Annotated in this window: 52 protein-coding genes; 23 read left to right on the top strand and 29 right to left on the bottom strand. The window is 72.5% G+C overall.

The window, feature by feature from the left end; translation table 11 throughout:
- Positions 1-182: 182 nt before the first annotated feature.
- The 7 genes from ACIPW5_RS23065 to ACIPW5_RS23035 form a co-directional block, all read right to left on the bottom strand.
- The gene (locus tag ACIPW5_RS23065) at positions 183-1,574 is read right to left on the bottom strand and encodes a nucleobase:cation symporter-2 family protein (RefSeq protein WP_401247903.1); all 1,392 of its coding nucleotides are present in this window, start codon (positions 1,572-1,574) and stop codon (positions 183-185) included.
- A 436-nt stretch (positions 1,575-2,010) separates the two neighbouring features.
- Positions 2,011-3,414 carry an 8-oxoguanine deaminase gene (locus ACIPW5_RS23060; protein ID WP_401247900.1) on the bottom strand — a complete coding sequence of 468 codons (1,404 nt, stop codon included), beginning with the start codon at positions 3,412-3,414 and terminating at the stop codon, positions 2,011-2,013.
- Positions 3,415-3,601: 187 nt separating this feature from the next.
- The gene (gene pucL, locus ACIPW5_RS23055; protein WP_401247897.1) at positions 3,602-4,525 is read right to left on the bottom strand and encodes a factor-independent urate hydroxylase; all 924 of its coding nucleotides are present in this window, start codon (positions 4,523-4,525) and stop codon (positions 3,602-3,604) included.
- A gap of 1 nt (position 4,526) precedes the next feature.
- The gene (uraH, locus tag ACIPW5_RS23050) at positions 4,527-4,916 is read right to left on the bottom strand and encodes a hydroxyisourate hydrolase (protein WP_385533518.1); all 390 of its coding nucleotides are present in this window, start codon (positions 4,914-4,916) and stop codon (positions 4,527-4,529) included.
- A gap of 2 nt (positions 4,917-4,918) precedes the next feature.
- Complete coding sequence (gene uraD / locus ACIPW5_RS23045; protein ID WP_401247894.1) at positions 4,919-5,434, bottom strand: 2-oxo-4-hydroxy-4-carboxy-5-ureidoimidazoline decarboxylase; 516 nt, start codon at positions 5,432-5,434, stop codon at positions 4,919-4,921.
- Positions 5,435-5,588: 154 nt separating this feature from the next.
- Positions 5,589-5,984 carry a helix-turn-helix domain-containing protein gene (locus ACIPW5_RS23040; RefSeq protein ID WP_401247891.1) on the bottom strand — a complete coding sequence of 132 codons (396 nt, stop codon included), beginning with the start codon at positions 5,982-5,984 and terminating at the stop codon, positions 5,589-5,591.
- Positions 5,981-6,232: a thiamine-binding protein gene (locus ACIPW5_RS23035; RefSeq protein WP_401247888.1), complete on the bottom strand. Its 252-nt coding sequence runs from the start codon at positions 6,230-6,232 to the stop codon at positions 5,981-5,983. Before ACIPW5_RS23035 ends, ACIPW5_RS23040 begins: the two co-directional genes overlap by 4 nt.
- Positions 6,233-6,357: 125 nt before the next feature.
- On the opposite strand from ACIPW5_RS23035, the gene ACIPW5_RS23030 reads away from it, so the two are divergent.
- The 3 genes from ACIPW5_RS23030 to ACIPW5_RS23020 all read left to right on the top strand — a co-directional run bounded on the left by ACIPW5_RS23030 (position 6,358) and on the right by ACIPW5_RS23020 (position 9,851).
- Positions 6,358-7,191, top strand: a complete 834-nt coding sequence (locus ACIPW5_RS23030) for a TIM barrel protein (RefSeq protein WP_401247885.1) — start codon at positions 6,358-6,360, stop codon at positions 7,189-7,191.
- 71 nt (positions 7,192-7,262) lie between these two features.
- On the top strand, positions 7,263-8,153 hold the full coding sequence (locus ACIPW5_RS23025; protein ID WP_401247883.1) for a 2-hydroxy-3-oxopropionate reductase: 891 nt from the start codon (positions 7,263-7,265) through the stop codon (positions 8,151-8,153).
- 240 nt (positions 8,154-8,393) lie between these two features.
- Positions 8,394-9,851 (top strand): catalase, encoded by a 1,458-nt coding sequence (locus ACIPW5_RS23020; protein ID WP_401248197.1) that lies wholly within the window; start codon positions 8,394-8,396, stop codon positions 9,849-9,851.
- Between the two features lie 948 nt (positions 9,852-10,799).
- Here the strand turns inward: ACIPW5_RS23020 and ACIPW5_RS23015 are convergent.
- Together ACIPW5_RS23015 and ACIPW5_RS23010 are read right to left on the bottom strand one after the other, a co-directional pair.
- Positions 10,800-11,054 (bottom strand): hypothetical protein, encoded by a 255-nt coding sequence (locus tag ACIPW5_RS23015; RefSeq protein WP_401247881.1) that lies wholly within the window; start codon positions 11,052-11,054, stop codon positions 10,800-10,802.
- A 302-nt stretch (positions 11,055-11,356) separates the two neighbouring features.
- Complete coding sequence (locus ACIPW5_RS23010; RefSeq protein WP_401247878.1) at positions 11,357-12,136, bottom strand: GntR family transcriptional regulator; 780 nt, start codon at positions 12,134-12,136, stop codon at positions 11,357-11,359.
- 18 nt (positions 12,137-12,154) lie between these two features.
- Here ACIPW5_RS23010 and ACIPW5_RS23005 point away from each other — a divergent pair, with 18 nt between their 5' ends.
- Positions 12,155-12,625 carry an NUDIX hydrolase gene (locus tag ACIPW5_RS23005; protein WP_401247875.1) on the top strand — a complete coding sequence of 157 codons (471 nt, stop codon included), beginning with the start codon at positions 12,155-12,157 and terminating at the stop codon, positions 12,623-12,625.
- Between the two features lie 122 nt (positions 12,626-12,747).
- Here ACIPW5_RS23005 and ACIPW5_RS23000 read toward each other — a convergent pair whose 3' ends face one another.
- The 3 genes from ACIPW5_RS23000 to gcl all read right to left on the bottom strand — a co-directional run bounded on the left by ACIPW5_RS23000 (position 12,748) and on the right by gcl (position 16,418).
- Entirely contained in the window at positions 12,748-13,113 is a 366-nt protein-coding gene (locus ACIPW5_RS23000) for a hypothetical protein (protein WP_401247872.1), read from the bottom strand.
- A gap of 54 nt (positions 13,114-13,167) precedes the next feature.
- On the bottom strand, positions 13,168-13,740 hold the full coding sequence (gene cyaB, locus ACIPW5_RS22995; RefSeq protein WP_401247869.1) for a class IV adenylate cyclase: 573 nt from the start codon (positions 13,738-13,740) through the stop codon (positions 13,168-13,170).
- An 890-nt stretch (positions 13,741-14,630) separates the two neighbouring features.
- The gene (gene gcl, locus ACIPW5_RS22990) at positions 14,631-16,418 is read right to left on the bottom strand and encodes a glyoxylate carboligase (protein WP_401247866.1); all 1,788 of its coding nucleotides are present in this window, start codon (positions 16,416-16,418) and stop codon (positions 14,631-14,633) included.
- A gap of 268 nt (positions 16,419-16,686) precedes the next feature.
- Here gcl and ACIPW5_RS22985 point away from each other — a divergent pair, with 268 nt between their 5' ends.
- Together ACIPW5_RS22985 and ACIPW5_RS22980 are read left to right on the top strand one after the other, a co-directional pair.
- Positions 16,687-17,571: a hypothetical protein gene (locus ACIPW5_RS22985; protein ID WP_401247863.1), complete on the top strand. Its 885-nt coding sequence runs from the start codon at positions 16,687-16,689 to the stop codon at positions 17,569-17,571.
- Positions 17,572-17,648: 77 nt separating this feature from the next.
- Positions 17,649-18,137 (top strand): glutathione peroxidase, encoded by a 489-nt coding sequence (locus ACIPW5_RS22980; protein WP_401247860.1) that lies wholly within the window; start codon positions 17,649-17,651, stop codon positions 18,135-18,137.
- A 16-nt stretch (positions 18,138-18,153) separates the two neighbouring features.
- Here the strand turns inward: ACIPW5_RS22980 and ACIPW5_RS22975 are convergent, their stop codons facing one another.
- Positions 18,154-19,833, bottom strand: a complete 1,680-nt coding sequence (locus ACIPW5_RS22975) for an AMP-binding protein (RefSeq protein ID WP_401247857.1) — start codon at positions 19,831-19,833, stop codon at positions 18,154-18,156.
- A 45-nt stretch (positions 19,834-19,878) separates the two neighbouring features.
- Positions 19,879-21,015, bottom strand: coding sequence for a winged helix DNA-binding domain-containing protein (locus ACIPW5_RS22970; protein ID WP_401247854.1), 1,137 nt, complete (start codon positions 21,013-21,015; stop codon positions 19,879-19,881).
- Positions 21,016-21,140: 125 nt separating this feature from the next.
- Here ACIPW5_RS22970 and ACIPW5_RS22965 point away from each other — a divergent pair, with 125 nt between their 5' ends.
- Together ACIPW5_RS22965 and ACIPW5_RS22960 are read left to right on the top strand one after the other, a co-directional pair.
- Positions 21,141-22,280: a magnesium and cobalt transport protein CorA gene (locus ACIPW5_RS22965; RefSeq protein WP_401247851.1), complete on the top strand. Its 1,140-nt coding sequence runs from the start codon at positions 21,141-21,143 to the stop codon at positions 22,278-22,280.
- Between the two features lie 1,008 nt (positions 22,281-23,288).
- The gene (locus tag ACIPW5_RS22960; RefSeq protein WP_401247848.1) at positions 23,289-23,504 is read left to right on the top strand and encodes a hypothetical protein; all 216 of its coding nucleotides are present in this window, start codon (positions 23,289-23,291) and stop codon (positions 23,502-23,504) included.
- A 496-nt stretch (positions 23,505-24,000) separates the two neighbouring features.
- Here ACIPW5_RS22960 and ACIPW5_RS22955 read toward each other — a convergent pair whose 3' ends face one another.
- The 3 genes from ACIPW5_RS22955 to ACIPW5_RS22945 all read right to left on the bottom strand — a co-directional run bounded on the left by ACIPW5_RS22955 (position 24,001) and on the right by ACIPW5_RS22945 (position 25,519).
- On the bottom strand, positions 24,001-24,555 hold the full coding sequence (locus ACIPW5_RS22955; RefSeq protein WP_401247846.1) for a flavoprotein: 555 nt from the start codon (positions 24,553-24,555) through the stop codon (positions 24,001-24,003).
- 151 nt (positions 24,556-24,706) lie between these two features.
- Positions 24,707-25,000, bottom strand: coding sequence for a DUF1330 domain-containing protein (locus tag ACIPW5_RS22950; protein ID WP_401247843.1), 294 nt, complete (start codon positions 24,998-25,000; stop codon positions 24,707-24,709).
- A 168-nt stretch (positions 25,001-25,168) separates the two neighbouring features.
- Entirely contained in the window at positions 25,169-25,519 is a 351-nt protein-coding gene (locus ACIPW5_RS22945; RefSeq protein ID WP_401247840.1) for a DUF4190 domain-containing protein, read from the bottom strand.
- 136 nt (positions 25,520-25,655) lie between these two features.
- Between ACIPW5_RS22945 and ACIPW5_RS22940 the strand changes: the two genes are divergently transcribed.
- From ACIPW5_RS22940 to ACIPW5_RS22930, 3 genes are read left to right on the top strand one after another with little or no spacing between them, the layout of a single operon-like run.
- Positions 25,656-26,912, top strand: coding sequence for a sensor histidine kinase (locus tag ACIPW5_RS22940; protein WP_401247838.1), 1,257 nt, complete (start codon positions 25,656-25,658; stop codon positions 26,910-26,912).
- Positions 26,909-27,655 (top strand): response regulator, encoded by a 747-nt coding sequence (locus ACIPW5_RS22935; protein ID WP_401247835.1) that lies wholly within the window; start codon positions 26,909-26,911, stop codon positions 27,653-27,655. Before ACIPW5_RS22940 ends, ACIPW5_RS22935 begins: the two co-directional genes overlap by 4 nt.
- On the top strand, positions 27,652-28,815 hold the full coding sequence (locus ACIPW5_RS22930) for a cytochrome P450 (RefSeq protein ID WP_401247832.1): 1,164 nt from the start codon (positions 27,652-27,654) through the stop codon (positions 28,813-28,815). Before ACIPW5_RS22935 ends, ACIPW5_RS22930 begins: the two co-directional genes overlap by 4 nt.
- On the opposite strand, the gene ACIPW5_RS22925 is transcribed toward ACIPW5_RS22930, so the two are convergent.
- From ACIPW5_RS22925 to ACIPW5_RS22915, 3 genes are read right to left on the bottom strand one after another with little or no spacing between them, the layout of a single operon-like run.
- The gene (locus ACIPW5_RS22925; RefSeq protein ID WP_401247829.1) at positions 28,802-29,986 is read right to left on the bottom strand and encodes an NAD(P)/FAD-dependent oxidoreductase; all 1,185 of its coding nucleotides are present in this window, start codon (positions 29,984-29,986) and stop codon (positions 28,802-28,804) included. The genes ACIPW5_RS22930 and ACIPW5_RS22925 overlap by 14 nt on opposite strands.
- Positions 29,987-29,988: 2 nt before the next feature.
- A complete protein-coding gene (locus ACIPW5_RS22920; protein WP_401247827.1) occupies positions 29,989-31,395 on the bottom strand; it encodes an FAD-dependent oxidoreductase in 1,407 nt (468 codons plus the stop codon).
- Positions 31,392-32,828, bottom strand: a complete 1,437-nt coding sequence (locus tag ACIPW5_RS22915) for an FGGY family carbohydrate kinase (RefSeq protein ID WP_401247824.1) — start codon at positions 32,826-32,828, stop codon at positions 31,392-31,394. Before ACIPW5_RS22915 ends, ACIPW5_RS22920 begins: the two co-directional genes overlap by 4 nt.
- Positions 32,829-33,298: 470 nt before the next feature.
- On the opposite strand from ACIPW5_RS22915, the gene ACIPW5_RS22910 reads away from it, so the two are divergent.
- A complete protein-coding gene (locus tag ACIPW5_RS22910) occupies positions 33,299-34,282 on the top strand; it encodes a hypothetical protein (RefSeq protein ID WP_401247821.1) in 984 nt (327 codons plus the stop codon).
- A gap of 201 nt (positions 34,283-34,483) precedes the next feature.
- Positions 34,484-35,908: an amino acid permease gene (locus ACIPW5_RS22905; protein ID WP_401248194.1), complete on the top strand. Its 1,425-nt coding sequence runs from the start codon at positions 34,484-34,486 to the stop codon at positions 35,906-35,908.
- A 42-nt stretch (positions 35,909-35,950) separates the two neighbouring features.
- Here ACIPW5_RS22905 and ACIPW5_RS22900 read toward each other — a convergent pair whose 3' ends face one another.
- From ACIPW5_RS22900 to ACIPW5_RS22885, 4 genes are all read right to left on the bottom strand, one after another.
- Positions 35,951-37,228, bottom strand: a complete 1,278-nt coding sequence (locus ACIPW5_RS22900; RefSeq protein WP_401247819.1) for an NAD(P)/FAD-dependent oxidoreductase — start codon at positions 37,226-37,228, stop codon at positions 35,951-35,953.
- A 65-nt stretch (positions 37,229-37,293) separates the two neighbouring features.
- Positions 37,294-38,676, bottom strand: coding sequence for an MFS transporter (locus ACIPW5_RS22895; protein WP_401247816.1), 1,383 nt, complete (start codon positions 38,674-38,676; stop codon positions 37,294-37,296).
- Positions 38,677-38,788: 112 nt separating this feature from the next.
- Entirely contained in the window at positions 38,789-39,121 is a 333-nt protein-coding gene (locus ACIPW5_RS22890; RefSeq protein WP_401247813.1) for a metal-sensitive transcriptional regulator, read from the bottom strand.
- A 59-nt stretch (positions 39,122-39,180) separates the two neighbouring features.
- Positions 39,181-40,158, bottom strand: coding sequence for a hypothetical protein (locus tag ACIPW5_RS22885; RefSeq protein WP_401247810.1), 978 nt, complete (start codon positions 40,156-40,158; stop codon positions 39,181-39,183).
- Positions 40,159-40,350: 192 nt separating this feature from the next.
- Here ACIPW5_RS22885 and ACIPW5_RS22880 point away from each other — a divergent pair, with 192 nt between their 5' ends.
- From ACIPW5_RS22880 to ACIPW5_RS22840, 9 genes are all read left to right on the top strand, one after another.
- Positions 40,351-40,641 (top strand): cation transporter, encoded by a 291-nt coding sequence (locus tag ACIPW5_RS22880; protein WP_401247807.1) that lies wholly within the window; start codon positions 40,351-40,353, stop codon positions 40,639-40,641.
- A gap of 95 nt (positions 40,642-40,736) precedes the next feature.
- Positions 40,737-42,995 (top strand): heavy metal translocating P-type ATPase, encoded by a 2,259-nt coding sequence (locus ACIPW5_RS22875; RefSeq protein WP_401247804.1) that lies wholly within the window; start codon positions 40,737-40,739, stop codon positions 42,993-42,995.
- 9 nt (positions 42,996-43,004) lie between these two features.
- Positions 43,005-43,286, top strand: coding sequence for a metal-sensitive transcriptional regulator (locus ACIPW5_RS22870; protein ID WP_401247801.1), 282 nt, complete (start codon positions 43,005-43,007; stop codon positions 43,284-43,286).
- Positions 43,287-43,466: 180 nt separating this feature from the next.
- Complete coding sequence (locus ACIPW5_RS22865; protein ID WP_362467711.1) at positions 43,467-43,856, top strand: BlaI/MecI/CopY family transcriptional regulator; 390 nt, start codon at positions 43,467-43,469, stop codon at positions 43,854-43,856.
- Complete coding sequence (locus ACIPW5_RS22860) at positions 43,853-44,761, top strand: M56 family metallopeptidase (RefSeq protein ID WP_401247798.1); 909 nt, start codon at positions 43,853-43,855, stop codon at positions 44,759-44,761. The genes ACIPW5_RS22865 and ACIPW5_RS22860 overlap by 4 nt, the downstream gene beginning before the upstream one ends.
- A 149-nt stretch (positions 44,762-44,910) precedes the next feature.
- Positions 44,911-45,390 carry a GNAT family N-acetyltransferase gene (locus ACIPW5_RS22855; protein WP_401247795.1) on the top strand — a complete coding sequence of 160 codons (480 nt, stop codon included), beginning with the start codon at positions 44,911-44,913 and terminating at the stop codon, positions 45,388-45,390.
- 169 nt (positions 45,391-45,559) lie between these two features.
- Entirely contained in the window at positions 45,560-46,471 is a 912-nt protein-coding gene (locus ACIPW5_RS22850) for an SAM-dependent methyltransferase (protein ID WP_401247793.1), read from the top strand.
- Between the two features lie 86 nt (positions 46,472-46,557).
- The gene (locus ACIPW5_RS22845) at positions 46,558-46,998 is read left to right on the top strand and encodes a Fur family transcriptional regulator (protein ID WP_401247791.1); all 441 of its coding nucleotides are present in this window, start codon (positions 46,558-46,560) and stop codon (positions 46,996-46,998) included.
- A 224-nt stretch (positions 46,999-47,222) separates the two neighbouring features.
- The gene (locus ACIPW5_RS22840; protein ID WP_401247788.1) at positions 47,223-48,275 is read left to right on the top strand and encodes a LuxR C-terminal-related transcriptional regulator; all 1,053 of its coding nucleotides are present in this window, start codon (positions 47,223-47,225) and stop codon (positions 48,273-48,275) included.
- A gap of 447 nt (positions 48,276-48,722) precedes the next feature.
- On the opposite strand, the gene mshA is transcribed toward ACIPW5_RS22840, so the two are convergent.
- From mshA to ACIPW5_RS22825, 3 genes are all read right to left on the bottom strand, one after another.
- Positions 48,723-50,039 carry a D-inositol-3-phosphate glycosyltransferase gene (mshA, locus tag ACIPW5_RS22835; RefSeq protein WP_401248191.1) on the bottom strand — a complete coding sequence of 439 codons (1,317 nt, stop codon included), beginning with the start codon at positions 50,037-50,039 and terminating at the stop codon, positions 48,723-48,725.
- A gap of 217 nt (positions 50,040-50,256) precedes the next feature.
- Entirely contained in the window at positions 50,257-51,828 is a 1,572-nt protein-coding gene (locus ACIPW5_RS22830) for a class I tRNA ligase family protein (RefSeq protein WP_401247785.1), read from the bottom strand.
- A 176-nt stretch (positions 51,829-52,004) separates the two neighbouring features.
- Entirely contained in the window at positions 52,005-53,804 is a 1,800-nt protein-coding gene (locus ACIPW5_RS22825) for an asparagine synthetase B family protein (protein ID WP_401247783.1), read from the bottom strand.
- A 145-nt stretch (positions 53,805-53,949) separates the two neighbouring features.
- Here ACIPW5_RS22825 and ACIPW5_RS22820 point away from each other — a divergent pair, with 145 nt between their 5' ends.
- Positions 53,950-54,693 (top strand): PIG-L deacetylase family protein, encoded by a 744-nt coding sequence (locus ACIPW5_RS22820; RefSeq protein ID WP_401247780.1) that lies wholly within the window; start codon positions 53,950-53,952, stop codon positions 54,691-54,693.
- 81 nt (positions 54,694-54,774) lie between these two features.
- Here ACIPW5_RS22820 and ACIPW5_RS22815 read toward each other — a convergent pair whose 3' ends face one another.
- Together ACIPW5_RS22815 and ACIPW5_RS22810 are read right to left on the bottom strand one after the other, a co-directional pair.
- The gene (locus ACIPW5_RS22815; protein ID WP_401248188.1) at positions 54,775-55,452 is read right to left on the bottom strand and encodes a maleylpyruvate isomerase family mycothiol-dependent enzyme; all 678 of its coding nucleotides are present in this window, start codon (positions 55,450-55,452) and stop codon (positions 54,775-54,777) included.
- A gap of 14 nt (positions 55,453-55,466) precedes the next feature.
- The coding region (locus tag ACIPW5_RS22810) for an adenosylhomocysteinase (RefSeq protein ID WP_351857368.1) at positions 55,467-55,561 on the bottom strand (95 nt) is incomplete at its 5' end.

Below are 55,561 nucleotides of genomic sequence, written 5' to 3'. Positions count from 1 at the left end.
CGGGGACCGGCCCGGGTCGGCGGGCCGGCCCAGTGGCCCGCGCGACGCCGTGCGGGCCGTGCGCGGGCGGGTGCGGCAGGCACGCCGACGCGCGGCGGCGCGCACGCCACACCCGCAGTGGGTGACGTACGCGCCGCCGCGCGCGGCGCCCGGTCCCGGCCCGGCGGGCCGGAGTCGCGGGCTCAGTGGACGAAGGCCGGTTCCGCAGCGGCCTCCGCGGCCGCGTCGCGCTTCGCGCCGAGGTGGTTGAAGGCCAGGTTGAGCAGGATCGCCACCACGCACCCGGTGCTGATGCCGGAGTCGAGGACGACGAGCAGGTCCTTCGGGAAGGCGTGGTAGAACTCCGGCGCGGCGATCGGGATCAGGCCGATGCCCACCGAGGCGGCGACGATCAGGGCGTTCTCGCCCTTCTCCATGGCCGCGCCCGCCAGGGTCTGGATGCCGCTGGCCGCGACCGAGCCGAAGAGGACCACGCCCGCGCCGCCGAGGACGGGCAGCGGGACGACCCCGATCACGGAGGCGGCCATCGGACACAGCCCGAGCAGGATCAGGATGCCGCCGCCCGCCGCCACGACGAAGCGGCTGCGCACCTTGGTCATCGCGACGAGGCCGATGTTCTGGGCGAAGGCGCTGCACATGAAGCCGTTGAACAGCGGGCTGAGCGCGCTGCCGAGGGTGTCGGCGCGCAGACCGCCCTCGATGGTCTTCGCGTCCGCCGGCCGGCCGACGATCTTGCCGAGGGCCAGGATGTCGGCGGTGGACTCGGTCATGCAGACCAGCATCACGATGCACATCGAGACGATGGCGGCGACCTGGAACTGCGGGGCGCCGAAGTGGAAGGGGGTCGGGAAGCCCACGACGGAGGCGTTCTTGACGGCGTCGAAGCTGGTCATGCCCAGCGGGAGGGCGATCAGCGTGCCGGCGACCAGGCCCAGCAGGATGGAGATCTGCTGGAGGAAGCCGCGCAGGAACTTCCGCATCACCAGGACGATCGCCAGGGTGAGGGCCGCCATGCCGATGTTCTTCATCGAGCCGTAGTCGGCGGCGGCGCGGTTGCCGCCCTGCGACCAGTTGAAGGCCACCGGGAGCAGTGACACGCCGATCAGGGTGATCACGGTGCCGGTGACGACGGGCGGGAAGAAGCGGACGAGCTTGCCGAAGTAGGGGGCGGCTATGAAGCCGACCAGTCCGGCGACGATGATCGCGCCGAAGATGATCGGGATGGCGTTGTCCCCCTCCCCCTTGCCGATGGCGATCATCGGGGTCACGCCGGCGAAGGAGACGCCGTTGACGAAGGGGAGTTTGGCGCCGATCTTCCAGAACCCGAGGGTCTGGAGGAGGGTGGCGAGCCCTGCGGTGAAGAGCGAGGCGCCCATCAGGAAGGCGGTCTCGGTGGCGGAGAGGCCCACCGCCGGACCGACGATCATGGGCGGGGCGACGACACCCGCGTACATGGCGGCCACGTGCTGGAGGCCGCTCGTGAACATCTTCAGCGGAGGCAAGGTCTCGTCGACCGGGTGCTTCTCCTCCGGTACTGCGACTGCATCTTTGCGAAACCTGGGCGTTGCGGCCACGGCTTCCTCCGGTCGGTTAAACACGTCGGCAGGGACGTGGGTGTCATGGAGGTGGTGCGAAAGCGTGCTGGTCCAGCCTGTATGGAGTTGTGGGTGCTGCTACTTCTTGTCCCAAGGGGTGCAGAATCGATTCGCCCAAAATCGGCTCCGCGCGGTGGCGCCAGGCCCGTCCGGGGCCGCTGGTGCCGTGGCAGTGGCACGGGGTGCAGGTGTGTCGCTGCGCTGCGGGTGTCACGAGTCACCGCCACGGGGCGGTCCTCGCGGGATCACCGCTCCCGGAGGGAACGGTGACCGCTCCCGGGGGCGCCCTCGGATCTCTCCTCGGGCGCTTCCCGGGAACGGCTGCCGCGGACCCCGCTCGGGTCCGCGGCCGCCGGCCGGGGGCCGTCCCCCCCGACCGGACTCCTGGGGTTCCCCCCAGCGGTCGCTGGGGAGATCAGCCCTGCGCGGAGATCCGCGCCAGGCGCTGGGCCTCCTCGCGGGTGGACACCGCGATGGCGTCCTCGTCCGCGAAGAGCAGCCGGTTGTTCTCGACGATCTGCTTGCCGTTGACGAACGAGGCGGTGACCGGGGCGGCCGCACCGAAGACGAGCGCGGTGACCGGGTCGGCGATCGAGGAGTGCAGGAAGGTGTTCAGGTTCCACAGGACCAGGTCGGCGTTCTTGCCGACCTCCAGCGAACCGATGTTGTCGGCGCGGCCGAGGACCTGCGCGCCGCCGTAGGTGCCGAGGCGCAGCGACTGGCGGGCGTTGAGCGCCGCCTCGCGGTGCACCGGGTTCAGACGGTTGATCAGCAGCGCGTTGCGCAGCTCGGTGTGCAGCTCACCGGACTCGTTGGAGGCGGTGCCGTCCACGCCGAGGCCGACCGGCACGCCGGCGGCCAGCATGTCCGGGACGCGGGCGATGCCGGCGGCCAGACGGGCGTTGGAGGACGGGCAGTGCGCGACACCGGTCTTGGTGCGGGCGAACGCGGCGATGTCGGAGTCGTTCATGTGGACGCTGTGCGCCATCCACACGTCCTCGCCGAGCCAGCCGGTCGACTCGAAGTAGTCGGTCGGGCCCATGCCGAAGAGCTCGTGGCAGAACTTCTCCTCCTCGACCGTCTCCGAGCCGTGCGTGTGCATCCGCACACCCAGGCGGCGGGCCAGCTCGGCACCCTGCTTCAGCAGCTCGGTGGAGACCGAGAAGGGGGAGCACGGGGCGACCGCGACCTGCGTCATCGAGTCGGCGGAGGCGTCGTGGAACTTCTTGATGGTCGCCTCGGTGTCCGCGAGGGCACCTTCGAGGGTCTCGACGGCGTGGTCCGGCGGCAGGCCGCCGTCCTTCTCGCTGCGGTCCATGGAGCCGCGGGCGAGGGTGAAGCGGACGCCCATCTCGGACGCGGCGCGGATGATCGCGCCGGAGAGGTCGCCGGAGTTCTTGGGGTAGACGTAGTGGTGGTCCATCGCGGTGGTGACACCGCCGCGGGCCATCGCGGCCAGCGAACCCTGGGCCGCCGTGTACGCCATCTGCTCGTCGATGCGCGCCCAGGTCGGGTACAGCGCGACGAGCCAGTTGAAGAGGTTGTGGTCGGTGGCCAGACCGCGCGTGATCCACTGGTAGAAGTGGTGGTGCGTGTTGACCAGACCGGGGGTCACGAGGTGCCCGGTGCCGTCGATCCGGCGGACGACGTTGTCGAGGTTCTCGGGGGCTTTGCCCGCACCGATGGACTCGATCTTGTTGCCGGCGATGACGATGTGACCCGAGGCGTACTCGGTGTCGTTCGCGTCGACGGTCGCGATCGCACAGTTCTCGATGACGATGCGCTCTACGGCGCTGTCATGGGCTGCCGATGCTGCCATGGGACTTCCTCGTGCTTTCAGTGGCGGTGCGGGCACGGCAAAACCCAGGGGATTTGAGTGCCGGAGCGGGGGGTCTGACAGCTGACAGTACTGCCGCCCCGTATGCCGGTCCGGGTGCCGATTCAGGAAGTTGTGGGGGTGTCGCGCCCCGGGGCCACTGCGGAGCCCCGGGACGCGCGCGCCGTGCTCAGAGGTTGGTCATGTCCACGGGGATACGGGCGTCAGCGCCGTCGCGGAGGACCGTCGCCTCGATCAGACCGTACGGGCGGTCCGCGGCGAAGTAGACCTCGTTGTCGTTCTTGAGGCCGAACGGCTCGAGGTCCACGAGGAAGTGGTGCTTGTTCGGGAGCGAGAAGCGGACCTCGTCGATCTCCGAACGGTGGTTGATGATGCGCGAACCCATCTGGTACAGGGTCTGCTGCAGCGACAGGGAGTAGGTCTCCGCGAAGGCCTGGAGCATGTGCTTCTTGGTCTCGGCGTAGGACTTCTCCCAGTTGGGCATCCGCTGCTCGTCGTCCGACCAGTTGAAGCGCCAGCGGCCCGACACCTGGGTGGCCAGGATGCGGTCGTACGCCTCCTGCAGGGTCGTGTACTTGTCCTTCACGTAACCCCAGAACTCGGAGTTCGTGGAGTTCATGACGATCAGGTCCTTGAGGCCGGAGATGACCTCCCAGTTCTGGCCGTCGTACGTGATCTGGGTGACGCGGGTCTCCATGCCCTTGCGGACGAAGGAGTGGTTGACCTCGTCGGCGCCGATGAACTTGGAGTTGGCGTCCGAGGTGGCGATCCGGTCCCAGCCGTACTCTTCGATCCGGATGCGCGCGCGCTGGATCGGCTCCTGGCTGTTGACGAACCAGCGCGCCAGGTGGATGCCGAACTGCTCGGCGGACTCGATGCCGTACTCCTTGGCGAACGCGTACACCGTGTTCTTGGTGGTGTCCGTCGGGAGGACGTTGGCGTTCGAGCCGGAGTAGTGGACGTCGTCCATGTCGCCGGAGAGGGCGACCGAGACGTTCAGGTCCTTGATGTGGTGGGTGTCGCCGTCCCGCGTGATCTTGACGACGCGGTTCTCTGCCTTGCCGTACTGGTTCTGGCCCAGAATCGTGGCCATGCTAGCTCCCTCGGTAAACGGAGTAGCCGAACGGGTTGAGCAGCAGCGGTACGTGGTAGTGCTCGCCCGGGTTCACCGCGAAGGTGATGGTTACCTCGGGGAAGAACGCACCGCTGTCCCTTACGCGGGGGGCGTCCTGCTGCGCCTCGGCTTGCTTCTTTGCGAAGTACGTCTCGGTCTCGAAGTCGAGACGCACGTGTGTGGTGCCCTCCGGCAGGGCCGGCAGGTCCTTGCAGCGCCCGTCGGCGTCGGTGGCGCTGCCGCCCAGGGCCGCCCACTCGCCGTCGAGGCCCGCACGGGCCGACAGGGAGATGGCGACGCCCTCGGCGGGACGGCCGATGCTGGTGTCCAGGATGTGGGTGGACACCGACGCGGTGGTCTCGGTGCTCATGGTCACTCTCCTTCTGCGAGTTCGGCGAGGCGGGTCAGGCGGATCCGGTTGATCTTCACCAGCTCGCCGCGGGCGATCTCTCGCTCCTGCTCCGGCGAGTGGTCGATCCTGACCTTGACCGCGTCCCGCATGAACTCACCGGTCGCACCGGTGGCGCAGATGAGGAAGACGTGGCCGAACTTCTCCTGGTACGCCAGGTTCAGCTCCAGGAGCTCGTTCTTGAGCTCCTCCGAGGCACCGGCCATGCCACGCTGCTCGCGGGCGGAGGTCGGGTCTCCCGGCTTCGGCCGGCCGATCGGCGCGTGGCCTCCCATCGCCTCGCCCAGGTCGTCCGCGGTGAGCTCCGCCATGGCGGACTCGTTGGCGGCGAACAGGGCGTCGGCGGTGGCGAAGGGGCGCTGGGCGAGCATCTTGCTCCCCCACGCCGAACTGGCGCACACCTCGTGCAGCTCGGCCGTGGCCGCGCTGTCGTCCAAGGCGTTGAACCGGGTGAGACCCGGGGTCGGACTCGAAGTCACGGTAGGCCTCCGTGGCCTGTTGTTGCTTTGACGGGCTGCGCATAGCTAACGCCCTCGACAACACGGCGTCAACACTTTGTTGAAACTTCCCGTACACAAAAGCCGCCGCCCGGGTGAATTGGGCAGCGGCTCGTGACCTTGGGTGAGGCGACCCTCACTCCCGGCTGTTCTGCTTCGCCGTCTTGTTGGGGTTTTCCCGGTTCAAATAGTTGTAGACCGTAAAACGGCTTACCCCCAGGGCGCCCGCGACCGTTTCCACGCCGTGCCGTACCGAGAAGGCGCCCCGCGCCTCCAGTATGCGCACCACGTCCTGCTTGGCCTTGCGGTCCAGCTGGGCCAACGGTACGCCGTGCCGCCGTTCCAGCGCCGCAAGGATGTGGTCCAGCGAGTCGGAGAGCTGGGGCAGGCGCACCGCCAGCAGCTCCTGGCCCTCCCACGCGAGCACCACGTCGTCGGGCTCCGCCTGGGCGGGGTCCATCATCTCGCCGCCCATCGCGTCCACCAGCGGCTTGACCGCGGCGACGAAGGGGTGGTCGCGGGGCTCGGTCATGCGCCGTCCTCCCCGATCACGTTGACCTGGAGGGAGACGCGGGTCGCGCCGGCCTCCAGGGAGTCGCGCAGCAGCGCGGCCACGGCGCTCAGCACCCGGTCGGACTCGCCCTCCGCCGTGTTTCCGAACGGGCCGACGTCGACCGCGTCCAGCTGGGCCTTCTGGATGACCTCGCGGGCGGCCACGGCGTGGGCGGGAGCCTCTTCGAGGTCGAAGGGCTCGGTCGTGAACTCAACTCTCAATCGCACGTCGTCAAGCTACCCGGCGGTCGTGAGATTTCGGCAGTCCGCACTTGACAAGTACGACGCCCGGCTTGCAACCTTCCATCAGGCAGAAAGTAACTTCCGCAATACGGAAGGAGCGCACACCCCTCATGGGATACACCGACCAGCGCTTCGATGTGAACCTTTCGATCCTCTTCACGGAACTCCCGCTCCTGGAGCGCCCCGCGGCCGCCGCCGCGGCGGGCTTCACCGCGGTCGAGCTGTGGTGGCCCTGGATCGAGACCCCCACCCCCGCTCAGGAGGAGCTCGACGCCCTCAAGAAGGCTCTTGAGGACGCCGGCACCCAGCTGGTGGGCCTGAACTTCTACGCCGGCCAGCTGCCGGGCCCGGACCGCGGCGCGGTATCCGTACCCGGTGAGGAGTCGGACCGCTTCAACGCCAACATCAACGTGGCGGCGGACTTCGCCGCCTCCGTCGGCTGCAAGGCGCTCAACGCCCTGTACGGCAACCGCGTCGAAGGCGTGGACCCGGCCGTCCAGGACGAGCTGGCCCTGAAGAACCTGGTCGTCGCGGCGCAGGCCGCGGACCGCGTGGGTGCGATCCTCCTGATCGAGACCCTCAACAAGCCCGAGTCGCCGCTCTACCCCCTGGTGAGCGCCCCGGCGGGCATCGAGGTGGTGGACAAGGTGAACGAGGCCACCGGCCTCGGGAACGCCAAGTTCCTCCTCGACCTGTACCACCTGGCGATGAACGATGAGGACCTCTCCGAGGTCATCGAAAAGTACGCCGCCAAGACCGGCCACGTCCAGATCGCGGACAAGCCGGGACGCGGTGCCCCCGGCACCGGTGAGCTGCCCCTCGAGGACCTCCTCGACCAGCTCAAGAAGGCCGGCTACCAGGGCTTTGTCGGCCTGGAGTACAAGGCCGCCGACGCCGCCGCGTCCTTCGCATGGCTGCCGGCCGAGGCCCGCGCCGCCAAGTAAGAGGACGAAGTCAGGGTGAAAGCCCAGACGGCCCTCGCACTTTTCGTACGTACCAATAGAAGGACCTCATCATGAGCAACCTCCCCAAGATCGCGTGGATCGGTCTCGGCATCATGGGCTCCCCCATGGCCGAGAACCTGCTGAAGGCCGGCTACTCGGTCACCGGCTTCACGCTGGAGCAGGACAAGCTGGACCGCCTGGCCGCCGCCGGCGGCAGCGCGGCCGGCTCCATCGCCGAGGCCGTCGCCGACGCCGACGTCATCATCACGATGGTGCCCGCCTCCCCGCAGGTCGAGGCCATCAACTACGGCCCCGCCGGCATCCTGGAGAACGCCAAGTCCGGCGCGCTGATCATCGACATGTCGTCGATCACCCCGCAGACCTCCGTCGACCTGGCGAAGAACGCCGCCGAGAAGGGCATCCGCGTCATCGACGCCCCGGTGTCCGGCGGCGAGGCCGGCGCCATCGAGGCCGTCCTGTCGATCATGGTGGGTGGCGAGCAGGCCGACTTCGACGCCGCGCTCCCGATCCTCGAGGCCCTCGGCAAGGTCATCGTCCTGTGCGGTCCGCACGGCTCCGGCCAGACCGTGAAGGCCGCCAACCAGCTCATCGTCGCGGTGAACATCCAGGCGTGCGCCGAGGCCGTCGTCTTCCTCGAGAAGTCCGGCGTGAACCTCCAGGCCGCCCTCGACGTCCTCAACGGCGGTCTGGCCGGCTCCACGGTCCTGACCCGCAAGAAGGACAACTTCCTGAACCGCGACTTCAAGCCCGGTTTCCGGATCGACCTGCACCACAAGGACATGGGCATCGTCACCGACGCCGCCCGCAACGTCGGTGCGGCCCTGCCGGTCGGCGCCGTCGTCGCCCAGCTGGTCGCCTCGCTGCGCGCCCAGGGCGACGGTGGCCTGGACCACTCCGCGCTGCTGCGCGCGGTCGAGCGCCTCTCCGGCGCCCAGGTCTGATCCCCCCGGCGGCCCGCTGCCCCGGGCCGCCCTCCCCCCGCCCTGACGGGGGCCTGAGTTTCCGGATGGTGCCGGTGCTGACACCTGTCCTGTCGCGCCCAAGCGCCGGCACCGTCCGGATCACCTCTCCTCACTCTTTCTTTTAAACAAACTGTTGACGTCGCGTTCTCGCCGAATTTAGGCTGGTTCCGCATGACGGAAGACGCTTTCCGTCAGCAGTTACCCGTACGGAAGGTCACCATGTCGAAGCGCACGCTGACGACCGAGTCCGGCGCCCCGGTCGCCGACAACCAGAACTCCGCCACCGCCGGCGTCGGTGGCCCGCTCCTGATCCAGGACCAGCAGCTCCTGGAGAAGCTCGCCCGCTTCAACCGCGAGCGCATCCCGGAGCGCGTCGTGCACGCCCGCGGCTCTGCCGCGTACGGCTACTTCGAGGTGACCGACGACGTCACCGCGTACACGAGCGCGGCGTTCCTGAACACGGTCGGCAAGAAGACCGAGACCTTCCTGCGCTTCTCCACCGTCGCCGACTCCCTCGGTGGCGCCGACGCCGTCCGCGACCCGCGCGGCTTCGCCCTGAAGTTCTACACCGAAGAGGGCAACTACGACCTCGTCGGCAACAACACCCCGGTGTTCTTCATCAAGGACCCGATCAAGTTCCCCGACTTCATCCACTCCCAGAAGCGCGACCCCTTCACGGGCAAGCAGGAGCCGGACAACGTCTGGGACTTCTGGGCGCACGCCCCCGAGGCCACGCACCAGATCACCTGGCTGATGGGTGACCGCGGCATCCCGGCCTCCTACCGCCACATGAACGGCTACGGCTCCCACACCTACCAGTGGACCAACGCCCAGGGCGAGGCCTTCTTCGTCAAGTACCACTTCAAGACGAACCAGGGCATCCGCTGCCTCTCCGGCGAGCAGGCCGCCGAGCTCGTCGGCCAGGACGCCAACTCGCACCAGACCGACCTGCTCCAGGCGATCGAGCGCGGCGTGAACCCGAGCTGGACCCTCTACGTCCAGATCATGCCGGCCGCCGAGGCCGCGGACTACCGCTTCAACCCGTTCGACCTCACCAAGGTGTGGCCGCACAGCGACTACCCGCTGCAGCGCGTGGGCCGCCTGGTCCTCGACCGCAACCCGGACAACGTCTTCGCCGAGGTCGAGCAGTCCGCCTTCTCCCCGAACAACTTCGTCCCGGGCATCACCGCCTCGCCGGACAAGATGCTCCAGGGCCGCCTGTTCGCGTACGCCGACGCCCAGCGCTACCGCCTCGGCGTGAACCACACCGTGCTGCCGGTCAACGCCCCGAAGGCGACGAAGGCCGACAACTACGGCCGCGACGGCGTCATGGCGCTGCGCAACGGTTCGCGCACCGACAAGAACTACGAGCCCAACTCGTACCAGGGCCCCGCCGAGACCGGCATAGCCCTCGGCGCCCCGAAGGCCGTCTCCGGCTACACGGGCACCCACGAGGCCCCGGCCCACACCAAGGACGACGACTTCTTCCAGGCCGGTGAGCTCTACCGCCTGATGTCGGAGGCCGAGAAGCAGCGCCTGGTGGCGAACATCGCCGGCGGCCTGTCTCAGGTCACCCTCGAGGACGTCATCGAGAAGAACCTGGCTCACTTCCACGCCGCGGACGCCGACTACGGCAAGCGCGTCGAGGAGGCCGTCCGCGCCCTGCGCGACGCCTGAGCCCAACAAGCTGCACCGGGAGCCTGACGGGAGGTCAGGCTCCGGGTGCCGAGCCCGCACCGCGGACCCGGATGAGGGGTGGTACGCGGTGGGGGCAGGACGAGGACCGTGGCGGGCGAGCGAGCCAGTGCGGTGGTAATGGGTTCCGAGGCCCGTCTCTTGACCTGAGGGAGACGGCGCCGGAGTTCTCGTCGCCCGACCGCCACGGTCCCAGCCACTCCTCTCTCTATAGGGGCCACGCACAGAGCCCTCTCTATGGAGAGGAGAACCTTCCGACTCCGCCCGGCGGTGCGAACGTCCTGTCGCGCCAGCCTCGCTCCGTCGGGCGGTAACAACCAGAGAGCCGAGTCACGGACGGTCCCGTGACTCGGCTCTTTGCTTTGGGGGGTACGGGTCTTGCGGCGCGGGCCCGCCATCTCCCCCTCGACCCCCGTTCGCCGATCGGCGCCTGCCCACCCGCCTCCCGGGTGCGAGTGGGTGCCTGGGGAGCGGGATCCCCTCGGGCGGTCTCAGAGCAGGTTGGGGGCTTCCCGTCAGTCCCATCGTCCTTCCGGTTCGTGCCGGCCTGTCAAGGGCGCTCCCTTCGGTCGCGTCGCTACGCGATGGCCTTCGGCCACCCTTGACAGACCGACCCGCCCCGGAAAGCCGAAAGACTGCCGGAAAACCCCCAAAGAAACGGCACGGGGCAGAGGACAGAGGGGCGGCCGCGTCAGCGATGCGCGAGGGGCCGAGCCATGGCCGACCGGGCATCCGGGCCCCATATCCCCGTTCCGGGGCCAGGGGCGCGGCTACCTGCACGAAAAGTCGACCAGAGCAGCCTGCGGACCACCCAAGCGCAACAGATCGCTACGCGCTCCTCCAGGCTCAGCGTCCGACGACCGTCTTGGGCTGATACCCGTACCAAAAGGTGATCAGAGCAGTGCGGAAGCACAGGGGCGCGACAGATCGCTACGCGCTCCTCTCATCTCGGCGGCCAGCGGCCGTCTTGGGCTGATCTGGGGCGGGCTGGACGTTGGTCACGGCCGTGGTGAACTCGCGGCCGGAGGCGTTGCGGATGTAGGCGAGCTCCACCCAGTGCTCGATACCGGTGTCCGAGACGTTCTCATTGATCACCGCCATCAGTACGCCTTCGACGCCGGAGGCGATGTCGCGAACGCGGCGGCGGAGGAGGCGGTGCGGCACGTACTCGTAGCACTCACTCATCGGACGCTCCCTCGAAGGTGACGAGGAAGCGCTCCCAGCCGGCCAGCGCGCGATGGAGCAGTTCCGGGCTCGGCTCGATCGCAGCGACAACCGTCACTGAGGAGGCTTCATCGATGAGGGTGGGACAGGGCGCTGGCGCCGGGCGAGCGGGAATCTGGCACATGGCGGCCACTCCTCTAAAGAGGCTGAACTCCTCCACTCATGTACATGAGTGACACGAAGAAGAGTGGACCGACTCCTATACATGAGTCAACCCGCTGTGAAGGTGAACTCACAGCGGGTTGTGGACGGTGTGGTGGCCGTCAGTCGGATGCCGGGATGCGAAACTCAAAGACGAACTGGTCAGCCGCCATGAGGGTGTCACAGACCTCGATGACGCGGCCCATGTCCGTGACTGCGTTCCTCAGGAGGTGCACCACAGTGGCTCCGGGGCTCAGTGCCAACTCCGACGCCTCGGCTTTCGCCGCGGGCCGCGCCTGCAGGGTCTCCACGAACTCCGCGAACGTGTGGCCGTGCTCTTCGAGGCGTGCGTAGATACCGCCGCCTCCGGGGTTCTCCGCGAAGAGTTCCGGGATGTCACGCACGACATCCCACGGCAGGTAGGACGTCGCGGTTTCCACCGGAGTGCCGTTGCGGAAGTACAGGCGCCGGCGCGCGAGCACCTGCGTGCCGACGTCCACGCCAAGCCGCCGGGCGATCTCCTCCGGGGCCTCGACGGGCCCGACGTAGACGACGCTGACCCTCGCGGTGGCGCCCGATTGCTCCGATTCTGCAAGGTAGGCGGCTTTGCCGCCCTGCCGGAGCGAGCGACGGAAGCGGTCCGAAGACCGGTGGCGTACCGGCGGCCGGTCCTTCACGTACGAGCCCTTGCCATGCCGCGTGTCCACGAGACCGCTGGCGCGGATCTCCAGCATCGCCTTGCGGACGGTCCCGCCCGAGACTCCGTAACGCTCGACCATCTCGGCCTCACTGGGCACCTGGTCTCCCGGCTTCAAGACGCCGGCACGAACCTGCTGGACGATGTCCTCGGCGATCTGCAAGTACCGGGGGACGGCCTTGCCTCCTCCTACAGCTGCTCCCATGGTCCTTCGCTTCCTCCTATGCTCATATACATGAGTAACAGCGTCCCGTCGGACAGGTCAACGCCACGCCACTCCGTGTCGGTTGCCGGGGTGGTGGTGCGTGACGACGGCCGACTGCTGGCCATCCGCCGCGCCGACAACGGAACATGGGAGCCGCCCGGCGGAGTGCTGGAGCTGGCGGAGACCCCTGAAGACGGCGTGCGGCGGGAAGTGCTTGAGGAAACCGGCATCCGCATCGAAGTAGACCGGCTCACCGGCGTGTACAAGAACATCACGGCCGGCGTGGTGGCCCTGGTCTTCCGCTGCAAGCCCTCCGGCGGCACAGAACGCATCTCGGGTGAGAGCACGGCGGTCCAGTGGCTCACAGCGGACGAGGTTGCCGAGCGCATGTCCGAGGTCTACGCCATCCGACTCCTGGACGCCCTCGACGGCGACAGCCCCCACGTACGGAGCCACGACGGACGCCAACTCCTCACAGACCAGCCCTAGAAACACGCCGCTTAACGGGACAGTTCGGCGTCGAGCGACTCGACGGGCCAGCAGCGGCAAAGGCCGAGGGCGCCTTCCGACTGGCTGGCCACGACCACTGGCGGCGAACCGGTCGGCATGGCCTATCGCGTAAAACGAGCCCGGCCCGGTAGATAGGCGTCCTGGGACTGCGGATCCCAGATGACGAGGCGGAATTCCGCCGCGAGCTCCTCGATCGCTTTGATTGCCGCGTCGGCCCGCGACGAGAAGCTCAGGTTCATGATCACGTGGTCGATGCCGATCGCCAGCGGTGTCGACATCCACGGCGACTCTGCGGCGAAGGGCGGGCGGTCCGGGAACAGCGAGCGCAGCCGCTCATAGAACCCGACCACGCGCTCATCCGGCTCGCTCTCGCCGTGGTGGTCGGACGTGCACCGATCGAACATCGCGCGCGCCGCCGCAACATCAGCCAACTCATCCATCGCCAGAACCGCAAGATCGAAGCTCACGGGAGCATCTTCCACCCCGTGCCGCATCGGAACGACTCGCACGGCCAAAGCAATTCAGCTGCCTGCGGCTTGTCGGAGGCGCCGGGCCTTGACCGTGTCGGTGTACTGCTCGCGCGTCAGATCGTCCGCTCCGATGCCGAGCTCGGCAAGGACCTCCCGGACGTCATCGAGGGCCTCGACCACGTCCTTCTCGTCTACCTGGGTCTCCAGTTCCAGGAACGTCCCGTCCAGGTCGGGAACGCGGACGAGTGTGGCGAGCATGTGCCTGCCGCGTGCTGGGAACGAGTAGTTCCTGCACCGCTTCTCAAAGGCGATCACCGCTACGTATCCAAGGCCGCGCAGCATGGCGTGCACTGCCTCGGCATCCTCGACACGTGTCTCGTGCTCAGGCTTCGACCCCGACTCCTCGTCCGCCCGAGCACCCTTGTAAGTGAGAAGGGTGCGGGTTTCGTCCGGACCGTGGATGGTGCGCACCCGAAGCTCTTCGTCCTTGGCCTCCAGTGCCGCGTCCCGGGTGTCGTAGTAGGTGTCCTGGTAGACCTCGGCGCGGCCTTCGGCCCGCTCGTCCAGCCGCCGCAGTGTGACCTCGGGCGCGCGCACCCGTGCCTTCAGCTCCGCCTCGATCACTTTGTCCGCCCCTTCTCACACCGTGCGTTCGGCGCCCATGAGGATGGCGTCGAACGCCCCGACGAACAGGGTGGAGTCGGTTCGGATCGGCCGCCACGTAGGCAGCATGCCTACCGGTACACCTGGACGTCGCAGGTTCCGGCAAGCTCACGCAGTCGGGCCTCGGTGAGCCGCACACCGCCGGCCATCGCCAGCGTCGAACCCGCCCCGGACCAGCCCGAGACGGCCGTCAGCCGCCGAGACCAGAGAAGCGCGTAGCGATCTGCTGCGCCTGTCGGCTCCCTGGGCTGCTCTGTTCGTCCTCTGGTGCAGGTATCCGCCCAAGGCGGTCGTCGGACGCTGAGATGTGAGGAGCGCGTAGCGATCTGTCGCGCTTGGGTGCATGCCAGGGTGCTCCGATCAACCTCTCGTGCAGGTCGTCGCGCCCCTGGCGCGGAACGAGGCCGCTGAGGGCCCGGGGCCCGGCGGGCCGGCGCCCGGCCCCTCGTCTCGTCGCTGACGGGCCCGTCCCTGCTCCTTCTCCCCGTGACCGTTCTTTTGGGGGTTTCCCGGCAGTCTTTCGGCTTTCCGGGGCGGGTCGGTCGGTCAAGGGTGGAGCGCAGCGACATCGCGAAGCGACGCGACGAAGGAGCGCCCTTGAGGGACCGGCCCGACACGGAAGGACGATGGACTGCCGGGAAACCCCCAAACCCTCCCCGAGACCGTCCGGGGAGATCCCGCTCCCGGCAACCCACCCGCACCCGGGAGGCGGGTGGGCAGGCGCCGATGGGCCGGCGGGGGTCGAGGGGGTGATGGCCGGCCCGCGCCGCAAGCCCCGTACCCCCGGACGCGGAGCGGCCCCCGCCCCTCCTTCCGGAGGGGCGGGGGCCGCGGGCCGCGTGCGGGGTGGATCAGACCTGGAGGGTCTTGATCGCGGTCGGGGCGTGGCCCGGCTCGGTCGCGAGCTCTTCGAACTCGGTGACGTTGCTCATGTCGACCGTCTTGCTCATCGCGATGTTGGTGACGCGCTCCAGGATCGCCTCGACGACGACCGGGACCTGGAACTCCTGCGCCAGCTTCTTGGCCTCCTCGAAGGCCTCGCCCAGCTTGTCCGGGTCGGTGACGCGGATGGCCTTGACGCCCAGGCCCTCGGCGACCTTGACGTGGTCGACGCCGTAGACGCCGAGCTCCGGGGTGTTGATGTTCTCGAACTCGAGGTTGACCTCGAAGTTGATGCCCAGGTTGCTCTGCGCCTGGCGGATCAGGCCCAGGTAGGCGTTGTTCACGAGGACGTGGACGTAGGGGACCTTGTGCTGGGCGGCGACCGCCAGCTCCTCGATCATGAACTGGAAGTCGTAGTCGCCGGAGAGGGCGACGACCGGGACGTCGGGCTGCGCGGTGGCGGCGCCGATGGCGGCCGGGATGGTCCAGCCGAGGGGGCCGGCCTGGCCGCAGTTGACCCAGTGGCGCGGCTTGTAGACGTGCAGGAACTGCGCGGCCGCGATCTGGGAGAGGCCGATGGTGGTGACGTAGCGGGTCTCCGGGCCGAACGCCTTGTTCATCTCCTCGTAGACGCGCTGCGGCTTCATGGGGATGTTCTCGAAGTGCGTACGGCGCTGCAGGGTGGCCTTGCGCTCCTGCGCGGAGGCGGCCCAGGCGGAGAAGTCGGGGAGCTTGCCCTCGGCCTTCCACTCCTTCGCGACCTCGATGAAGAGCTCCAGGGCGGCCTTGGCGTCGGAGGCGATGCCGAAGTCGGGGGCGAAGATCCGGCCCAGCTGGGTGGGCTCGATGTCGACGTGGACGAACTTGCGGCCCTTGGTGTAGGCGTCCATGTTGTAGCCGGTGTGACGGTTGGCCCAGCGGTTGCCGATGCCGATGACCGTGTCCGACTCCAGGAAGGTCGCATTGCCGTAGCGGTGCGCGGTCTGGACGCCGACCATGCCGGCGGCCAGCTCGTGGTCGTCCGGGATGGTGCCCCAGCCCATGAGGGTGGAGATGACCGGGATGTTCGTCAGCTCGGCGAACTCGACCAGCAGGTCGGAGGCGTCGGCGTTGATGATGCCGCCGCCGGCGACGATCAGCGGGCGCTCGGCCTCCAGCAGGAAGCTCAGGGCCTTCTCGGCCTGGGCGCGGCTGGCCTGCGGCTTGTAGACCGGCAGCGGGGTGTAGGTCGCGGGGTCGAACTCGATCTCGGTCAGCTGGACGTCGATCGGGAGGTCGATCAGGACCGGGCCCGGACGGCCGGAGCGCATCAGGTGGAAGGCCTGCTGGAAGACGCCGGGGACCTGCGCGGCCTCCAGGACCGTGGTGGCGGCCTTGGTGACGGGCTTGGCGATCGTGGCGATGTCGACGGCCTGGAAGTCCTCCTTGTGGAGCTTCGAGACCGGAGCCTGACCGGTGATGCAGAGGATCGGGATCGAGTCCGCGATGGCGGAGTACAGGCCGGTGATCATGTCGGTGCCGGCCGGACCCGAGGTACCGATGCAGACGCCGATGTTGCCCGCCTGGGCACGGGTGTAGCCCTCGGCCATGTGCGAGGCGCCCTCGACGTGGCGGGCCAGCGTGTGCGCGATGCCGCCCACGTTCTTGAGCTCGCGGTAGAACGGGTTGATCGCAGCACCGGGCACGCCGAACGCTTGTTCGACACCCTCGAGCTTGAGGATCTCAACTGCGGCAGCGGCGGCTGTCATACGAGGCATCAGGTTCTCCTGCGGGTCTGGCGGTCAGACTTTTTCCGTCATCCGGAATTCTTGTTCTGCTATACGGAACAAGCTAAGGCGCGACTTCACGCACGTCAAGGCGGTTGGCGACCCCGGAACACACCAAAAGCCGCATTGCGTTCGGCGACTTGTACAAAAGACCAGGGCCCGGAGCCGGATCGGCGTGAATCGGTCGGTCCGCGCCGCCCGGCGGTCGCCGGTGGTGGAGCATGGACCCACGCACAGCGACGGAGGGGGTCCAGGTCTCATGGCGGAAGCGGTACCGGTGCGCTGTCCTTCGTGCCGGCGCGAGAACGGCTACAGCGTCCCGGTCTACCCCTGTGCCTGCGGGAGCCCGGTCGCGCCGCCGCTGGACCTGGCGGCGGCGCCCGTCCCCCTCACCCACCGGAACTGGTCGGAGGCCTGGGTGACGGTGCGCTGCGGGGCCTGCGGGCGGGAGAGCGAGTGGCCGCACCCGGAGGTGGGCTGCGGCTCCTGCGGGACGGTCGTACGGGTGCCCGTGCACCCGCTGGAGCAGCCGGCCGGCCCCGGCGGGCCCGCGGGCGCGGGCGCGCGGGACGGCGTACGGCAGGACCCGGCGCGGCCGGAAGCCGGTGCGGCGGGGCCCGGCGGCCCCGCGGGAGGGGCGGGGGCGGACACGGGGGCGGGGGACTCCGGGGCCGGGGACTCCGGGGCCGGGGGCGGCGTGGGGCCGCGTACGGGGCCCGGGGCCGGGAGGTCCCCGGTGCCGCGGCCGGGGGTGTCGCGGTCGGCGTTCCGGCCCGTGACCATCCGTACCGCCCGGGACGCGGTCGTCACGGCCGCGCTGTACCTGCGCTGGCTCGGGTTCCAGGACGTGCGCCAGCCCGACGCGGTCCCGATCCCCTCGGCGGTGGTGGACCTGCGGGCCCCCGGGGTGGTGGCGCAGGTGGACCCGACGACGGCTCCGGCGGGGCTGCGGGCGGTGGAGTGCGTGTGGCTGAACGGCCTGACGGCCTCGGCGACCAGCGTCTACTTCTCCCTGGCCGGGTACACCGAGGAGGCCCGGGGCCGGGCGGACGACCTGGGGATACCGCTGTTCGTGATGGACCTGACGGGCATGCCGCAGCCGGTCAACGACCCGGCGGACCGGCTGGTGGGAATGGGGGCCTAGGCTCAGGCGCTGTCGATGTCCGTGAGGACGGCGCCCCAGCCGCGCCCCTTCTTTCGATTCCCGCCGAGGAGAGCCCGATGAGCCTGTACGACATCCCGCTGACCACCCTGGACGACGAGCCCACCAGCCTGGCGGCCCACCGGGGCAAGGCCATCCTGCTGGTGAACACCGCCTCCCAGTGCGGGCTCACCCCCCAGTACTCGGGGCTCGCCCGGCTCCAGTTCGCGTACGAGGCGAAGGGCTTCACCGTTATAGGTGTGCCGTGCAACCAGTTCGGCGGCCAGGAGCCGGGCAACGCGGAGGACATCCAGACCTTCTGCGCGGCCGGCTTCGGCGTGACCTTCCCGATGCTGGAGAAGTCCGAGGTCAACGGCGAGAACCGGCACCCCCTGTACCAGGAGCTGGTGAAGACCCCGGACGCCGAGGGCGAGGCGGGGGACATCCAGTGGAACTTCGAGAAGTTCCTGATCTCCCCCGCCGGCGAGGTCGTCGCGCGCTTCCGCCCGCGTACCGAGCCCGAGGCCCCCGAGGTCATCGCCGCGATCGAGGCGCAGCTGCCGGGCTGAACCCCGTACGCCCTGCTCAGCCCAGGTCGGCCTCGTCGTACTCCCCCGCCGAGCCGGCCGCGGTGAGCTCTCTCAGCTCGACCCGGCGGATCTTGCCGGAGACGGTCTTGGGGAGCTCGGCGAACTCGATGCGCCGGATCCGCTTGTAGGGGGAGAGGACCGCCCGGGAGTGCTCGAAGAGCGCCCGGGCGGTCTCCTTCCCGGGCTCCCAGCCGGCGGCGAGGGTGATGTACGCCTTCGGCACCGCCAGGCGCAGCTCGTCGGGGGCGGGGACGACGGCCGCCTCGGCCACGGCCTCGTGCTCCAGGAGGGCGCTCTCCAGCTCGAAGGGGCTGATCTTGTAGTCGGAGGCCTTGAAGACGTCGTCGGCCCGGCCCACGTAGGTGAGGTACCCGTCGGCGTCGCGCGAGGCGATGTCGCCGGTGCGGTAGAGCCCGTCGGCCATGGCCTCGGCGGTCCGCTCGGGGTCGTCCCGGTAGCCGGTCATCACGCCGGCGGGGGCGTGGCGCAGGTCCACGCACAGCTCGCCCTCGACGGGGGACTCCTTGCCGGTGACGGCGTCCAGCAGGACGATCTCGTACCCGGGCGCGGGGCGGCCCATGGACCCGGGCTTCACCTCGGCTCCGGGGAAGTTGCCCACCTGGAGGGTGGTCTCGGTCTGGCCGAAGCCGTCGCGGATGGTGATGCCCCAGGCGTCCCGGACCCGCTCGATGACCTCCGGGTTCAGGGGTTCGCCGGCGGCGACGGCCTCGCGCGGGGGCCTGCGCAGCTTGGTGAGGTCGGACTGGATCAGCATCCGCCAGACGGTGGGCGGGGCGCAGAAGGTGGTGACGCCGCCGCGGTCCATCTCGGCCATGAGGCGCTCGGCGTCGAAGCGGGCGTAGTTGTGGACGAAGATGGTGGCGCCCGCGTTCCAGGGGGCGAAGAGGTTGGACCAGGCGTGCTTGGCCCAGCCGGGCGAGGCGATGTTGAGGTGGACGTCGCCGGGGCGCAGCCCGAGCCAGTACATGGTGGAGAGGTGCCCGATCGGGTACGAGGCGTGCGTGTGCTCGACCAGCTTGGGGTGGGCGGTGGTGCCCGAGGTGAAGTAGAGCATCAGGGGGTCGGTGGCGAGGGTGGTGCCGTCCGGGGTGAAGGTGCAGTCGGTCGCGTAGAGGTCCTCCAGCCGCCGCCATCCGGTGGGGACCTCGGCCCCGGCGGCGATGCGGGTGTAGGTGCCGGGGACCTCGTCGAACTTGTGGGTGTCCTCGGCGCGCGCGATGACGTGGCGCACGTGGCCCCGGTCGACCCGGTCGCGCAGGTCGGCCGGGCCGAGCAGCGGGGTGGCGGGGATGACGACGGCGCGCAGCTTCATCGCGCCGAGCATCACCTCCCAGAGCTCTCTCTGGTTGCCGAGCATGACGAGGATCCGGTCGCCGGCGGCGACGCCCTGGGCGCGGAGCCAGTTGGCGGCGGAGTCCGACCGTACGCTCATCTCGCCGAAGGAGACGGAGCGGCTGGTGCCGTCCTCCTCCACGATGCGCAGGGCGTCGGCGCCGTTCCCGTGCGCGATGTGGTCGAACCAGTCGAGGGCCCAGTTGAAGCGCTCGGGGCGGGGCCAGGTGAAGCCGGCGCGTGCGGCGTCGTACTTCCCGCGGTGTTCGAGCAGGAAGTCCCGCGCGGCCTGGAAGCTTTCGGTGGCGCTGTTCTCCGTCATGGGAGGCATCGTGCCGCGCCGGACAGTGCCTCCACCAGGGCGGCGTCAGCCGTGGATTGACCCGAAGCGGACGGGTCCGGGCGCGCCGGCCATCCCGGCGAGGAGGGCTTCGCCCTCGGCGGCGATCTCGTCCTTGCGCGCGCGGGTCTGCGTACCGAAGAGCTCGACGGTGAGGCCCGGGCGGCCGCCCTCGTCGTCCGTCTGCCAGAGCCCGGCGAGGAACCCGTCGACGAGGAGGGTGCGGTGGGCCTGGTTGCCGGTCCAGCTGCGGCCCTTGGCCTCCGGGGGGATCACGCGGGACCGGTCGGCGTGCGAAAGGAGCAGGTTGTCGAACTCGGGGAGGAAGCGGGGCGGTGCGGGCGTGCCGGCGTCGGGGCGGGGTGCGTCGGGCAGGTCGAAGAGCTCGACGCCGTTCTCGTCGCGGAAGGCGGCCAGCCGGGGGCGCAGCCGCTCGAAGGCCTCGCGCAGCCGGGTGAGGCCGGCCCAGGTCTGCATGTCCTTGACGGAGGCGGGCCCGAAGGCACCCAGGTAGCGCAGCACGACGGCGTCGATGCCGGCGTCGGCCCCCTCCGCCTCGGCCCCCTCCGCCTCGGCCACATCGGTCTCCCCCACCCAGCACTCGAGACTCGTCAGCCGCACCTGCCCGCTGCGTCCCCACACCCCGCGCGGGGTGACCTGTACGAGCGGGAGCAGGCAGCGGGCGGCCACGGCCAGCGACTGCGGATCGGCGGAGGGCCACTCCCGCAGCAGCTCCTCGCGGATCTCCCCCATCGTGCGCGGCTCCTCCTCGACGAAGTCCCGCGCGCGCCGGGCCAGCCGCTCCAGGTCCACTCCGGCCAGCCCCTTCCGGAAGTAGTTCACCTCCCGGTCCCGGGCCCCCTGGACGAGCGGCCTCAGGACGAGGGCGTCCCGGACGGTGTGGGTGTGGATGGTGGAGCGCATGGTCACCATCCGGACCACCTCGCGCTGCTCCATCAGCGTGGCCAGCTGCTCGGGCCGGAACCCGGCGAGCCGGGCGTGGAGCTGGAAGTACGGGGGCTTCACGTTCTGCGCCTGGAGCCCGAGCAGGTGCGCGACGGCGTCCTGCGGGGACATCTCGGCGCGGCTCAGCAGCAGCTGGCGGGCGAGCGTGGCACGGTTCAGAGCGCGGGTGTCGAGTACGGGGTTCGTCCTGGAAGCCATACCGGCAACCTACTCCCCCTTGCGGACACCCTCTGTCCTCAATCGCAACGCCCCCAAGCCCCCAAGGCCCCCAAGCCGCCAAGCCGCCAAGCCCCTGACCCCCACTCCTCCGGAGCTGACCTGCGATGTCGGAGCGACCGAACCGCCGCCCCTCCTCCCCGTCGAGGCGCTCGGGCTGGCTCCGCCCGCCCGGCCCCGCCGCCACGCCCCCCTCGGCGACCCCCGGCCCGGCACCGGCGGACCGCGCGAGCGTGATCGACTCCGCCGTCTACCGCGACGGCCGCCGGGTCGCCACCCCCACCACCCTCGCGGACACCTTCCGGCTGCTGCGCGAGCAACCGGACGGCATGGCCTGGATCGGCCTCCACCGCCCCACGGAGTCCGAACTCCACTCCCTGGCCGCCGAGTTCGACCTCCACCCGCTTTCGATCGAAGACGCCCTGGAGGCCCACCAGCGCCCCAAGCTGGAGCGCTACGGCGACACCCTCTTCGTGGTCCTGCGCGCGGCCCGCTACCTGGACGCCCTGGAGGAGGTCGACTTCGGCGAGCTCCACATCTTCGTCGGCCCGGACTTCCTGATCACGGTCCGCCACGGCGCGGCCCCGGACCTCACCACCGTCCGCCGCCGCATGGAGGAGACCCCGGACCTCCTCTCCCTCGGCCCAGAGGCCGTCCTGTACGCGATCCTCGACGCGGTGGTGGACGGCTACGCCCCGGTCGTGGCGGGCGTCCAGACCGACATGGACGAGATCGAGACGGAGGTCTTCCGCGGCGACCCGGAGGTGTCCCGCCGCATCTACGAACTCTCCCGCGAAATGGTCGAGTTCCAGCGCGCCACCCGCCCCCTGGTCGGCATGCTCCACGGCCTGATGGCGGGCTTCGCCAAGTACGGCACGGACGAGGAACTCCAGCGCTACCTCCGCGACGTGGCCGACCACGTAACCCACACAAGCGAGCGCGTCGACGGCTTCCGCCAGGCCCTCACCGAAATCCTCACGGTGAACGCCACCCTGGTCTCGCAGCAACAGAACGCCGAGATGCGCGCGCTGGCGGAGGCGGGCTTCGAACAGAACGAGGAGATCAAGAAGATCTCCAGCTGGGCCGCCATCCTCTTCGCCCCCACCCTGGTAGGCACCATCTACGGCATGAACTTCGAGACCATGCCCGAACTGCACTGGGCCGCCGGCTACCCCTTCGCGATCCTGCTGATGGCGGTGGTTTGCACGAGCCTGTACGTCATCTTCAAGAAGCGCGACTGGCTATAGCAGACAGCGCAGAGCCTGCGGTCCACTTCGCGTCAGCGAATGCAGTTGGGGGTCCGCTACAGGGGCCTGGGGAGAATGCGCCGCAGCGAAAGCAGGGCGGTCACTCCACCCACGGCCGTTCTGCTAGATGTTCCCGTAGGCCGCTGTTTGGTTAGTAGAAGCCGCCTCGCTCGGCATCGAGCTTCTTGTACTGCACGAGTACGAGGCTATGGCGCGTGACGTTGCAGGAGATGATGTCGCAGCCGAGGGCCTGCTCCGCGGGGGTTCGGTTGGCGTTCGCGACCAGCAACGTGCGGCCGTGCTCTCGGAACTTCCGCCAAGCCACATGGTTGGTCTCGTCACCTCCGCAGCCGGCGCACATGGGTGACGCGCAGTTGCTGTTCCTGGTCTCTGGCCCCGCGTCGTCGAACCGACTTGCCCACTCGCGTAATCCCGTACCGCCCGTAGACGTCCATGGAGGCGACCAGGAGCAGGTGACGACCCTTGGACCACAGGTCACGCTGGCGCGTGAACGTACCCGTCGTGATAGCAGCCGCCTGCCCTCGGTGTCCAGGACCACGCAGTGGTGGTGCGTCTTGCCGATGTCCGTCCCCGCCCAGATCTGAGCCACCTGTTCCTCCGGCCGTTCGCTATGTGCTGTTCTCCCGGACGACCTCGCCATCTGCGACGGACGCGGCACTCTGCTCAAGGTCATCTTTACTGGAGCGAACGTCAACGACGTCGCCCGGACCCTCGCCCTGGTCTGGTCTGGCCTGGTCTGGTCGACGGCATCCCGCCCGTCGCGGGCAGGCCCGGCCGGCCCCGCCGACGCACGGAAGCCCTGCTCGGCGACAAGGGCCACGGCTCGAACCCGAACCGCGCGGGTTGCGGCACCGGCCCCGCCCCTGCGTCGCCGGTGGCCACTCCTGCAGGGGTCACTCGAATGGAGTAATCAAACGCGCCACCCACATGGGTGAAGATCAAGCTGAGTAGTGCCCCAACCGAGGCAATCCGCGAAAGGGAAACCACATGCGCATTCGACGAACTCTCGCCGCCGTCATCGCCACGGCAGCCTTCGCCGGGCTCGGCCTCACAGGTGCCGCCACCGCCACGGCCGCCACCCACACGGCCACCACTACCGCCCACACCGAAAGCCTCACCCCGGGTGAGTGTGTGGACGGCGGCGGAAAGGTGGTCGGGATGACGTGCGTCGGCGGTACGGGCGACGGGCAGATGGTCGACTAACGGCCACTGGGCGCCCCGCAGCCACGCGCCGCGGGGCGCTCCCGCGCGAGCATGTCAGCCGGCGCCAGCAGATGAGGCTGCGGGCGAGAATCTGGGGAGAACGCGGCCAGCGGGCCATGGAGTCAGCCGGGGCTCGCGAAGACGTGGCCGACTTGCACCCCTGCCGCCCACACGATTGTGACGGTGCATCAGGTTCTGTCAGTGGTCGCCGCTCCAACCGATCTGGAGGTCCGCACGACGCGGACCGTTCGGCGACAGCTCCGTCGCACAGCAGTCTGCGCCAGAGCCCGCCGTCTCGGCGCCAGCGGCCGGACAGCGACGGCCCGTCCGCGGCGAGGCATCCAACGGGCACCCGACATGGCCCCGCCGGCCCGGAAAGCCTCGGACGGGACTGATCAGTTCGGGTGGTCGGGCCCGGCCGCTGCGATAGTCCGTCGCCCCTCAGCGTTCTGCTGTCGGGTGGGCCCGGCCGCCCCGAGGGGCAATGCCAACACGTTCACTGCGGCACGGCCCCGGCACGGAGGAGCGGCGTGAGCAGATCGACCGCTTCCTCCCAGGGGAAGCGGTCAGCCCCGCCTCCGGACTTCGGGCGGTGGGGCTCGTAGCTGCCGATCAGGACGCCCATCTCCCGGAGCTCGACGATGCTGCGCCGGTAGGCCCGGTGGGCGGCGAGCGCGGTGTTCACGTAGGGCAGGAGGAGCGTGGGGATGCCCATGCCGGGTGCTTCGCAGAGGATGCCGAGGGCCAGGTTGTCGGCGAAGCCGGCGGCCCACTTGTTGACCGTGTTGAACGTGGCCGGCGCGACCGCGATGGCATCGGCCCGCGGGTAGGTCCGTGCCTCGCCGGGCGAGCGCCAGGCGGACCTGACCGGGTACCCGGTCTGCTCCTCGATCGCCCGGACGTCGAGGAACTCGAGACCTTGCGGCGTGGCGATGACGCCGACGTCCCAGCCCCGTTCCTGCGCTGCGGCAATGAGTCTGCCGACGTCGCCGGCGATCCCGGCGGCACAGACGACGACGTACAGGAAGGGTTTCGGCTGCGGCGCGGTCACGCGGATACTCCCAAGTCGGCGGCTGAAGTGGCGGAGCTCCGGCAGCGTACGACGGCCTCGACAGCGGGGCGGGCGGGGGCCAGGCCGCGGATGTGATCGGCGTTCTGGTCCCCTCGGGCGGATGGCGGTGGAGAGCCGGACGGGGGCCGGGTCAGTCGGTGCCTTCGACGATGCGGAAGTCGCGCTCGACGGCGTCGGCCAGCACGGCCAGCGCTTCCTGGTAGGCCGCGGTCTCGCGCGCCGCGACGGCCTGCTCGAAGCTGTCGAACTCGATCAGGACGGTCCGCTCGGCGATTCCGGCGTCGTACGCCGCGACCCGGCCGCCACGGGCGAGGGTGCGGCCGCCCGCGGCCTTGACGGCCGCACCGGCCAGCTCGCTGTAGGCGGCGAGCTTCTCGGGGTCCGAAACGGTGCGGTAGACGCTGACCCAGTAGCCCTTGGGCATGGAACCTCCAGTGTGGGGACGAGTGCATCCGACGTGCGGGTGATCGCCGTAGCCGGTGCCGGCCCGGGCGCGCTGCCCGAGGTTGCCGACGATGGACATCATGGAGGGGACCGGCAGGTTGCGCCCGGGAACGGGCCACCGGAGACGTCTTCGCCGTTGCCCCGCCGGTCAGTGTCCGGTGAGCTGCTGGTGGACGCACTGCCGGTACTGCCGGAAGCTGCCGGGGTCGTAGCACTGCTGCGTCTCGTTGGCGTACCAGGTCATGAAGACGGCGACCAGGACGGACACCGCGATCGCGAGGGACGACGTCACCAGGCCGGTGACGGACATGCCCCGGCCGGTGCCGGTCCGCTGGGCCTTCCACAGAGCGGCGATGCCCAGGACCGCTCCGATGACGCCGAGCAGACCGCCGACGAAGACGATCGAGGTGACCCAGCCGATGATGCCGAGCACCATGGAGGCCACGGCCAGTCCGTTCCTGTCGGCCGGAGGGCGGGTCCCGGTTCCTTGCGTGTTCATCAGCGGTCCTCTCGTCAACGGGGCAGGGCACGATCATGGGTTCGGGGGTGGCGGGTGCGCATCGCGGAATGGAGGGAAAGGGCACTCCCCCGATCGGGGGAGGCCGGCGGTCGGCCGCCGGGTCATACTGGCCGGCGTGATCAGGGCATTCCGGCCGTTTCTGCGCGGCTCCACGTATGTGGGCATGGTGTTCGCCCATGCCGGCGCGTTGGCCAGCCTTCCGCTGCTGCCCTTCGCCCTGCTGCCGGCACTCGCGTGGCACCCCGCTCCGCAGGGAGCCCGGATCGCCGTGGTCCTCCTGGTCTGGGCAGCGCTGGTCGGTGCGGCGGGGCTCGCCCGTACGACGCGGCGGGCGCTGATCGTGTCGGCCCGCCGGCTGCTGGGGGTGGGGCTGCCGGATCCCTCGGCGGGCCCCCGGCCCGCAACTCCGCGCAGCGCCGACCGCTGGCAGACGCCGGTCTGGCTGCTCCTGCACGTGGCGCTCGGGTGGACGGGCGGTCTCCTCAGCGGTGCGCTCCTGTTCGCGGGCCTGGCCCTGCCCGGGGGCTGGACCGGAGTCTGGGCGGGGCTGGATCTGCCCGGCCGGGTGGTCCGGGTGAACGGAGGCTGGCCCAGCTGGCTGCTCGCGCTCGGCTGCGTGCTGCTGTCGGCGGTCGTGTGCGTGGTGGTGACGAACGCCCTGCGGTGGTTGGCGCCGAGGCTGTTGGGGCCGTCGGCGGCCGAACGGCTGGCGCTGGCGGCCGAGCGGGAGCGGGTCCTGGCCGAACGGAACCGGCTCGCCCACGAGTTGCACGACTCGATCGGGCACACCCTGACGGCGGCCACGATCCAGGCAGCGGTGGCGGGCGAGCTGCTCTCCGCCGACCCGGTGGCGGCACGGGCCGCCCTGCGCAGCATCGAGGAGTCGGCCCGGGCCGCACTGGAGGACCTGGACTACGTACTGGGCGTGCTGCGCGAGGAGGGGGCGGGGACGGCACCGACCCGGACCCTGGCCGACCTGCCCGAGCTGGTGGACCGGGTGCGGCACGCAGGGGCGGTGGTGGAGCTCGAGCTGTCGGGCGAGCCCGCGCAGGTGCAGGGGACGCTCTCCCGGGCGGCGTACCGGATCCTGCAGGAGGGGCTGACGAATGCGCTGCGGCACGGGGCGGGCGGTCCGGTCACGGTCCGGGTGGCGGGCACGCCGGACGGGCTGGAGCTCGGTGTGGTGAACCGGATCGGGGCCGGCGGGGGCAGGGACACGGGCGCCGGCACGGGTGCCTTCCCCACGTCCGGCCACGGCCTGCCGGGGCTGGCGGAGCGCGTGCGGTTGCTGCACGGCGAGATCGAGGCCGGCCCGGACGGGCAGCAGCACTGGCGGCTGGCGGTGAGGCTGCCGGTACGGTGGTCGGCATGACCGTCTCCGAGACGAGCGGAGCCGTCGCCGTCCGCCCCGCCCCTTCCGACAGCGTCACCCTCCTGATCGCGGACGACGACGAGGTGACCCGCAGCGGCCTTCGCCTGCTCCTGGCGGCGCAGCCCGGGATCTCGGTGGTCGGTGAGGCCTGCGACGGTGTCGAGGCGGTCGAGCAGGCCCGGCGCCTGCGGCCCGACGTGGTCCTCATGGACGTCCGGATGCCGCGCCGCAACGGGATCGAGGCCACCCGGCTGCTGCTGGCCGGGTCGGCCGCACCGCCGAAGGTCGTGGTGATCACCACCTTCGAGAACGACGACCACGTCACCGCCGCGCTCGGCGCGGGGGCGAGCGGCTTCGTGCTCAAGCGGCTCCCGGTCCGGCAGATCGCGGAGGCGGTGCGGGTGGTGGCGGCCGGGGAGGCGATCCTCTTCCCGGCGGCACTGCGCCGGATGGTCGCCGCCCGCCCGCTGGGCTCCGCCGAGGCACTCCCCCACGCGGCGCTGACCGGGCGCGAGGAGGAGGTGCTGCGCCTGATGGCCACCGGCCTGTCCAACCCGGCGATCGCGGAGTCGCTCACGCTGAGCCTGGAGACCGTGAAGACGCACGTCGGGAACGTGCTGACCAAGCTCGGCGCGCACAACCGGACCCACGCCGTGGTGATCGCCTACGAGTCCGGCCTGGTGGCTCCCGGGTTCGCCGGGTTCGGTGGACCGGGCTCGTCATCCGCACGGGCGACTTCGTGACCGGGACGCCGCCGGATCCCCTGCGCGACCCGCGGTTCTTCGCCGACCCCTACCCGACGTACGAGCGGCTGCGCGCGGGGTGTCCCGTGCAGCGGGTGGCCGTCGGGGGCGGGGGGCACCGGGCGTATCTGGTCACCGGGTACCGCGAGGCCCGGGAGGCGTTCGCCGAGCCGGGGCTGTCCAAGGACGCCGCGCGGTTCTTCGCCGGGCGGGGTTCGGGCCGGGATCTGCATCCGGCGGTGGCGCGCAACATGCTGTCCAGCGACCCGCCGGTGCACACGCGCCAGCGGAAGGTGGTCGCGCCGCTGTTCACCACCGGGCGGGTACGGGAGCTGCGGCCCTTCATCACCCGGGTCGTCGACGGGCTCACGGCCGGGTGGCGGGCGGGGGCGGAGGTGGACCTGGTGGCCGGTCTGGCGGTGCCGCTGCCGGTGACGGTGGTCTGCGAGCTGCTGGGGGTGCCGGAGGCCGACCGGGTCATGGTCGCCGGGTGGTCGCGCGAGCTGTTCGACGCGGCCGACACCGGGCGCGTCGACGCCGCGTCGCACCGGATCGGCGACTACTTCACCGGGCTCGTGGACGCGGCCGCCGACGACGGACCGCTCGGCCCCCTGCTGCGCCTCGGCCGGGAGGAGGCCGTTTCGTCGGCCGCTCTGCTGCTGGTCGCGGGGCACGAGACCACCACCCACTTCATCGGCAACGCCGTCCTGGCGCTGCTCCGGCATCCGGAGGCCTTCGACCGGCTGTGCCGGGACCCGGACCTGGTTCCCGGTGCCCTCGACGAACTGCTGCGCTTCGACTCCCCGGTGGGCGTGGCCACGTTCCGCCACAGTACGGAGGACCTGGCCGTCGGCGGGGTCGGCATCCCGGCCGGCCACCCGGTACTCGTCTCCCCCGGGGCCGCGAACCGCGACCCGGCGGTGTTCCCGGAGCCGGACCGGCTGGACCTGGACCGCGATGCGGGCGGGCACCTCGCCTTCGGGTACGGCATCCACCGCTGCCCGGGTGCGCCGCTGGCGCGGGCGGAGGCGGAGATCGCGCTGCGGGCGCTCGTGACCCGGTTCCCGGACACGCGCCTGGCCGTCCCGGCGGAGTCCCTGGCCTGGCGGCACACCCGTCTCACCCGGGGTCTGGCCGCCCTGCCCCTCACCCTCGGCTGAGGACGGACAGCACCACCGGTCCGCCCGCCCGGTCGACCCGCGTCGTCCACCCGGGCGGCAGGCGCAGCGAGCGGTCCGGGCCGACGCGGGCGGGGAAGCGGCGGTGCCACAGGAGGCGGCCGTCCTGGCGGGCCCGGATCAGGGGGGCGGTCAGCGGCTCGCGGGACCGCAGGAGGAGGGGGCGGGTGGCGGAGGCGGTCAGGTGGTTCGGGGTGAGCCAGAACAGGGGCGGGTCGGCTAGGAGGGCCGGGCCGGGGACGGGCCAGGGGGTGCCGGAGAGGTGGGCGAGGACGGCGGGGGCGGCGGCGGCGCCCTCGGCCGCTGCGGTGGCGGCGGGTTCGATGCCGCGGAGGGCGTTGCCGACGGCGAAGACCCCGGGCGCCGAGGTGCGGAAGGAGGGGTCCACGGAGGGGCCCCGGGTGCCCGGGTCGAGGGTGATGCCGCCGCGGCGGGCCAGTTCGTGGTCGGGGATCCAGTCGCCGGTGAAGACCACCGTGTCGCAGGCGATGACGCCGGACCGGCCGTCCTGGTGGCGTACGGCGACGCCCGTGAGCCGGCCCCGGCCGTGGAGGGCGGTCACCGTGGTCCGGGTCAGGAGGGGGATTCCGGGGAGGGCGGTGCCGTGCGGGTGTTCCGTGAGCATCGCCGCGGCCTGCGTCCCCGCCCGGCGGAGGAGGCGTGCCGCGTGGCGGGCCACCGGTTCGGCTCCGACCAGCACCGCCCGACGGCCCACCGGGTGGAGCGACTGCTGGAGTTCGCCGGTGGTGAGGACGCCGGCCGGGCGGGTTCCGGGTACCAGACGGGCGCTGCGGGGGCGTTCGCGGGCGCCGGTGGCGAGGACGACGGCGCGGGCGGTGATCCGTTCCAGTCCGGCGGGGCTCGTGGTCTCCAGGGTCAGCGGTCCCGCCCAGCCGGTGGCGGTGACGCCGGTGCGGACCGCGGCTCCGGCGTCCAGGGCGGCCGCGACGGCGCGGCCCGCGTACTCCGGGCCGCGCAGCAGGCCGAAGCCCCCGCGGTGGTGGCAGTGGCGGGGTACGCCGCCGGGCCGTTCGTCCCGTTCCAGGACCTCGACCCGGCCCGCGCCCGCCTGCGCGGCGCGGGCGGCGAGGGCCAGCCCGGCCGGGCCCGCTCCGACGACCAGCACGTCGACGGTCCGGTCCGTACGGTTCATCCTCACGGCTCCTTCGATGCGAACAGCGCCCGGACCGCGGCCCCGCAGTGGAAGCCCTGGCAGCGGCCGGCCCGGGCGCGGGTGCGCCGCCGCAGGCCGTCGAGGGAGCCGGGCGGGACGGTCGAGCCGAGCGCGTCGCGGATCTCGCCGCGGGTGACGCGTTCGCAGTGGCAGACGATGCGGCCGTACTCGGGGTCCGCCGCGATCAGCTCCGCGTCGCGGTAGGGGCGGGGGAACGCCTCGCCCAGGTTCGGCATCCGGACCGGTTCGAGGTCCCTGGCGCCGGTCACGGGCAGGCCTCCCTCGGCGAGCAGGTCCACGACGTGGGCGGCGATCGCCATCGAGGCGGTCAGGCCCGTCGAGCGGATCCCACCGACGGTGACGTAGCGCTGGGCGGGGTGGGCGCGGATCCGGTAGTCCTCGGATCCGGTGGCGGCCCGCAGTCCCGCGTAGACGGCGGTGACCTCCTCGTCCAGCAGGGCGGGCAGGATCCGGCCGCCCTTCTCCCGGAGCAGGGCGATGCCTTCGGCGGTCGAGCCGGTGGCCGCCTTGTCGTCCAGGTCCTCGGCGGTCGGGCCCAGCATGACCTTGCCGTGCACCGTCGGCGTGACCAGGACGCCCTTGCCGAGCGCGCCCGGCACCGGCAGCAGGATGTGGCGTACGAGGCCCCGTGCGAGCTCGTCGAAGACGATCAGCTGGCCGCGCCGGGGGGTGACGGTGAAGTCGGCGTGGCCGAGGAGCCGGTCGATCGCGTCGGCGTGCAGGCCGGCCGCGTTGACCAGGTGGCGGGTGCGCAGCGGTCCGCGGCCGGTGGCCAGTACGTGCGGGTCTCCGGAGGGGCCGGAAGTGACGGCGCTGACGCGGCAGTTGAGGTGGAGGTCGACGCCCGCGCGGACGGCCTGCGTGGCGTACGCGAGCGTGGTCGTCCAGGGGCAGATGACGGCCTCGCCGGGGACTTCGAGGGCTCCGAGCACTCCGGGGCCGAGGTGCGGTTCGCGGGCCCGGACCTCCTCGGGCGGCACGGTGCGCGTGTCGTGGCAGCCGTTGCGGACGGCCTTGGCGGCGAGGCCGGGGAGGGCGGCGTGCTGTTCCTCGTCCCAGGCGACGAGGAGGGCTCCGAGCGGCTCCACCGGGATGCCGCTCTCGGCGGCGTACGCGGCGAGCCGCCGGCTGCCGTCGCGGACCAGCCGGGATTCCAGGGAGCCGGGGACGGCGTCGAAGCCGGTGTGCAGGATGGCGGTGTTGGCCTTGGAGGTGCCGTCCCCGACGTCGTCGGAGGCGTCGAGCAGGGCGGTCCGCAGCGGGATCCGGGCCAGTTCGCGGGCGATGGCGGAGCCGACCACTCCGGCGCCGATGACGGTGACGTCGTAGGTGCCGCCGGGCAGGGTGCCGCGGGTGGTGACGCTCACGCGGGGCCGTCGAGCAGGGCGGCGACCGCGGTGCGGAAGCGGGCGCGGCGTTCGGCGGCGGCCTCGGCGGTCGCCCTGGGCTCGTAGACGGCGGACGGCTTCCACTCCGGGACGGCCTCGTGGACCGTGAGGGAGGGGTCGAGGCCGAGGCGGGCGACGGCACCGACGCCGAGGGCGGTGGCGTCGGGCAGGGCCGACACCTCCACGGGGATCCGGAGCAGGTCGGCCTGGGCCTGCATGAGCAGGGCGGAGCGGGTGAGTCCGCCGTCGACGCGGAGGGCGGTGAGCGGGGTGCCGAGGTCGGCGGCGGCCGCGTCGGCGAGTTCGGCGACCTGGGCGGCGATGCCGTCGCACAGGGCGTGCACCAGGTGTCCGGCGGTGGTGCCGAGGCCGAGGCCGGTGACGGAGCCGCGCAGGTCGCCCCGCCACCAGGGGGCGGCGAGTCCGGCGAGCGCGGGGACGAAGGTGACGCCGCCGGAGTCCGGGACGCCGGCGCCGACGGTGTCGATGTCCCGGGCGCCGGAGATGACGCCGAGGTCGGTGAGCCAGCGTACGGCGGAGGCGGCCGTGTACACCTGGCCGTCGAGGCAGTAGCTGGTCCGGCCGCCGATCCGCCAGGCGACGCAGCCGACGAGTCCGGTGGTGCTGCGGCGCGGCTGCGGCCCGGTCTGGGCGAGCAGGAACGCACCGGTTCCGTAGGTGCACTTGGCGGTGCCGGGTGCGGTGACGCTCTGGGCGAGCAGGGCGGCCTGCTGGTCGACGAGCAGTCCGGTCAGCGGCAGTTCGGGGCCGAAGGCGGTGGTGGTGCCGACGTGCGCGTCGGCGTCGACGATCCGCGGCAGCGGTTCGCCGGTGAGGCCGAAGGCGGCGAGGGCCTCCGGGGACCAGCCGACGGTGTCGAGGTCGAGGAGCTGGGTGCGGCCGGCGGTCGCGGCGTCGGTGACGAACTCGCCGGTGAGGCGGTGCACCAGCCAGGCGTCGCTGGTCGTGACCACGCCCCGGCGGGTCAGGTGGCGGCGTATCCAGGCCATCTTGGGCGCGGCGAAGTACGGGTCGAGCGGGAGTCCGGTGCGTTCGCGCAGCAGGTCCGCGTGCGGGGCGAGTTCGGTGCAGAGGCCGGCGGCGCGCCGGTCCTGCCAGACGATGGCGTCGGTCAGCGGCTCGCCGGTCGCCGGGTCCCAGGCGAGGACGGTCTCGCCCTGGTTGGCCAGGCCCACGGCCGCCACCGGTTCACCGGCCGCGGCCAGTGCGGCCCGCCCGGCGTCGACGACGGATCCCAGCAGCTCGGCGGGGTCCACCTCCACGCGGCCGTCGGGCAGGTGGCGGGGGCGCACGGGGGCGGAGGCCGAGCCGATGATCCCGCGGTCGGGACACAGGACGAGGGCCTTGGTTCCCGAGGTGCCTTGGTCCACAGCGAGCACCGGGCCCGTCATCACCACTCCGTTCCGTCCGCCGGCAGTCCGTCAGGCGGCGGTCCCTGCGGATCTGTTGCGCCGTCGGTCCACTGACCCCGCAAGTCCGTTGATCCGCCGGTCGGAAGCCTCCATCAGCGGAGGACGCCCGTCAAGATCCCTCCCGGTCCGCCGACGTCGACTGACGGCCAATCATTTCCCTTCCGTGGCTTGAAACTTGCGCTCGAAAAAGTTTCCGGGTGAGATCCGCCGCACCCGCTCTATAGTGATCGCCGATCAACGGGCGGTAACGGCGCCGCCCGTGGCTCGACTGCGGGGGTCCGCCGAACAGTTCGCGCACGGTTCACGCATCCCTGGTGCTGGCCCGACCCCGCGGTGCGGCGATCGGACGCCAGACGGACCGACACGTCCCTCCATGCGATCCGAGGACCGATGACCACGATGACCGCAGTACGAGCCGGCTCCGGCCGCACGTCACCCGGGACGGGGTGATGGCCGGCGGCGACTTCCGGCCCGTCTACCACCCCGCCGGCCTCGACAACGACCTGCGCGCCGCCGTACAGGACCTGCGCACCGGCCGCTGGCTGTCGATGGCGCGGCTGCTGGAGCGCACGGACGGCTGGGGGCTGTGGACCCAGCGCACCCAGGTCCTCGCCGCCGTCGCGGCCGGCTCCGACGTCGTCCAGGCCTGGCGGACCGAGCAGCCCACCAGCCTGGCGGCGACCGTGATGCACACCCGGGTCGCCGTCGAGCGCGCCGTCCGCGCCCACCGTGCGGGCCATCCCCGTACGCACGAGCTGTGGCAGGAGGCCTGGCAGTCCTGCCGGACCACCGCCGGGCTGAGCCCCGCCGACCCCGTGCCCTGGGTGTGCCTGCTCGCCCTGGCCCTCCTCGACGAGGACCGCCGGATGGACGAGCACCGGCTGCCGCCGCCCGGCCCGATGCTCCCTCCCGGGCCGTGGGGCATCCTCGCGCAGGCCGACGAGCGGGACCCGCACAACCGCGAGGCCTACCACCGGATGCTCCAGTTCGTGCACGCGGGCCCGCACGGGACCAGGCGCACCGAGGCCGCCAACTTCGCCCGCTGGGCCGTCGGCACGGCCCCGGCCGGGTCCCCCGTCCACCTCCTGCCGCTCTACGTCCACGTCGAGCGCTACCGCCGCGAGGGCGGCCAGGAACGGGCCCTCGACCTGCACTGGGTCGCCGAGGACGCCATCCGCGACGCCGCCCACGCCCTGGACTCCTGGTTCCCGTACGCCGACCCGGCGCAGGCCTCCCCGCTCGACCTGAACCACCTCGCGCACGCCCTGTGGGGAGCGCACCGGTTCGAGGCCGCGGCCCGGGTCTTCGAAGCGATGGGCGGGTACTGGACCACCCTGCCCTGGGCCCTGCGGACCCGCGACCCCGCCGACCCGGCGCTCGCCGAGGAGGTGTTCCTGCACGCCAGGTCCCGCAGCCTGGCCGACCGGGACTGACCTCCTCCCGCTGCACCGCTCCCCCTTCACCCCCCTTTCCCCCTTCACCCCCTTCACCCCCTTCACCCCCGCTCCCCCTTCGGAGGTACCCCCGTGTCGCGCACCACGCCGGCAGCCCGCCCGGACCAGAAGTCCCCGCCCCACCAGGACGAGGAGGAGCGGCTCAGGGAGCTCGGCTACCAGCCCGTCCTGGCCCGCCGGATGGGCGGCTTCGGCAACTTCGCCATCAGCTTCTCGGTCATATCCGTGCTGTCCGGCTGCATGACCCTGTACGGCTTCGGCCTCGGCACCGGCGGCCCGGCCGTGATGCTGTGGGGCTGGGCCGGCGTCGGCCTCTTCGTCCTCTGCGTGGGGCTCGCCCTGGCCGAGGTGACCAGCGCCTACCCCACCTCCGGCGCGCTCTACTACATGGCCGACCGGCTCGGCGGACGCCGCTGGGGCTGGTACACGGGCTGGCTGAACCTGCTGGGCCTGCTCGGCGCCATCGCCGGCATCGACTACGGGGCCGCCCTGTTCACCGGCGCCTTCCTGAACCTCCAGTTCGGCTTCGTGCCCACCCCGGGCTCGACCTTCCTGATCTTCCTGGCGATCCTGCTGCTGCACGCCGTGCTCAACCTCTTCGGCGTCCGGCTCGTCAGCGTGCTGAACTCCATCAGCGTCTGGTGGCACCTGGCCGGCGTCGCCGTGATCGTCGGCGCCCTCGCCTTCGTGCCCGACCGCCACCAGCCGGTCTCGTTCGTCTTCACCGAGTTCGTCAACGACACCGGCTGGGCCAACCCGTTCTACGTGGCGGCGATCGGCCTCCTGCTCGCGCAGTACACCTTCTCCGGCTACGACGCCTCCGCGCACCTGTCGGAGGAGACCTCCAACGCCTCCGTCTCCGCCGCCAAGGGGATCGTCCGGGCCATCTGGGTCTCCTGGATCGCCGGGTTCGCCCTGCTCGCGGGTCTCACGTTCGCCATCCAGGACTACGCGGCCGTCCAGGGCAGCGCCACGGGTGTGCCGCCCGCCCAGATCTTCCTCGACGCCCTCGGCTCCGGCGGCGCCACCGCCCTGCTGCTCGTCGTGATCGTCGCGCAGATCTTCTGCGGCAACGCCGAGGTGGCCGCCGCCAGCCGGATGGTCTTCGCCTTCAGCCGGGACAACGCGCTCCCCGGCTCCGCCCTGTGGCGCAAGGTCAGCGGCCGCACCCAGACGCCCGTCCCCGCCGTGTGGCTCTCGGTCGCGGCCGCGGGCGTCCTCGCGCTGCCCTCGCTGTGGTCCGCGACCGCCTACGGTGCCGTGACCGCGATCAACGTCATCGGCATCACCCCGGCCTACGCCATTCCGATCTACCTGCGGCTGCGGGCCGGCGACCGGTTCCGGCCCGGCCCGTGGAGCCTCGGCCGCTGGGGGAAGCCGGTCGGCTGGATCGCCGTCGTCTGGGTGGCCCTGGTCACCGTCCTGTTCTGCCTGCCGCAGAAGTCCCCGGTCACGATCGACTCGATGAACTACGCGGTGATCGCGCTGGCCGTCGTCCTGGTCCTCGCCAGCGTGTGGTGGTACGCCGCCCGGCGCTCGTACGGGACCCCGTCCGCCTACGGCAACGCGCGCGAGCAGGCGGACATCGCGGAGGGCATCGTCTGACCCTCCGGGTCCCCGTGCGGGGCGGGCGGCGGTACGGGTGCCTCAGCGGCGCGCGCCCGGACCGCCGCCCGCGGCCGTCCGCCGGTGGCCGGCGTTGACGGCCGCCGCCCGGGCCAGCGCGCCGGGGTTCAGGAAGCGCCCCGGGCCGATCAGGCGGGATCCGAAGCGGTGCACGTGGCGGGCCGTCGCCTCGTCGCGGGCCGCCGCCGCGAAGATCAGTCGCTCCACGGGGTTGAACGGGCGGGACGTGGCGTAGTCGGCGGCCAGCGCCTGGTGGCCGCGCAGCCGGCGCCGGTGGGTGCGGGCGTACGCCGCGAGCGACCGGTCGAGGTCGCCGCGGCCCGCCGCGGCCGGGCCGACCGCCTCGGCCAGCCACTGCGCGGTTTCCAGGGCCCAGCCGCACCCGACGCCCCACAGGGGGTCGCTGGTCAGGGCGGCGTCGCCGACGAGCGCGAGGCCCGGTGCGGTCGGGCGGCGGGTGAGGAGCGGGTAGTCGACGGCTCCGATGATCTTGCTGATCCGCTCGGCGGAGTCGACGGGCGGCGCCTCGGGCAGGCCCCGTACGAAGGAGAGGAAGCTGCCCTCCAGGTCTTCGCGGAAGGCCGGCAGCCGCTTCTTGTCCGGCAGCACCGCGAGGACCGTCACCCCGTCGTCGTTCGGGAACGCGTACGCCATGTCCGGTTCCAGGAACCAGGTCTGGCCCAGCCCGCCGTGCAGCGGGAGGTTGCGGAAGTACGCGAGGTACCCGAACCGGCCGTTCTCGTGGCTGCGGGTGGGCACGCCGGCGAGCCCGGCCACGGCCGAGTCCTTCCCGTCGGCGCCGACCACCAGCCGGGCCCGTATCTCCCGCTCGCCGGCGGGCGCCTTCACCCGCACCCCCACGGTGCGCCCGGCTTCCCGGAGCAGCCCGGTCACCCGGTGGCCGAGGAGCAGGTCGACGCCGGGGGTCTCCCCGGCGCGGGCCCGGATCAGCGGGTCGAGGGTGCTGCGCCGGACGTTGTACCCGTACGGCAGCGCGGGTCCCGCGGGGGCGGCCTTCGGCTCGATCCAGCCCCAACGGGTGTACCAGCGCGCCTCGTTGCGCACGGCCCCGGCCTTCTCCAGGGCGGGGAGCAGGCCGAGTCCGTCCAGCACCGGGTGGGCGTTGGCGGTGAGGGAGTGCGTGCACAGCACCTTGTACGCCTCGGGGTCCGAGCGGCGTTCCAGCAGTGCGACGCGGGCACCGTGCCGCGCGAGCAGGATCGCCGCGGCACTGCCGGCCAGGCTGGCCCCGCTGATGACGACGTCGTAGCCGTCCCCCGTGCTCTCAGGCTCGGTCATGCGCTGATCGCCCCCTTCGGGTGTGCTGCGGTCCTGGGAGTGGTGCGGGGCCAACTGCAGTCCGGTTACTGCCCGGTTGTCAATGGTTCCGTTCCGGAGTGCGGTGATGTCGCGGCCGAGCGCGACGTCGGGGCTCCCGCGTCCACCGCGTCCAGGCGGCGCAGGCCGGTGCGGCGCTGGAGGAGGGCCACGGCGGTGACGCCCGCGCCGAGCGCCAGCCAGCCGGGCGGGCCGGCCGCCATGACGGCGCCGGTCAGCAGCGGCGGGCCGACGGCCTTCTGGACGGAGGAGGAGAGCCCGGCCACGCCCAGGTACGAGGCCCGCGCCTGCGGGGGTGCGAGGGCGACGGACAGTTCCCAGGAGGACACCGAGCGCACCATCTCGGCCGCGGTGACCAGGGCGGCCGCGGCCAGCAGGGTCGCGGAGGCGGCCCAGGGGCCGTGTTCGGGGCTGAGGGCGAGGAGGGCGCAGGCGCCGAGCAGGAAGAACCCGTACCAGGCGACGGCGCCGGCCGCCTGGCGCGGTGCGCGGACCTTCGCCGACACGGGGAGCTGGAGGGCGACGACGAGGACGGTGTTGAGCGCGAGGAAGGCGGGGATGACGGCGTGCGGCGCGTCGGTGTGGTGGACCAGCCACAGCGGGAGTCCGACGTCGAGGAGGGAGGCGTCCACGTTCAGGGCGGTGTCGAGGAGGACGAAGCGGAGGTAGCCGCGGTCGCGCCAGGGACCGGTGGCCGGGGCCTTCGCCGGGGGTGCTGCGGCGCCGGCGGCGGGGGCGGTCAGGCGGCCGTGGCCGCGCGGTTCGCGCGTGCGCCACACCAGCGCGGCGGCGGCGAGGAAGGACAGGGCGTTGCCGAGGATGAGGACCTCGTGGGCGCTGCGGGTTCCCACGGCGAGGCCGAGGGCGGCGAGGCCGGCACCGAGGGCGCATCCGGCGTTGGCGGCGCTGCGCGACAGGGCCTGGTAGGTGGCGCGCCGGTCGCCGGCCACGCGGGTCGCGAAGAGCATTTCGAGGGTCTTGGCCGCGCGGTCGCCGAGGCAGGTGAGGGCGACGATCACCATGAGCGCTTCGAAGCGGGTGACGACGAGCATCGCACCGAGTGTCAGCAGGCGCAGCAGGTGGCAGGCGATCAGGAGGGGGCGCACGGGGAGCCGGTCGGCCAGGTGGCCCGCGAGGGGCGGGCCGGCGATGCCCGCCACCGCGCCGGCGCCGAGCAGCAGGCCGAGCCGGCCGGCGTCGAGGCCGACGACGAAGGTGAAGAACAGGACCGAGGAGGCGGCCCAGACGCCGCTTCCGGTGCGGTCGACGAGCTGGCCGAGCAGCATGGTCCGGGCGTCGCGGCCGCCGGGCGGGCGTCTGAGCTGGGCGATGAGTCCACCGCCGGCGTCGGCGCCGTCGGCCTCCTGGTGGTCCGTGCCGCGTCGCCGTGCCGTGCCGAGCCCCCGCATGGCGGGCCTCCGTCTCCCCCGGGAAAAGTATCTCGACGTCGAGATACCTCGGGGCAGCCTGCCCTCCATTCATCTCGACGTCAAGATATTTCCGGCCGCCCCGCCCCCGGTCTCAGGAGCGGACCATGCGGGCGACGGCCCGGGAGGCCTCCTCGACCTTCTCGCGCGCCCCGTCCCCGCCCTCGGCGACCGCGTCGGCCACACAGGAGTGCAGGTGGTCCTCCAGCATGGTCAGCGCGAAGGACTGGAGGGCCTTGGTGGCGGCGCCGACCTGGGTGAGCACGTCGATGCAGTACGTGTCCTCCTCGACCATGCGCTGGAGGCCCCGCACCTGGCCCTCGATGCGGCGCAGCCGTTTGAGGACGTCGTCCTTGTCCGTACGGTGGGCGGGGCGTGCGGGGTGTGCGGTGTAAGCGGACACGGCGATCGATCCCTTCCCGTTCATGCCTCTCGTGCGTCTCGTCCCGCGCGCAACCCCCCGGGGGGTATCCCGGGTGCGTGCGCTCAGTGGGAGTGGTCGCCCTGCTCCTCCGGCGCCGCGGGGGCAGCGGGGGCCGCCGCGGCGGACTTGGCACCGCCGCCCGCACCGACCGTGAAGGCCGCCGTGCGCACCTTGCCCTCGTGCTGGAAGTCCAGGAAGAGCCGGTACGTGCCCGCGCTCGGGGCGGTGGCGGTGAAGGAGACGTCCGGGCCGGGGCCGCCCTCGTTGGGGTGGACGTGCAGGTAGGCCAGGTCACCGTCGCGCAGGGCGACGAGGTGGCCGTAGGCGCCCAGGTACGGTTCGAGGTCGGTGACGGGCTTGCCGCCCTTGCTGACCGTGAGCTTGAGCTCGCCGGGCTTGCCGGGGTCGAGGGTGCCGCCCAGGGCCACCTGGTAGCCGTCCACCTCCGCCGTGTTCACGGCGGGCGGCATCGGGGCGGGCGCGTACGCCCCGGGGACCGAGAGGTCGGCGCCGAGCGTGACGTTCTTCGCCCCGGGCGCGGCGGGGGCGAAGTCGGCGAACGCCTTGTAGGCACCGGCCGCGGGCAGGTCCACGGGCGCCGACCAGGTCCCGTCCTGCGCCCGCACCGGGTGCAGGTGGCGGTAGACCGTGAGGTCGCGCGAGGCCACGATGAAGTGCAGTTCCTTGCCGTGCTCGGTCTTGTAGTCGGTGACCTTGCGGCCCTGCGCGTCCGTGACGGAGAACCGCAGCTCGCCCTGGCCCGCCGCGATCGCCGGGGTCTCCAGGCTCAGCGTGTAGCCGCCCTCCGAGACCTGGAGCCCGCCCGCCGCCGGCCCCTGGGCCGCCGCCCCGTCGTGGCCCCCGTGCCCCTCCGACCCCGCGGACCCGCCGGATCCGGCGGACGCCTGCGCCGCGTGGGCCCCGTGCGCCGGCTTGGCCGGCGCGCCCACGGGGCCCACGCCCACGCCCACCCCGTAGGCGGTGCCGAAGGTCGCCGCCAGTGCTGCGGCGAAAACCGTGATCTTCACTCCGGTGTTCATGGCTGATCTCCCCTACGACGTACGTACCACTGCCGCATCCAGCGGTTTCATGGACTTCACCATACCCCCCAGGGGTATCAAGTCAAGCTGGAGGAACACTTGCGATGCATACCTCCGGGGGGTATATCTGGAGTCAGGCCGGATACCCCCAGCGGGTATCGGTACGACTGAGGTCCGATCTAGGAGAAACACATGTCTTCCTGCTGCACCCCCGAAGGCACCTGCGGTACGAACGCCGGCGGCACCACCACCTCCGTGGCCGTGGTCGACACCACCGCCACCGTCTACCGCGTGTCCGGCATGTCCTGCGGGCACTGCCGGACCGCCATCACCGCCTCCGTCGGCGCGCTCGACGGGGTCGTCTCCGTCGACGTGGACGTCGACGGCGGCGTGGTCACCGTGACCACCGCCGGCGAGCCCGACGACACCGCGATCGCCGCGGCGGTCGACGACGCCGGCTACGAGCTGACCGGCCGGGCCTGACACCCGGTCCGTCCCCGACACACCCGGCCGCCGGGGCCCCGTCCGTCCCACCGGGCCCCGGCCCCCACCCCGCGCTCGAACGAGGAGCAGCACTCATGACCACCATCACTCCCGGCGCCGCCCAGGTCGAGCTCGCCATCGGCGGCATGACCTGCGCCTCGTGCGCGGCACGCATCGAGAAGAAGCTCAACCGGATGGACGGCGTCGAGGCCACCGTCAACTACGCCACCGAGAAGGCCAAGGTCACCTTCGACGCCGACATCTCCGTCGCGGACCTGATCGCCACCGTCGAGGCCACCGGCTACACCGCGCAGGAGCCCAGGCCACCGCGCACCGACGGCGGCACCGGCCCCGAGGGGGACCAGCCCGAGCACGACGAACTCGCGCCCCTGCGCCAGCGGCTCGTCACGGCGGTCTCGCTCGCGGTCCCCGTCATCGCGATGGCGATGGCCCCGGCCCTCCAGATCGACTACTGGCAGTGGCTCTCGCTGACCCTGACCGCGCCCGTCGTCACGTACGCCGCCTGGCCCTTCCACCGTGCCGCCTGGACCAACGCCCGGCACGGCGCGGCCACCATGGACACCCTGATCTCGGTGGGCACGATCGCCGCGTTCCTGTGGTCGCTGTGGGCCCTGTTCTTCGGCACCGCCGGCACCCCCGGCATGACGCACGCCTTCGAGTTCAGCATCGCCCGCACCGACGGCGCGGGGAACATCTACCTGGAGGCCGCGGCCGGCGTCGTCGCCTTCATCCTGGCGGGCCGGTACTTCGAGGCCAAGTCCAAGCGCAAGGCCGGCGCGGCCCTCAAGGCGCTGCTGGAGCTGGGCGCCAAGGAGGTCACGGTGCTGCGCGGCGGCCGCGAGGTGACCGTGCCGACCGCCGACCTCCAGGTCGGGGACCGCTTCCTGGTCCGCCCCGGCGAGAAGATCGCCACCGACGGCACCGTCGTCGAGGGCTCCTCCGCCGTCGACGCCTCCATGCTCACCGGCGAGTCCGTGCCCGTGGAGGTCTCCGTCGGCGACTCCGTCACCGGCGCCACCCTCAACGCCGGCGGCCGGCTGGTCGTCGAGGCCACCCGGGTCGGCTCCGACACCCAGCTCGCCCGGATGGCCCGCCTCGTCGAGGACGCCCAGAACGGCAAGGCCGCCGCCCAGCGGCTGGCCGACAAGATCTCCGCGGTGTTCGTGCCCGTCGTCATCGGACTGGCCCTGGCCACCCTCGGGTTCTGGCTCGGCACCGGATCGGGCCTCGCGGCCGCCTTCACCGCCGCCGTCGCCGTACTGATCATCGCCTGCCCCTGCGCCCTGGGCCTGGCCACCCCCACCGCCCTCATGGTCGGCACCGGCCGCGGCGCCCAGCTCGGCATCCTGATCAAGGGCCCCGAGGTCCTGGAGAGCACCCGCAAGGTCGACACCATCGTCCTGGACAAGACCGGCACCGTCACCACCGGGCAGATGACCCTGCTGCGCGTCCACACCGCCGAGGGCACCGACGAGGCCGAGGTGCTGCGCCTCGCCGGAGCGCTGGAGCACGCCTCCGAGCACCCCATCGCGCAGGCCGTGGCCGCCGGGGCAGCCGCCCGCGTCGGCACCCTGCCCGCCCCCGAGGACTTCGCCAACATCCCCGGCCTCGGCGTCCAGGGGATCGTCGACGGCCACGCCGTGCTCGTCGGCCGCGGCAAGCTGCTCGCCGAATGGGCGATGGGGCTGCCCCCGCACCTGGAGCGCGCCAAGTCCGAGGCGGAGGCCGCCGGCCGCACCGCGATCGCGGTGGCCTGGGACGGCGAGGCCCGCGCGGTCCTGGAGGTCGCGGACGCGGTCAAGGACACCAGCGCCGAGGCCATCCGCCGGCTGCGCGCCCTCGGCCTCACCCCGATCCTGCTGACCGGGGACAACAAGGCCGTCGCCGAGACGGTGGCCCGCGAGGTCGGCATCGACGAGGTCATCGCCGAGGTCATGCCGCAGGACAAGGTCGACGTCGTCAAGCGCCTCCAGGCCGAGGGCCGCAGCGTCGCCATGGTCGGCGACGGCGTCAACGACGCGGCCGCCCTCGCCCAGGCGGACCTGGGCCTGGCCATGGGCACCGGCACCGACGCGGCCATCGAGGCCGGCGACCTGACCCTCGTGCGCGGGGACCTGCGGGCCGCGGCGGACGCCATCCGGCTCGCCCGCAAGACCCTCGGCACCATCCGCTCGAACCTGTTCTGGGCCTTCGCCTACAACGTGGCCGCCCTGCCGCTCGCCGCGGCCGGACTGCTCAACCCGATGATCGCCGGTGCGGCCATGGCCTTCTCCTCGGTCTTCGTCGTCGGCAACAGCCTGCGTCTGCGCGGCTTCCGGGCCGCCGCCAACTGAGGAGCCCCCGTGGCCGGTTACACAGAACACAAGGACGACGTCATCAGACGGCTGCGGCGGATCGAGGGCCAGGTCCGCGGCGTGCAGCGGATGGTCGCCGAGGACGTCTACTGCATCGACGTCCTCACCCAGGTCTCCGCCATCAACGCCGCCCTCCAGTCCTGCGCCGTGACCCTGCTCGACGAACACCTCGCCTGCTGCGTCACCGAGGCCGTCGCCCGGGGCGGGGACGAGGCCAGGGAGAAGGTCGGCGAGGCGACCAAGGCCATCGCCCGCCTGATCCGCACCTGATCCGCAGCCCATCCGCAGCCGACGGGCCCCTCCCCCGGCCCCGCGCCCGCCGCCCCTCCACCGCACGGTCCGGTGGAGGGGCGGCGGGCGTTGCGGCGCCCGCGTACCGGTCCGGGGTATGCCCCCGCCGCCGGGACGGGCCGTACGATGAGCCGCTCGCGAGGGGGAGGGCCGAGAGGGATGCGCGTACGCCGGCTGGGAGAGCTGGAGGCCGAGATCATGGACCGGGTGTGGCAGTGGGAACGCCCCGCCTCGGTCCGGGAGATCGTGGACGACATAAACCGGGTCCGCAAGGTCGCCTACACCACCGTCATGACCGTGGCGGACATCCTGTACCGCAAGGGCTGGCTGAGCCGCGAGAAATCCGGCCGGGCCTGGATGTACGAGGCCGTGCGCAGCCGTGAGGAGTACACCGCGGCGTTGATGCAGGACGCGCTCGGCGACAGCCAGGACCGCAGGGCCACGCTGCTGCGGTTCGTCGAGCGGATGTCCCACGAGGACGTGGAGGCCCTGGACGAGGCCCTGCGCGCCGCCCGCACCGACCGCCCGGCAGACGGGCGCGGCCGGTGAACCACCACGTACTGCCGCCCCTCGGACTCGCCCTGATCACCGGTCTGGTGCTGCCGTTACTGCTGGTGCGCGCCCGCTGGGCCCAGCAGGTGCCCCGGATGGGGCTGGCCGCCTGGGTCGTCTGCGGCGCCGTCTTCGCCCTGTCCACGGCCCTGCTGCCCGCGCAGCTGCTGCTCCCGCCGGAGACCAGCCACCATCTCGTCGACGCGGTCCTGACCCTGACCCCGCCCTCCCCCGCGCGGCTGGCCGCGGCCACCGGGCGCGAGGCCCTCGCCGCGGCGTCGGCGCTGGCGGTGCTGGCGGTGCCGGCCACCGGGTTCGCACGGGAGCTGGTGCGGGCGCGCCGGGCCCGCACCCGGCACGCCGAACTGCTGCGCCTCGTCGGCCGGTACGACGCCCGGCTCGGCGCGACGGTACTGGAGGACGCGCGCCCCGCGGTGTACTGCCTGCCGGGGCGTTCGCGGCGGGTCGTGGTGTCCTCGGGCGCCCTGGAGGTGCTGACGGAACAGGAGCTGGCCGCGGCGCTCGCCCACGAGCGGGCGCACATCGGCGGCCGCCACCACCTGCTGGTCGCGGCGGCGGGGGCGTACTCGGCGGTCTTCCGCCGGCTGCCGCTGGCCCGGATCGGCGGGCGCACGGTGCCGCTGCTGCTGGAGATGGCCGCCGACGACCGGGCGCTGCGCGGCTGTTCCAGCGACGCGCTGGCCACCGCCCTGTACGCGCTGGCCTCGGGGCGCGCGCCGCGCCGGGCGTTCGCGGCGGGCGGGCCGTCGGCCGCCGTGCGGATGCGGCGCATCCTGGGGCCGCGCCGGGCGGGACGCCCGGTGCTGCGCGGAGTGTTGGCGGTGGCCGGGGCGGTGTCGACGGTCGTTCCGCTGGTGGTCGCGTGTTGTTGGACGTCCTGACGGCGGATTGCCCTCTTCCTCTCGCCGCCCCCAACCCGGTTATTTACTAAGCCAATTCGTAGATTTACCGGCGCCCCCGGCCACTCGAATTGCCCGCTATTCTGTGCCCGTGCGGGCTCAGGACCGGTACGGCGAGAGGTGCGGAAAGAATGCTGCTGGCTGACGTGCGGACGGCAGCGCCCGGTGACGCGACGGCGATTTCCCGGCTCCTCGCCGAAGCGATTCGCGACGGCTACGGCGAGGCCCTCGGGGAAATCCGGGCCGGCCGGCTGGTGTCGGACCATTGCGCCCTGCCCCGCATAAGAGCGGAAATAGAAATTCCCGGCGGGGCTCCCGCCTGGCTCGGCTGGCTGGTCGCGGCCGACACCGAGGGCACCCTCGTCGGGGCGGTCTCGGGCGGCGTGCCGGTCGCCGACGAGGGCGAGCTCTACGCCCTGTGCGTCACCCCCGCCCGGCAGCGGCAGGGCGTCGGCACGGCGCTGCTGGAGGCGGCCACCGGCCGGATGCGGGCGCACGGGGCGGCGTACCAGCGGATCACGCTGCCCGTCGAACGGGCCCCGGCCCTGCCCTTCTTCACCCGCCACGGCTTCGGCGCGCTCACGCCGGTCAGGCTCGGCCGCGCCCTCTGACGGCCGCCCGCCCTCCCGGGGCGTGGCAGATCCACGCCATCGCGTGTTCACGCAGCCCGCCGCTCTGGCCCCGGGCCTCCCGTACGGGACAGGATTCGACCAGCGGCGCGGTCCCGGCGGCACGGGCGCCCCGCCCCGGAGGCTGGACCGAGCGACCCCTGGAGGAGCGATGCACACCCCGAGCGGCACGTCCCCGCCCGTCCTGCCGGTCCCGCCCGCCCCGTTCGCACCGTCCGCGGCGTCCGCGCGCACGGCCCCCGGTGCGCCGTGGGCGCCCGGCGCGGCCGCGGTCCCGTCCTCCGCGGGCTTCCTGCCCGGCCTGGAGTCGGCCGCGCCCGCCGACGAGGACGCGCTCTGGCTGCAGGACGCGCTGCTGGGCCCGCACAGCGCGGACATCGTCCGCTACCTGGGCCTCGCCCGGGACTGCGGCGGCGGCCCGGTCCTGGACCTGGGCTGCGGCGCGGGACGCCTCGCGGTGCCGTTCGCCCGCCAGGGCTTCCGGGTCGAGGCCGTGGACCGCGACGCCGCCAGCCTGGAGCGGCTGCGGGCGTGGGGCCGGCGGATCGGGCCGCAGGTGGCGCGGCGGCTGGTCACCACCCGGGCCGACCTGGAGGGGCTGCGGCTGCGGGGCACCTACCGGCTGGCGCTGCTGGCCGGGGCGATGATCTCCGCCGTGCCGCCCGGGGCCCGTCCGGGGCTGCTGCGCGAGATCGCCGCACACCTGGAGCCGGGCGGCGCGCTCGCCCTGGACTTCACGGCGCACCTGCTGCGCGGGCTGTCGGAAGACCCCTCGCGCACCTGGGCGTTCCAGGTGCCGCGCTACGACGGGGTCGAGGAGTGGACGGTGGCCCGCCAGGAGTTCGACCTGGACGGCATGAGCGAGCACATCACCTACCACTCCGTCCGCACGGGCAGGCTGAGCAGCGAGCGCGTCGCCGGGTCCACCCGGAAGTGGATCGTCGACCCGGACCGGCTGGCCGCCGAACTGCACGGGGCGGGCCTGTACGTGGAGCGCCGGCGCCGCCACCGCCTGGACGAGCGGACGGAGAGCGTCCTGCTGGTCTGCCGGGTCGACGGCTGACCCGCCGCCGCCGTTCTGCGAGCCGGGCAAGAGGTACGATGCCCTCAAAGTTTTGAGTGGACCAGATCGCGGATGGTGGCGGGGAGATGGCTGTCGTGGAGGGGTCGACCGGCCGTGAGGCGGTGATCCAGCGCCTCCGTGACGTCGGGCTGCGCGTCACCGGCCCCCGGCTCGAAGTGCTGCAGGTGCTCTCCGCGGGCGGCCACATGGACGTCGAGTCCATCACCGCCGCCGCCCGCGAGCGGCTCGGGACCCTGACCAGCCAGGCCGTCTACGAGATGCTGCGCCACTTCCTGGAGACCGGGCTGGCGTCGAAGTTCGACCGCCCCGGCCTGCCGGCCGTCTTCGAGATCGCCGGCCCGCCGCACCAGCACGCGCTGTGCGTCCGCTGCGGCCGTGTGGAGAACGTCCGGGCGGAGGTGCCCGAGCCCGCGGGCGAGGCGATCGGCGCATGGCGGATGGACGACGGCGCCGAAGTCATCTTCCGGGGGCTGTGCCCCGACTGCCTGGCGACGCCGGAGGACTGACGGACCCGCGCCCCCCGTCTCCCTTGGGCGGCAAGGGAGTTGGCCCGCGGAAGATCCAGTAGCACCCCCGCCGGCACCCGGTCCGGGCCGGCCCGGAGCGCAGTCGCGCACCTCAGAGGCACCCTGTGACGCCCGTCACATCCCGTTCGAGGGGGCGGGAGCCCTCCCGCAGGTATGTGCCAAAGTGTGACTGTCGATTCGTAAGATGAGGGGGTCGCTTCGCGATGGCAACGGGCGACGGCAGGGACGGCATCCGGTCCGCCGACAGGGTGCTGGCCTTCTATCAGGAGCTGCGCCTGCGCGGGGTGTCCGACCTGAACGAGGTCTTCCGGGAGCTCGGGCTGGCCCCCGAGGAGTACGAGAAGTGGCGCGCGGAGCTGACCTCCCTCGGCCTGATCGTGCCGACCGGCACCACCCACGCCACCCGTGCCGACCTCCAGTCCGGCGCCTGGGAGCCGGGTCCGGACGCGGTCGCCGTGGTCGACCCCGAGATCGCCCTGCTGCGGATGCTCCAGCGCGAACGCGAGCGGCTGCGCGAGCACCTGGACGAGTCCGACCGGGCGTACAGCGCGCTGGAGAACCTGGTCGGAAGGTTTCTGCAGCCCGGTTCGCTGAACGCTTCCGACGTCGAGGTCGAGATCCTCGACGACTACGGCCGGATCCAGCAGGTGCTGGAGGACATCACCGACGTCATCCGGCACGACCTGACCTCCATGCACGTGACGGCCCTCGTCCGGGAGGTCGCCGACCGGGTGCTGAGCCGCGACCGCCGCCAGATCGACAACGGCGTGCGTATCCGCGCCATTTACCACCAGCGCATCACCACCTCGCCCGAGGCGGTGGAGATGCTCCGCCGGCGGGTCGAGGCCGGAGTGGAGATCCGCCTGTCCCCCGCCGTCCCGATGAACATGATCATCGCGGACCAGCAGTTCGCCGTGCTGCCGGTGCACCCCGAGGACCGGGCGGCCGGCGCGATCCTCGCCCGCGGCCCCGCCCTGGTCCGCTCCTACCTCGCGCTGTACGAGCACTGCTGGCACGCGGCCACCCCGTACGGCGACGACGCCGCGCCGGAACTCGGCGGCGACGGACTGTCCGAGCAGCAGCGGGCCGCCCTGAAAATGCTCGCCGCGGGAATGAAGGACGAAAAGGTCGCGCGGAACCTCGGGGTATCCCTGCGGACGGTCAGCCGCATGCTGTCCGAGTTGATGCAGGAAATGGGCGCGTCGAGCCGTTTCGAGGCCGGCGTACGCGCCCAGCGGCTCGGCTGGCTGGACTGATTTCACAGGGCACCGGCCCCGATCCGGCGATCCGCCGAAATACCGCCGCAATAGTCGGGCGGGGTAAGGGGACACCGGACCGGAACCCGAAAGGGCCCCGCATCCGCCGGAGGCGGTCGCGGGGCCCGGTCCGCCGGAGCGGGGCGGACGTTCAGTCCCAGCCGTTGTCTTCCGAGCGGGACGACGCACGGAAGGCGACGGCCGCGGTACAGGACGGGCGGGCGGGGGCGGCGTGACGGGAGTTCGCGCGGATTCCGGTGGTGTGCACGGCGGACATGATTCCTCCAGGAAGTCAGAATAGTGATTCCGTCTTCACGGATCCGTGCCGCCGGTATTCCGTCGAAGACATCTCCATTCTCATATGGATTCCATGTCCGGGCCACTTTCCTGTAGCGCCTTTAGGGCGGATCTGGAGTTCATGAACACGTTACACCTGCGCACCTTTGGTCAGCTCAAAAGAGCTGTTAGGGTGGCCTTCCGGCCTTCTCGGCCCTCCAGGGGAGAGGCGTCGGCGAGGCAGGAGCGTGCCGCCGCTCCTGCCTCACTCACCTCCGGGCCCCAGCGCTCCTCCAGCAGGACGTCCCGGTAGACGTCCAGGGTGCGCCCGGCCGCCGCCCGCCAGCTCATGCTCCGCGCGTGGCGCACCGCCGCCCGCCCCATCTCCGCCGCCTCCTGCGGCCGTCCCGCGAACCAGCGCAGCCGCCGGGCGTACTCCACCGGGTCGTCGCCGCGTACGAGCAGCCCCGTCTCCCCGTCGCGCACGGCGGTCGGCAGCCCCCCGACCGCCGAGGCCAGCACGGGGGTTCCGCAGGCCTGGGCCTCCAGCGCGACCAGCCCGAAGGACTCGCTGCGCGAGGGCACCATCAGCACGTCCGCCGCGCGGTACCACTGGGCGAGCTCCGGCTGCGGCACCGGCGGGAAGTGCCGCAGGACGTCCGACACCCCGAGCTCGCGCGCCAGTTCCCAGGCCTCGCCGGCCGGGCCGGCCCCCGAGTCGCCGCCCACCACCGGGACGACGGTCCGCCGGCGCAGCTGCGGCTCCTGCCGCAGCAGTTCGGCGATCGCGCGGACCATCACGTCCGGGCCCTTGAGGGGCTGGATCCGGCCCGCGTACAGGGGGACGAACGCGTCGGCCGGCAGTCCCAGCCGGGCCCGCGCCGCCGCCCGCCCCCCGCCGGGCCCGAAGGTGCGCAGGTCGACACCGGGCCGGACGATCTCCGTACGCCGTTCCTCGGCCCCGTACAGCTCGCGCAACGCCCGCGCCTCGTCGGCGGTGTTGGCGATGAGGCGGTCGGCGGAGCCGACGACCTGGTGCTCGCCGCGGATCCGCAGCTCCGGCTCGGGGGCGTCGCCGTCGGCGAGCGCCCGGTTCTTCACCCGGGCCAGGGTGTGCGCGGTGTGCACCAGCGGGATCCGCCAGCCGGCGGCGGCGATCCGGCCGGCCTGGCCGGAGAGCCAGTAGTGGGAGTGGACCAGGTCGTAGCGCCGGTCCTGTTTGAGCAGGGCCAGCGAGAAGGGGACGACCAGGGCCGGCATGTCCTCCTTGGCGAGGGCGGCGCGCGGGCCGGCCTCCAGGTGGTGCACCCGGACGCCGGGGCCGAGGGCGTCCGGGGAGGGCCGTGCCTCGCCCCGGCAGCGGGTGAACAGGTCGACCTCGACGCCCCGTTCGGCGAGGGCCCGGGACAGCTGGACCATGTAGACGTTCATGCCGCCCGCGTCCCCGGTGCCGGGCTGGTGCAGCGGCGAGGTGTGGACACTGAGCATGGCGACGCGCAGGGACACGTGGAGCTCCTACGGGCAGGGGCCGCGTCCGCCCCGGGCCACCGGGCGACCGGCGCGCGGTCACGCGGCGAAGAAGGGTTCTGTCGTCTTGCTGTCGTGCGGGTCGTGCCGTCGTACGGGTCGTGCCGTCGTGGGGGGGGCTTGCCGTCGTGCGGGTCGTGCCGTCGTGGGGGGCTTGCCGTCGTCCGGGCCGGGGCTCCTAGAAGCCGAAGACCGGGCCCGACGGCGGGGCCAGCCGGGTGCCCGGGGCGGGCGGGACCAGGGCCGCGGCCGAGACCGGGCCCCCCGGTTCCGCCTTGAGCGCGGCGGCCAGCCGGTCGGCGCCCTCCGGCATCACCGGGCGCGCCCACGCGGCGAGCGCCCGGGCCACCGCCAACTGCGCGGCCAGCACCGGCAGGTGGCGGCCCGCGGCGGGGCGGTCGGCCTCGTGCGCGTTCACGTGGCCGAAGTCGGCGGTGGCACGCACCATCTCGTCGAGCAGGGCGACCGCCCGGCGTGGGTCGAAGGCGTCCGGCGAGTAGGCCTCGCGCAGGTCTTCCAGCCCGCGCAGCAGCCGCCGCTCCAGCACCTCCCAGCCGGAGCCCCCGGGCAGGGCCGCCGGGACCAGTCCGGCGCACTCCTCGCGGACGGCGGCGAAGAGCCCGGAGAGCCAGTTGTTCCAGCTCTCGTCGAGCTCCCGGCGGGCGGCGGCGAGCCGGTCGGCGTGGAAGGCCGTGCGGCGGCCGAGCGGGCGGGCCTGGAGGACGTGCCGGCGCAGGGTGTCCGAGCCGTACTCGGTGATCAGGTCCAGCGCCCAGGCCTTCTGGCCGGAGCCCCAGACGAGCGCCTCGTCCTCGATGACGTACGCCTCGTTGACGCAGAAGTGCTGCGGCAGTTTGAGCCCCTGGGCGAACAGCAGGACCGGCAGCAGCACCGCGTGGCAGAAGGCGTGGCCGAACCCGCAGAAGTGGACGGACCGTTCGGGCAGCGGCCGGTCGCCGTGGCCGAAGAGGTGCATGGCAGCGGCCTCGAAGCAGCCGTCGATGCGGTGCTCGGGGAACCCGTCGACCGGTACGGGCAGCCCCCACTCGGCGGGGTGGGACACGGCGATGTCCGGCAGCCCGTCCTCGACGAGCGACTCGCACAGGGCGGCCAGCCTCGGCGGCAGGCCGGTGGCGGCCCAGTATTCGGCGAGCGCCTCGCGGTACGGCTCCAGCGGGATGTACAGCCGCCGGCAACGCCGGGGCAGGGCCGGGGAGTCGCACAGGGCGCAGTGCGGGTCCAGCAGGTCGCCGCCGTCGTTCGGGCGGGCGCACTCGTGGCACATCCCGCCGTCGCCGACCGCCGCGCAGTGCGGGCAGGTGCCCGTGACGTGCGCTCCGTGGAGCCAGCGCCCGCAGGGCTCGCAGTACGGGGTGAGGCGGGTGCGGGCGGCGATGACCCCGTCCGCGTACAGCTGCCGGAAGAGCTCCGTCAGCCGGCCCCGGTAGCCCTTGTCCTGGCGGGGGCGCACGATGTGGTCGAACTCGACGCCCGAGCGCAGCCAGTCCGACGTGATCGCGGCCCGGTACCCCTCGGCGACCTCCTCCGGTTTGCGGCCGGCGCGGAGCGCGCGGACGTGGACGGAGCTGGCGTGGTCGGCGGTGCCGGTGGTGAACCGGACGGGTTCGCCCTCGGCCCGCAGGAACCGGGCGAGCACGTCGGCGGCGACGTACGGTCCCGCGAGATGGCCGACGTGCAGTTCGCCGTGGGTGGCCGGCGGGGTCGCGGTGATCCAGACGGGGGTGCTCATGGGACCTCCTTGACGCTGTGGTGCGAAGGACGCAGCGAGGCTCGGAACGGAAGGGAACAGCGGGTGCCCAGCCAAGACTGACAGAGAAACGAACCGCCCGGTCTGGTATTGGCTTGCGCGTTCGCGCCGTTGCGTGGACACGCCAGCGGGCCCTCCCGCGGCCGGGCCCGCGGCCCTCAGGCGGCCCAGTCCAGCGGCACGCGCATCCCCCGCACCACCTCGGTCCACAGCTCGTGCACGGCCAGCGCCCACAGCGCCAGCGCGTCGTGGTCCGACGGCCGCTCCAGCTGACGGGCCAGCAGGGTCCGCACCCGGTCCGGCCGCACCTGTCCGGCCCGCGCCAGCCGCTCCGCCGACAGCAGTTCCCGTACGGGTTCCAGCAGCGGCCCGCCGGGGGCGAGCAGCGCGGTGACGGGCAGGGCGAACGGCTGGCGGGGCCGCCGCTGCACGGCCTTGGGCAGCAGCTCCCGCCCGGCCTCGGCGAGGGCGCGCCGGTCCTGGAGCAGGCGCGGCGCGAGGGACCGGGCGTGCGCGGCCACCGGGGGCCGGCAGAACGGCGTCCGGGCCTCGACGGCGGAGGCCATGCCCAGGTGGTCGAGCCGGCGCAGGTGCCGGGCCGGGAGCAGCCAGCGGCTCTCGAACGCGGCGACCGCGGCGACCCGGTCACCGCCCGCCGAGCGCAGCTCCCGCTCGACACGGTCGGCGGCCGATCCCCGCTCCGCGATGAAGGCCCGGTAGGCGGGCGTGTACAGGTATTCGCGCAGCAGCCGGGGCGCGGCGGACAGCCCGTCGGCGTAGGCGGCGGCCCAGTCGGCGACGAACGGCCCACCCGCCGCGGGCCGGGTCCGCGCGGAGGCTCCGAACAGTTCGTCGGCGCCGTCGCCGGTCAGCGCCACGCTGTACCCGGCCTGCCGCACGGCCCGGAACAGGGCGTACGTGCTCAGCGCGGCCGGGTCGGCGTCGGGCTGGCCCAGGTGCCGGGTGGTGAGGGTCAGCAGCGACCCCAGCTCGGCCGGGTCCAGGGCGACTTCGTGGAGGACCGTACGGGTGTGCCGGGCCACCGCGCGGGCGTACGGGGCCTCCCGGCCGGGCCACCGGCCCCGGTGGCCGAGGTGGAAGCCGTGCGGGGCGGGCGCCCCCGTCTCCCGGGCGTGCTCGGCCGCCAGCGCGGTGACCAGGCCCGAGGCGAGCCCGCCGCTCGTGAGCACGCACACCGGTACGTCGGCCCGCCCGAGGCGGCGCACCTCCCGGCGGAGCACGTCGGCGGTGGACCGGCGGGCCCGCTCGGGGTCTTCGGGGGCGGGGGGCCGGTGCCGCAGGGCCGCCGGGCGCCCCGGGCGGACGACGGCCGTCGCACCGGGCGGCAGGGTGCCGATGCCCTCCAGGGCGGTCCGGGCGGAGATCGGCGTGCGCAGGGCCAGGACGGTGTCCAGGCTGTCCGCGCGCGGGGCCGCCCGCACCCCGTCGAAGGCCAGCAGCGCGGGGATCTCGGAGGCGAACCGGAAGGCCCCGTCCGCACCCTGGTGGTAGTGCAGGGGCTTGCTTCCCGTCGGGTCGACGGCGAGGACCAGCCGGGGGGCCGCGCGGACGTCGAGGACCGCGACGGCGAACATCCCGTCGAGCCGCCGCGCGAAGCCCGAGCCGTACTCCGCGTACAGCGCGGGCAGCAGCGTGCCGTCGCACAGGTCGGGGAAGCGGTGGCCGCGAGCGGCGAGTTCGCGCCGCAGCTCGGCGTGGTTGTAGATCTCCCCGCCCAGCACGGCGGTCACCCCGGGCAGGTGGGCCAGCCGGTACGGCTGGCGCCCGCCGCGCGGGTCGGTCACCGCGAGCCGGTCGCAGCCCAGCGCCCACCCCGGCCCGCGCAGCACCTGGTGCCCGTCGGGCCCGCCGTGCCGCTGCCGGGCCGAGACCGCCGCCAGCTCGGCCGGGTCGGGCGGCGCCGCCCCGGCCGCGAGCGAGCCGAAAATCCTGCCCATGCCGGACGCCTCCGCTTCCCACGCGCACGTGGTTCCCTCGACGATGTGGAGCAGTGAAGTCTGCGCGTGGCGTAGAGGCGACATGTCGCGTGTACGCCAAAGGAGCCGCCTTGCGGCCGGTGCCCGCGCCCAACAGGCTGATCGCATGGAACACTTCGCGACCGATCGCATAGACCGCAGCGCCCCCGAATCCCTGCTGGTCGTGGCCGCGCACCCGGACGACATCGAGTTCTGCGTCAGCGGGACGGTCATGCGGTGGATCGCGCAGGGCACCGCCCGGGTGACGTACTGCATCGTCACCGACGGCGGTGCGGGCGGCTACGACGAGCAGCTCCCGCGCCAGGCCATGGGAGACCTGCGCCGCGCCGAACAGGTCCACTCGGCCAAGCGCAGCGGCGTCGACGACGTCCGCTTCCTCGGCTACCCCGACAGCTACGTCGAGGCGAGCGTGGAGCTGCGCCGGGACCTGTGCCGGGTGATCCGGGAGGTCCGGCCGCAGCGCGTCGTCATCCCGAGCCCGGAGATCAACTGGGGCCGGATCGCGGACCTGCACCCCGACCACCGGGCCGTGGGCGACGCCGCCCTGCGGGCCGTCTACCCCGAGGCGCGCAATCCGTTCGCGCACCCCGAGCTCCTCAAGGAGGAGGGCCTGGAGCCGTGGATCGTGCCGGAGCTGTGGCTGATGACCGGGCCGACGCCCAACCAGTACATCGACGTCACCCCCGTCTTCGACCGCAAGGTCGAGGCCCTGCGCATCCACACCTCGCAGACCGCGCACTTCGACGACCTGGCGGGGCTGCTGCGGGAGTGGCTGGGCGAGCACGCCAAGGCGGCGGGGCTGCCCCCGGGCCGGATGGCGGAGGCCTTCCAGGTCGTCAGGATCGAATGACCGGGCGGGAGCCGTTCCGCCGGGGCCGGGCCGCGTTCGCCGTGTGGGGCGTACGGGGCCCGGCCGTCGTGCTGTCCGGGGTCACCGGTAGACGAGCAGTTCCGCCTCGGCCGCGCCCGCCAGTTCGTAGCGGGTCGCGACCAGGGGGCGGCCGGAGTAGAGGCGGATCAGCGTCGCCGCGTCCCCCCGGAAGCGGGCCGGGGCCCGGCCGGGCACCTCGTTGCCCAGGACCAGCGGGCCTCCCCGGCCGCCGATGTCCGCGAGCAGCCGGGGCGTCTCCCGCTTGCGGCTGACCGTCTTCAGCAGGGGCAGGGCCAGCGGCAGGCTGTCGCCGGCGTACTCCCCGGGTTCCCCGAACGCCGCGCGGACGTCGCCCGCGTGGATCCACTCCCCCAGGGCCACCGCGTCGAGGGTGCCGTCGCCCCCGGCGATGACCGGGCCGGCCTCGGTGAGGCCGCGCTCCAGCTCGTCCAGGATCCGTACGAGGGGCCAGTCCGCGCGTTCGGCCACGTCGGCGGCGTTGGCGGCGGGCAGGAACACCCCCTCCTCCAGCCGGCCCTCCACGATGCGGACCAGGGCCGCCGCACAGTGCGCGAGGACGTCCCGGACGGTCCACCCCGGGCAGGCGGTGCGCAGCCCGAACGCCGCCTCCGGGGTACGCCGCAGCAGCGGCAGCAGCGCGTCCCGTTCGGTGCGCAGCAGCCGGTCGGGGAGCCAGGGGTCGCGGGGCTCGGCTTCGGCCTCCGCGGCCGCTTCCATGATGGCCACGGCCGTCAGTAGCGGTAGTGGTCGGGCTTGTACGGGCCCTCGACCTTGACGCCGATGTAGGCGGCCTGCTCCGGGCGCAGGGTGGTGAGCTTGACGCCCA

The organism is Streptomyces sp. NPDC090077, assembly GCF_044747545.1.
Taxonomy (GTDB): domain Bacteria; phylum Actinomycetota; class Actinomycetes; order Streptomycetales; family Streptomycetaceae; genus Streptomyces.
This window is presented reverse-complemented; position numbering and strand designations above follow the sequence as displayed.

Coding starts and splice junctions, on each gene's coding strand:
- mshA (WP_401248191.1), bottom strand. CDS start 50,039: ATGCTCAGTGTCCACACCTCGCCGCTGCACCAGCCCGGCACCGGGGAC.
- ACIPW5_RS22935 (WP_401247835.1), top strand. CDS start 26,909: ATGACCGTCTCCGAGACGAGCGGAGCCGTCGCCGTCCGCCCCGCCCCT.
- ACIPW5_RS22890 (WP_401247813.1), bottom strand. CDS start 39,121: ATGAACGGGAAGGGATCGATCGCCGTGTCCGCTTACACCGCACACCCC.
- ACIPW5_RS23060 (WP_401247900.1), bottom strand. CDS start 3,414: ATGGCAGCATCGGCAGCCCATGACAGCGCCGTAGAGCGCATCGTCATC.
- pucL (WP_401247897.1), bottom strand. CDS start 4,525: ATGGCCACGATTCTGGGCCAGAACCAGTACGGCAAGGCAGAGAACCGC.
- ACIPW5_RS22970 (WP_401247854.1), bottom strand. CDS start 21,015: ATGGCTTCCAGGACGAACCCCGTACTCGACACCCGCGCTCTGAACCGT.
- ACIPW5_RS23010 (WP_401247878.1), bottom strand. CDS start 12,136: ATGGGAGCAGCTGTAGGAGGAGGCAAGGCCGTCCCCCGGTACTTGCAG.
- ACIPW5_RS23020 (WP_401248197.1), top strand. CDS start 8,394: ATGTCGAAGCGCACGCTGACGACCGAGTCCGGCGCCCCGGTCGCCGAC.
- ACIPW5_RS22945 (WP_401247840.1), bottom strand. CDS start 25,519: ATGAACACGCAAGGAACCGGGACCCGCCCTCCGGCCGACAGGAACGGA.
- ACIPW5_RS22865 (WP_362467711.1), top strand. CDS start 43,467: ATGCGCGTACGCCGGCTGGGAGAGCTGGAGGCCGAGATCATGGACCGG.
- ACIPW5_RS23005 (WP_401247875.1), top strand. CDS start 12,155: ATGCTCATATACATGAGTAACAGCGTCCCGTCGGACAGGTCAACGCCA.
- ACIPW5_RS22875 (WP_401247804.1), top strand. CDS start 40,737: ATGACCACCATCACTCCCGGCGCCGCCCAGGTCGAGCTCGCCATCGGC.
- ACIPW5_RS22880 (WP_401247807.1), top strand. CDS start 40,351: ATGTCTTCCTGCTGCACCCCCGAAGGCACCTGCGGTACGAACGCCGGC.
- ACIPW5_RS23025 (WP_401247883.1), top strand. CDS start 7,263: ATGAGCAACCTCCCCAAGATCGCGTGGATCGGTCTCGGCATCATGGGC.
- ACIPW5_RS22910 (WP_401247821.1), top strand. CDS start 33,299: ATGGCCGGCGGCGACTTCCGGCCCGTCTACCACCCCGCCGGCCTCGAC.
- ACIPW5_RS22900 (WP_401247819.1), bottom strand. CDS start 37,228: ATGACCGAGCCTGAGAGCACGGGGGACGGCTACGACGTCGTCATCAGC.
- ACIPW5_RS22950 (WP_401247843.1), bottom strand. CDS start 25,000: ATGCCCAAGGGCTACTGGGTCAGCGTCTACCGCACCGTTTCGGACCCC.
- ACIPW5_RS22855 (WP_401247795.1), top strand. CDS start 44,911: ATGCTGCTGGCTGACGTGCGGACGGCAGCGCCCGGTGACGCGACGGCG.
- uraH (WP_385533518.1), bottom strand. CDS start 4,916: ATGAGCACCGAGACCACCGCGTCGGTGTCCACCCACATCCTGGACACC.
- ACIPW5_RS22960 (WP_401247848.1), top strand. CDS start 23,289: ATGCGCATTCGACGAACTCTCGCCGCCGTCATCGCCACGGCAGCCTTC.
- gcl (WP_401247866.1), bottom strand. CDS start 16,418: ATGCCTCGTATGACAGCCGCCGCTGCCGCAGTTGAGATCCTCAAGCTC.
- ACIPW5_RS22850 (WP_401247793.1), top strand. CDS start 45,560: ATGCACACCCCGAGCGGCACGTCCCCGCCCGTCCTGCCGGTCCCGCCC.
- ACIPW5_RS22840 (WP_401247788.1), top strand. CDS start 47,223: ATGGCAACGGGCGACGGCAGGGACGGCATCCGGTCCGCCGACAGGGTG.
- ACIPW5_RS22965 (WP_401247851.1), top strand. CDS start 21,141: ATGTCGGAGCGACCGAACCGCCGCCCCTCCTCCCCGTCGAGGCGCTCG.
- ACIPW5_RS23030 (WP_401247885.1), top strand. CDS start 6,358: ATGGGATACACCGACCAGCGCTTCGATGTGAACCTTTCGATCCTCTTC.
- ACIPW5_RS22925 (WP_401247829.1), bottom strand. CDS start 29,986: ATGAACCGTACGGACCGGACCGTCGACGTGCTGGTCGTCGGAGCGGGC.
- ACIPW5_RS22815 (WP_401248188.1), bottom strand. CDS start 55,452: ATGGAAGCGGCCGCGGAGGCCGAAGCCGAGCCCCGCGACCCCTGGCTC.
- ACIPW5_RS22905 (WP_401248194.1), top strand. CDS start 34,484: ATGGGCGGCTTCGGCAACTTCGCCATCAGCTTCTCGGTCATATCCGTG.
- ACIPW5_RS22885 (WP_401247810.1), bottom strand. CDS start 40,158: ATGAACACCGGAGTGAAGATCACGGTTTTCGCCGCAGCACTGGCGGCG.
- ACIPW5_RS22845 (WP_401247791.1), top strand. CDS start 46,558: ATGGCTGTCGTGGAGGGGTCGACCGGCCGTGAGGCGGTGATCCAGCGC.
- ACIPW5_RS22985 (WP_401247863.1), top strand. CDS start 16,687: ATGGCGGAAGCGGTACCGGTGCGCTGTCCTTCGTGCCGGCGCGAGAAC.
- ACIPW5_RS22895 (WP_401247816.1), bottom strand. CDS start 38,676: ATGCGGGGGCTCGGCACGGCACGGCGACGCGGCACGGACCACCAGGAG.
- ACIPW5_RS22825 (WP_401247783.1), bottom strand. CDS start 53,804: ATGGGCAGGATTTTCGGCTCGCTCGCGGCCGGGGCGGCGCCGCCCGAC.
- ACIPW5_RS22980 (WP_401247860.1), top strand. CDS start 17,649: ATGAGCCTGTACGACATCCCGCTGACCACCCTGGACGACGAGCCCACC.
- ACIPW5_RS23015 (WP_401247881.1), bottom strand. CDS start 11,054: ATGAGTGAGTGCTACGAGTACGTGCCGCACCGCCTCCTCCGCCGCCGC.
- ACIPW5_RS22915 (WP_401247824.1), bottom strand. CDS start 32,828: ATGACGGGCCCGGTGCTCGCTGTGGACCAAGGCACCTCGGGAACCAAG.
- ACIPW5_RS23040 (WP_401247891.1), bottom strand. CDS start 5,984: ATGACCGAGCCCCGCGACCACCCCTTCGTCGCCGCGGTCAAGCCGCTG.
- ACIPW5_RS22830 (WP_401247785.1), bottom strand. CDS start 51,828: ATGAGCACCCCCGTCTGGATCACCGCGACCCCGCCGGCCACCCACGGC.
- ACIPW5_RS22820 (WP_401247780.1), top strand. CDS start 53,950: ATGGAACACTTCGCGACCGATCGCATAGACCGCAGCGCCCCCGAATCC.
- ACIPW5_RS22975 (WP_401247857.1), bottom strand. CDS start 19,833: ATGACGGAGAACAGCGCCACCGAAAGCTTCCAGGCCGCGCGGGACTTC.